Origin of the sequence: Rothia terrae (genome assembly GCF_012396615.1) — a bacterium.
GTDB classification, from domain to species: Bacteria; Actinomycetota; Actinomycetes; order Actinomycetales; family Micrococcaceae; genus Rothia; species Rothia terrae.
This window is the reverse complement of the sequence record NZ_JAAXPV010000012.1, coordinates 1-57,243: the sequence shown is the minus strand read 5'-3', so window position 1 is coordinate 57,243 and position 57,243 is coordinate 1. Positions and strand designations below refer to the sequence as shown.

At 53.3% G+C, this 57,243-nt stretch carries 59 protein-coding genes, 3 tRNA genes and 2 rRNA genes (1 of these 64 only partly in view); 38 read left to right on the top strand and 26 right to left on the bottom strand.

The genetic code is table 11. The annotated features are described in order from the left end of the window. From trxB to HF984_RS07770, 4 genes are all read left to right on the top strand, one after another. On the top strand, window positions 1-383 hold the 3' end of the coding sequence (trxB, locus tag HF984_RS07785) for a thioredoxin-disulfide reductase (RefSeq protein WP_425563895.1). It extends 652 nt beyond the left edge of the window; the window shows 383 of its 1,035 coding nt (coding positions 653-1,035); the start codon falls outside the window, past its left edge; its stop codon occupies window positions 381-383. 35 nt (window positions 384-418) lie between these two features. After that, the gene (trxA, locus tag HF984_RS07780) at window positions 419-742 is read left to right on the top strand and encodes a thioredoxin (RefSeq protein ID WP_168615106.1); all 324 of its coding nucleotides are present in this window, start codon (window positions 419-421) and stop codon (window positions 740-742) included. Window positions 743-932: 190 nt separating this feature from the next. Continuing rightward, complete coding sequence (locus tag HF984_RS07775; protein ID WP_168615105.1) at window positions 933-1,454, top strand: GNAT family N-acetyltransferase; 522 nt, start codon at window positions 933-935, stop codon at window positions 1,452-1,454. Between the two features lie 356 nt (window positions 1,455-1,810). Next, a complete protein-coding gene (locus HF984_RS07770) occupies window positions 1,811-2,653 on the top strand; it encodes a formate/nitrite family transporter (protein WP_168615104.1) in 843 nt (280 codons plus the stop codon). Between the two features lie 421 nt (window positions 2,654-3,074). Here HF984_RS07770 and HF984_RS07765 read toward each other — a convergent pair whose 3' ends face one another. After that, the gene (locus HF984_RS07765; protein WP_168615103.1) at window positions 3,075-3,731 is read right to left on the bottom strand and encodes a transposase family protein; all 657 of its coding nucleotides are present in this window, start codon (window positions 3,729-3,731) and stop codon (window positions 3,075-3,077) included. 1,007 nt (window positions 3,732-4,738) lie between these two features. Between HF984_RS07765 and HF984_RS07760 the strand changes: the two genes are divergently transcribed. Continuing rightward, window positions 4,739-5,047, top strand: coding sequence for a LexA family protein (locus HF984_RS07760; RefSeq protein ID WP_210729652.1), 309 nt, complete (start codon window positions 4,739-4,741; stop codon window positions 5,045-5,047). Between the two features lie 981 nt (window positions 5,048-6,028). Here the strand turns inward: HF984_RS07760 and HF984_RS07755 are convergent. Beyond that, window positions 6,029-7,333, bottom strand: coding sequence for a ParB/RepB/Spo0J family partition protein (locus tag HF984_RS07755; RefSeq protein ID WP_168615102.1), 1,305 nt, complete (start codon window positions 7,331-7,333; stop codon window positions 6,029-6,031). Between the two features lie 237 nt (window positions 7,334-7,570). Then, the gene (locus tag HF984_RS07750) at window positions 7,571-8,419 is read right to left on the bottom strand and encodes a ParA family protein (protein ID WP_281727805.1); all 849 of its coding nucleotides are present in this window, start codon (window positions 8,417-8,419) and stop codon (window positions 7,571-7,573) included. Window positions 8,420-8,916: 497 nt separating this feature from the next. Between HF984_RS07750 and HF984_RS11755 the strand changes: the two genes are divergently transcribed. Continuing rightward, complete coding sequence (locus HF984_RS11755; RefSeq protein WP_343947405.1) at window positions 8,917-9,261, top strand: NAD(P)-binding protein; 345 nt, start codon at window positions 8,917-8,919, stop codon at window positions 9,259-9,261. Next, window positions 9,258-9,563: an NAD(P)-binding domain-containing protein gene (locus HF984_RS11750; RefSeq protein ID WP_281727801.1), complete on the top strand. Its 306-nt coding sequence runs from the start codon at window positions 9,258-9,260 to the stop codon at window positions 9,561-9,563. The genes HF984_RS11755 and HF984_RS11750 overlap by 4 nt, the downstream gene beginning before the upstream one ends. Window positions 9,564-10,085: 522 nt before the next feature. On the opposite strand, the gene rsmG is transcribed toward HF984_RS11750, so the two are convergent. The 6 genes from rsmG to rpmH all read right to left on the bottom strand — a co-directional run bounded on the left by rsmG (window position 10,086) and on the right by rpmH (window position 13,345). After that, complete coding sequence (gene rsmG / locus HF984_RS07740) at window positions 10,086-10,724, bottom strand: 16S rRNA (guanine(527)-N(7))-methyltransferase RsmG (RefSeq protein WP_168615100.1); 639 nt, start codon at window positions 10,722-10,724, stop codon at window positions 10,086-10,088. Between the two features lie 3 nt (window positions 10,725-10,727). Continuing rightward, a complete protein-coding gene (locus tag HF984_RS07735; RefSeq protein ID WP_168615099.1) occupies window positions 10,728-11,243 on the bottom strand; it encodes a R3H domain-containing nucleic acid-binding protein in 516 nt (171 codons plus the stop codon). Window positions 11,244-11,275: 32 nt separating this feature from the next. Then, complete coding sequence (gene yidC, locus HF984_RS07730) at window positions 11,276-12,247, bottom strand: membrane protein insertase YidC (protein WP_168615098.1); 972 nt, start codon at window positions 12,245-12,247, stop codon at window positions 11,276-11,278. Between the two features lie 59 nt (window positions 12,248-12,306). After that, window positions 12,307-12,699 carry a membrane protein insertion efficiency factor YidD gene (gene yidD / locus HF984_RS07725; protein WP_168615097.1) on the bottom strand — a complete coding sequence of 131 codons (393 nt, stop codon included), beginning with the start codon at window positions 12,697-12,699 and terminating at the stop codon, window positions 12,307-12,309. A gap of 3 nt (window positions 12,700-12,702) precedes the next feature. Next, a complete protein-coding gene (gene rnpA, locus HF984_RS07720; protein ID WP_168615096.1) occupies window positions 12,703-13,116 on the bottom strand; it encodes a ribonuclease P protein component in 414 nt (137 codons plus the stop codon). Window positions 13,117-13,207: 91 nt separating this feature from the next. After that, the gene (gene rpmH / locus HF984_RS07715) at window positions 13,208-13,345 is read right to left on the bottom strand and encodes a 50S ribosomal protein L34 (protein ID WP_168615095.1); all 138 of its coding nucleotides are present in this window, start codon (window positions 13,343-13,345) and stop codon (window positions 13,208-13,210) included. Between the two features lie 473 nt (window positions 13,346-13,818). On the opposite strand from rpmH, the gene dnaA reads away from it, so the two are divergent. The 19 genes from dnaA to HF984_RS07625 all read left to right on the top strand — a co-directional run bounded on the left by dnaA (window position 13,819) and on the right by HF984_RS07625 (window position 30,920). Then, window positions 13,819-15,474, top strand: coding sequence for a chromosomal replication initiator protein DnaA (gene dnaA / locus HF984_RS07710; RefSeq protein WP_343947403.1), 1,656 nt, complete (start codon window positions 13,819-13,821; stop codon window positions 15,472-15,474). Between the two features lie 500 nt (window positions 15,475-15,974). Further along, window positions 15,975-17,102 carry a DNA polymerase III subunit beta gene (gene dnaN / locus HF984_RS07705; protein ID WP_168615094.1) on the top strand — a complete coding sequence of 376 codons (1,128 nt, stop codon included), beginning with the start codon at window positions 15,975-15,977 and terminating at the stop codon, window positions 17,100-17,102. Window positions 17,103-17,299: 197 nt separating this feature from the next. Beyond that, on the top strand, window positions 17,300-18,523 hold the full coding sequence (recF, locus tag HF984_RS07700) for a DNA replication/repair protein RecF (protein WP_168615093.1): 1,224 nt from the start codon (window positions 17,300-17,302) through the stop codon (window positions 18,521-18,523). 2 nt (window positions 18,524-18,525) lie between these two features. Continuing rightward, window positions 18,526-19,149, top strand: coding sequence for a DciA family protein (locus HF984_RS07695; protein WP_343947402.1), 624 nt, complete (start codon window positions 18,526-18,528; stop codon window positions 19,147-19,149). A 414-nt stretch (window positions 19,150-19,563) separates the two neighbouring features. Continuing rightward, window positions 19,564-21,594, top strand: a complete 2,031-nt coding sequence (gene gyrB / locus HF984_RS07690; RefSeq protein WP_168615092.1) for a DNA topoisomerase (ATP-hydrolyzing) subunit B — start codon at window positions 19,564-19,566, stop codon at window positions 21,592-21,594. Window positions 21,595-21,677: 83 nt separating this feature from the next. Continuing rightward, a complete protein-coding gene (gyrA, locus tag HF984_RS07685; RefSeq protein ID WP_168615091.1) occupies window positions 21,678-24,326 on the top strand; it encodes a DNA gyrase subunit A in 2,649 nt (882 codons plus the stop codon). After that, window positions 24,326-24,805, top strand: a complete 480-nt coding sequence (locus HF984_RS07680; RefSeq protein WP_228008111.1) for a DUF3566 domain-containing protein — start codon at window positions 24,326-24,328, stop codon at window positions 24,803-24,805. The genes gyrA and HF984_RS07680 overlap by 1 nt, the downstream gene beginning before the upstream one ends. A 233-nt stretch (window positions 24,806-25,038) precedes the next feature. Next, window positions 25,039-25,112: transfer RNA gene (locus HF984_RS07675), tRNA-Ile, on the top strand. A 25-nt stretch (window positions 25,113-25,137) separates the two neighbouring features. Continuing rightward, entirely contained in the window at window positions 25,138-25,257 is a 120-nt protein-coding gene (locus HF984_RS11370; RefSeq protein ID WP_210729650.1) for a DLW-39 family protein, read from the top strand. A gap of 22 nt (window positions 25,258-25,279) precedes the next feature. Beyond that, window positions 25,280-25,352: transfer RNA gene (locus HF984_RS07670), tRNA-Ala, on the top strand. Between the two features lie 3 nt (window positions 25,353-25,355). Then, window positions 25,356-25,472: ribosomal RNA gene (gene rrf / locus HF984_RS07665) — 5S ribosomal RNA — on the top strand. Between the two features lie 263 nt (window positions 25,473-25,735). Further along, the gene (locus HF984_RS07660; RefSeq protein WP_168615090.1) at window positions 25,736-26,452 is read left to right on the top strand and encodes an AAA family ATPase; all 717 of its coding nucleotides are present in this window, start codon (window positions 25,736-25,738) and stop codon (window positions 26,450-26,452) included. 344 nt (window positions 26,453-26,796) lie between these two features. Continuing rightward, on the top strand, window positions 26,797-28,029 hold the full coding sequence (locus HF984_RS07655) for an inorganic phosphate transporter (RefSeq protein WP_168615089.1): 1,233 nt from the start codon (window positions 26,797-26,799) through the stop codon (window positions 28,027-28,029). A gap of 3 nt (window positions 28,030-28,032) precedes the next feature. Continuing rightward, complete coding sequence (locus tag HF984_RS07650; protein WP_168615088.1) at window positions 28,033-28,329, top strand: hypothetical protein; 297 nt, start codon at window positions 28,033-28,035, stop codon at window positions 28,327-28,329. Between the two features lie 35 nt (window positions 28,330-28,364). Next, window positions 28,365-28,778, top strand: coding sequence for a DUF3349 domain-containing protein (locus HF984_RS07645; protein ID WP_168615087.1), 414 nt, complete (start codon window positions 28,365-28,367; stop codon window positions 28,776-28,778). Between the two features lie 126 nt (window positions 28,779-28,904). Next, a complete protein-coding gene (locus HF984_RS07640; RefSeq protein ID WP_168615086.1) occupies window positions 28,905-30,020 on the top strand; it encodes a hypothetical protein in 1,116 nt (371 codons plus the stop codon). Window positions 30,021-30,089: 69 nt separating this feature from the next. Then, window positions 30,090-30,162: transfer RNA gene (locus HF984_RS07635), tRNA-Ala, on the top strand. A gap of 3 nt (window positions 30,163-30,165) precedes the next feature. Continuing rightward, window positions 30,166-30,282: ribosomal RNA gene (gene rrf, locus HF984_RS07630) — 5S ribosomal RNA — on the top strand. A 218-nt stretch (window positions 30,283-30,500) separates the two neighbouring features. Continuing rightward, a complete protein-coding gene (locus HF984_RS07625; protein WP_168615085.1) occupies window positions 30,501-30,920 on the top strand; it encodes a lipase family protein in 420 nt (139 codons plus the stop codon). A 356-nt stretch (window positions 30,921-31,276) separates the two neighbouring features. On the opposite strand, the gene HF984_RS07620 is transcribed toward HF984_RS07625, so the two are convergent. Next, entirely contained in the window at window positions 31,277-32,032 is a 756-nt protein-coding gene (locus tag HF984_RS07620; RefSeq protein ID WP_168615084.1) for a hypothetical protein, read from the bottom strand. 287 nt (window positions 32,033-32,319) lie between these two features. Here HF984_RS07620 and HF984_RS07615 point away from each other — a divergent pair, with 287 nt between their 5' ends. After that, complete coding sequence (locus HF984_RS07615) at window positions 32,320-32,844, top strand: peptidylprolyl isomerase (RefSeq protein ID WP_168615083.1); 525 nt, start codon at window positions 32,320-32,322, stop codon at window positions 32,842-32,844. An 89-nt stretch (window positions 32,845-32,933) separates the two neighbouring features. Beyond that, window positions 32,934-33,779, top strand: a complete 846-nt coding sequence (locus HF984_RS11865) for a rhomboid family intramembrane serine protease (RefSeq protein ID WP_168615082.1) — start codon at window positions 32,934-32,936, stop codon at window positions 33,777-33,779. Window positions 33,780-34,332: 553 nt separating this feature from the next. Here the strand turns inward: HF984_RS11865 and HF984_RS07605 are convergent. Further along, complete coding sequence (locus HF984_RS07605) at window positions 34,333-34,947, bottom strand: PepSY domain-containing protein (protein ID WP_168615081.1); 615 nt, start codon at window positions 34,945-34,947, stop codon at window positions 34,333-34,335. 136 nt (window positions 34,948-35,083) lie between these two features. Between HF984_RS07605 and HF984_RS07600 the strand changes: the two genes are divergently transcribed. After that, a complete protein-coding gene (locus HF984_RS07600; RefSeq protein ID WP_168615080.1) occupies window positions 35,084-35,233 on the top strand; it encodes a hypothetical protein in 150 nt (49 codons plus the stop codon). A 108-nt stretch (window positions 35,234-35,341) separates the two neighbouring features. Here HF984_RS07600 and HF984_RS07595 read toward each other — a convergent pair whose 3' ends face one another. The 4 genes from HF984_RS07595 to HF984_RS07580 all read right to left on the bottom strand — a co-directional run bounded on the left by HF984_RS07595 (window position 35,342) and on the right by HF984_RS07580 (window position 37,175). Continuing rightward, window positions 35,342-36,175, bottom strand: a complete 834-nt coding sequence (locus tag HF984_RS07595; RefSeq protein ID WP_168615079.1) for a shikimate 5-dehydrogenase — start codon at window positions 36,173-36,175, stop codon at window positions 35,342-35,344. After that, complete coding sequence (locus HF984_RS07590; RefSeq protein ID WP_168615078.1) at window positions 36,176-36,481, bottom strand: glutaredoxin domain-containing protein; 306 nt, start codon at window positions 36,479-36,481, stop codon at window positions 36,176-36,178. A 190-nt stretch (window positions 36,482-36,671) separates the two neighbouring features. Continuing rightward, window positions 36,672-36,854, bottom strand: coding sequence for a CsbD family protein (locus HF984_RS07585; protein ID WP_168615077.1), 183 nt, complete (start codon window positions 36,852-36,854; stop codon window positions 36,672-36,674). A gap of 168 nt (window positions 36,855-37,022) precedes the next feature. Then, complete coding sequence (locus HF984_RS07580) at window positions 37,023-37,175, bottom strand: ribosome recycling factor (RefSeq protein ID WP_168615076.1); 153 nt, start codon at window positions 37,173-37,175, stop codon at window positions 37,023-37,025. A gap of 330 nt (window positions 37,176-37,505) precedes the next feature. Between HF984_RS07580 and HF984_RS07575 the strand changes: the two genes are divergently transcribed. After that, entirely contained in the window at window positions 37,506-39,509 is a 2,004-nt protein-coding gene (locus HF984_RS07575) for an APC family permease (protein ID WP_210729648.1), read from the top strand. Between the two features lie 70 nt (window positions 39,510-39,579). Here the strand turns inward: HF984_RS07575 and HF984_RS07570 are convergent, their stop codons facing one another. After that, window positions 39,580-40,947 carry a galactokinase gene (locus tag HF984_RS07570; RefSeq protein WP_168615075.1) on the bottom strand — a complete coding sequence of 456 codons (1,368 nt, stop codon included), beginning with the start codon at window positions 40,945-40,947 and terminating at the stop codon, window positions 39,580-39,582. Window positions 40,948-41,067: 120 nt separating this feature from the next. Then, window positions 41,068-41,589: a TetR family transcriptional regulator gene (locus HF984_RS07565; protein WP_168615074.1), complete on the bottom strand. Its 522-nt coding sequence runs from the start codon at window positions 41,587-41,589 to the stop codon at window positions 41,068-41,070. 85 nt (window positions 41,590-41,674) lie between these two features. Between HF984_RS07565 and bioB the strand changes: the two genes are divergently transcribed. From bioB to HF984_RS11550, 7 genes are all read left to right on the top strand, one after another. After that, the gene (gene bioB, locus HF984_RS07560) at window positions 41,675-42,907 is read left to right on the top strand and encodes a biotin synthase BioB (RefSeq protein WP_168615073.1); all 1,233 of its coding nucleotides are present in this window, start codon (window positions 41,675-41,677) and stop codon (window positions 42,905-42,907) included. Between the two features lie 152 nt (window positions 42,908-43,059). Continuing rightward, window positions 43,060-43,734, top strand: a complete 675-nt coding sequence (locus tag HF984_RS07555) for a biotin synthase BioB (protein WP_168615072.1) — start codon at window positions 43,060-43,062, stop codon at window positions 43,732-43,734. Beyond that, complete coding sequence (locus HF984_RS07550; protein WP_168615071.1) at window positions 43,734-44,267, top strand: hypothetical protein; 534 nt, start codon at window positions 43,734-43,736, stop codon at window positions 44,265-44,267. Before HF984_RS07555 ends, HF984_RS07550 begins: the two co-directional genes overlap by 1 nt. A gap of 107 nt (window positions 44,268-44,374) precedes the next feature. Beyond that, the gene (locus tag HF984_RS07545; protein WP_168615070.1) at window positions 44,375-45,262 is read left to right on the top strand and encodes a serine hydrolase; all 888 of its coding nucleotides are present in this window, start codon (window positions 44,375-44,377) and stop codon (window positions 45,260-45,262) included. 52 nt (window positions 45,263-45,314) lie between these two features. Further along, complete coding sequence (locus HF984_RS07540; RefSeq protein WP_168615069.1) at window positions 45,315-47,033, top strand: cation:proton antiporter domain-containing protein; 1,719 nt, start codon at window positions 45,315-45,317, stop codon at window positions 47,031-47,033. 244 nt (window positions 47,034-47,277) lie between these two features. Then, window positions 47,278-47,646 (top strand): hypothetical protein, encoded by a 369-nt coding sequence (locus HF984_RS07535; RefSeq protein WP_168615068.1) that lies wholly within the window; start codon window positions 47,278-47,280, stop codon window positions 47,644-47,646. Window positions 47,647-47,658: 12 nt separating this feature from the next. Then, on the top strand, window positions 47,659-47,979 hold the full coding sequence (locus tag HF984_RS11550; RefSeq protein ID WP_247596535.1) for an ATPase: 321 nt from the start codon (window positions 47,659-47,661) through the stop codon (window positions 47,977-47,979). Window positions 47,980-48,039: 60 nt separating this feature from the next. On the opposite strand, the gene HF984_RS07525 is transcribed toward HF984_RS11550, so the two are convergent. The 3 genes from HF984_RS07525 to HF984_RS07515 all read right to left on the bottom strand — a co-directional run bounded on the left by HF984_RS07525 (window position 48,040) and on the right by HF984_RS07515 (window position 50,728). Next, on the bottom strand, window positions 48,040-48,537 hold the full coding sequence (locus HF984_RS07525; protein ID WP_168615067.1) for a MarR family winged helix-turn-helix transcriptional regulator: 498 nt from the start codon (window positions 48,535-48,537) through the stop codon (window positions 48,040-48,042). A gap of 133 nt (window positions 48,538-48,670) precedes the next feature. Beyond that, window positions 48,671-49,465, bottom strand: coding sequence for an FMN reductase (locus tag HF984_RS07520; protein ID WP_168615066.1), 795 nt, complete (start codon window positions 49,463-49,465; stop codon window positions 48,671-48,673). Window positions 49,466-49,576: 111 nt separating this feature from the next. Further along, a complete protein-coding gene (locus tag HF984_RS07515; RefSeq protein ID WP_168615139.1) occupies window positions 49,577-50,728 on the bottom strand; it encodes an LLM class flavin-dependent oxidoreductase in 1,152 nt (383 codons plus the stop codon). A 183-nt stretch (window positions 50,729-50,911) separates the two neighbouring features. Here HF984_RS07515 and HF984_RS07510 point away from each other — a divergent pair, with 183 nt between their 5' ends. Next, the gene (locus tag HF984_RS07510) at window positions 50,912-51,337 is read left to right on the top strand and encodes an organic hydroperoxide resistance protein (RefSeq protein WP_168615065.1); all 426 of its coding nucleotides are present in this window, start codon (window positions 50,912-50,914) and stop codon (window positions 51,335-51,337) included. An 84-nt stretch (window positions 51,338-51,421) separates the two neighbouring features. On the opposite strand, the gene HF984_RS07505 is transcribed toward HF984_RS07510, so the two are convergent. The 6 genes from HF984_RS07505 to HF984_RS11860 form a co-directional block, all read right to left on the bottom strand. After that, a complete protein-coding gene (locus HF984_RS07505) occupies window positions 51,422-51,838 on the bottom strand; it encodes a hypothetical protein (RefSeq protein ID WP_210729647.1) in 417 nt (138 codons plus the stop codon). A 3-nt stretch (window positions 51,839-51,841) separates the two neighbouring features. After that, on the bottom strand, window positions 51,842-52,693 hold the full coding sequence (locus HF984_RS07500) for an HAD family hydrolase (protein ID WP_168615064.1): 852 nt from the start codon (window positions 52,691-52,693) through the stop codon (window positions 51,842-51,844). 228 nt (window positions 52,694-52,921) lie between these two features. Next, entirely contained in the window at window positions 52,922-53,833 is a 912-nt protein-coding gene (gene manZ, locus HF984_RS07495; RefSeq protein WP_168615063.1) for a PTS mannose transporter subunit IID, read from the bottom strand. Between the two features lie 9 nt (window positions 53,834-53,842). Beyond that, window positions 53,843-54,646 (bottom strand): mannose/fructose/sorbose family PTS transporter subunit IIC, encoded by an 804-nt coding sequence (locus HF984_RS07490; protein WP_168615062.1) that lies wholly within the window; start codon window positions 54,644-54,646, stop codon window positions 53,843-53,845. Then, entirely contained in the window at window positions 54,647-55,666 is a 1,020-nt protein-coding gene (locus HF984_RS07485; RefSeq protein ID WP_168615061.1) for a mannose/fructose/sorbose PTS transporter subunit IIA, read from the bottom strand. A 197-nt stretch (window positions 55,667-55,863) separates the two neighbouring features. Beyond that, the gene (locus tag HF984_RS11860; RefSeq protein WP_168615060.1) at window positions 55,864-56,754 is read right to left on the bottom strand and encodes a PRD domain-containing protein; all 891 of its coding nucleotides are present in this window, start codon (window positions 56,752-56,754) and stop codon (window positions 55,864-55,866) included. Between the last annotated feature and the right edge of the window lie 489 nt (window positions 56,755-57,243).

Genomic DNA, 57,243 nt, shown 5'->3' with positions numbered 1-57,243 from the left:
CATCCGATATCATGGCTCAGCGCGCCTACGACAACCCCAAGATCGAAATCCTGTGGGACTCAGAAATCGCGTCCATCAACGGTGAAGACAAGGTCAAGGACGTAACCGTACGCAACACCAAGAACGGCGAAGAATCACAGCTCACCGTTGAGGGTGTTTTCGTGGCTATTGGCTCAGACCCCCGCACCGACTTGGTCAAGGAGTCTTTGGAACTCACCGCTAACGGCACCATCAAGGTTGACGGCCGCTCCTCGCGTACCTCAATCCCCGGTGTTTTCGCAGCGGGCGACGTCATCGACCCCATCTACCGCCAGGCAATTACCGCCGCAGGTTCAGGTTGCGCCGCAGCTATTGACGCGCAACACTACCTCGAATCTCTCTAAAGATTTTATAACCCCTTACACGAAGGATAGATACTATGAGCAACGCTCTTGAAGTTACCGACTCAACATTCGGCGACGAAGTTCTGAAGTCGGATGTTCCCGTAATCGTAGATTTCTGGGCTGAATGGTGCGGCCCCTGCCGCATGGTAGGCCCCGTTCTCGATGAGATCGCTGCAGAGCAGAACGGCAAGGTCAAGGTCGTCAAGGTCGATGTTGAAGCTAACCAGGCAACCGCCATGAAGTACGGCATCACCTCAATCCCCGCGATCTATATGTTCAAGGACGGCGAGGTCGACAAGCAGACCGTAGGCGCAAAGCCCAAGGCTGCCCTCATCAAAGAATTCGGCTTGGACGCATAAGCGCATCTAGGCTTATTTCAGCGCCCCGGAGCTTCAGGTGAAGTTTTTCCGGGGCGTTTTTGTGTCAAAAGTGGCTAGGATGCGCGTTTGCAGGTATTCGGCGGCTAAGCTTGCCGACAGTACGGTACCTCAAGGTTCTGCACTGATTTCTCAGGTATACAGTTCTCTAACGTCTCTGAGAGGACGCCCCATGCCCACATTGATTCGTCCCGCTCGCCTTCAGGATGCGCACACGCTGGCAAACATTTTCGTTGACGGCTGGCGCTTTGCCTACGAGGGGCTACTCCCCCGCGCTTTTCTCGCATCCTTAGACGTATGTGAGCGCGAAAAACAGCAGAAAGAGCTCATTATTCGGTCTGCACGCGCCGCAGATTACAGGATGCGGGTGGCTGATAGAGATGGCGTAGTGGTTGGTGTGTGCACTTTTGGAAAGTGCCGGGAAAAAGATTCAGAAAATACCGGCGAAATTTATGCGCTTTATCTTAATCCTAATAATGTAGGGCAGAGCATTGGTTTTTCCTTAATGCAGGATGCTTTAGCGCAGCTATCCCATGAAGGTTTTATTCAAGCATCACTCTGGGTATTAGACGGAAATTCACGCGCGCTATCTTTTTACCAAAAATTTGGATTTATTCTCACCGGAAAAACCAAGCGCGATGAAATGTTTGGAATTAAACTGCTCGAACGAGAAATGGAAATATCACTCATCTAATCTCTCAACAATTTAATAATTGCTATTAGACTGATGAAAACCCCGGGACCACACAATAAAAATAATGACTCCGAAGTGGGAAAATCAGAAACATAGTTTTCATCAATCCAGCTACCCCAGATAAATCCCTCCCACATAGCCAGTCCTATCACAGCAATTCCCAACACCAAAAGCGTCCAGTCCAGAATACGTTGCATCACCCTCACCCCTCCCCATTAAAAATCTTCAACAATTCATACGTTTTACCGAGAAGATTATTCACACAGAACACCGCACCCAAGACCCGGCACGGATGACACGGACTTAATAAAACGGGTTCTCATAGTCACCAATTATTCTCTTGCTAGAGTGACCGTATGACCACTCCTATCAACACACCTACGCCTCCCGAAATGGTCGAGAGCACCGTTGCCGCCATGCAGGCTAAGGCGACCACATCACCCCTTAAAACTTTTCTTCTGGCACTCCCCGGCGGAGGACTCATCGCCCTGGGTTTTGCTTTCTTTGTCAACACCCAACTCGGAGCGGCTGATCTTCCAGCTGGTCTTATCAAACTTATTGGCGGTATGACCTTCTCCGTCGGCCTCATGATGGTGGTTCTCACCGGCGCAGAACTCTTCACCTCAACCACCATGAGTCTGAGCGCTAAGCTCGCCGGACGCATCACCTGGGGCCAGTGGATTCGCCACTGGGTCCTGTCCTACATTGGAAATTTTATGGGTGCAATGCTTGTTGTAGGTCTCTGCTATTTTGGGCGTCTACAGGATCGCAACGGCGGAGCCTGGGGTGAGATTGTCACCAAGACCGCAGCAGCAAAAGTAAGCTACCCCTGGATGGAAGCTTTTGTCCTGGGCATTGGGGCGAACTTCTTTGTCTGCATCGCTGTATTCATGGCATTCTCCGGTCGCACCACCACCGATAAGATTCTCGCGGTTCTTGGCCCTATTACTGCCTTCGTTGCGCTTGGATTTGAGCACTCTGTTGCCAATATGTTCATGATTCCCTTCGGCGTCATTCTTGGCGGAAACCCCGTACTTACCTGGTCAAACTTCATCTTCGCCAACCTGATTCCGGTCACTCTGGGCAACATCGTTGGTGGCGGTGTCGCCGTTGGTCTTTTCCAATGGTTCATTCACCAAAAGCTCGGTGCTAAGCCTCCACAGACTGACGCGGTAGTGAGCTCCAAAGTAGCCCGCTAAACCTTTATATTCATTAATTACTCGGGGATGTTTCACGTGAAACGCCCCCGATTTTTTATACCGAAAAGCAGGCAAAAAGGACGCGGTGACGACAGGTCAGTTCCAGTATGGCTCCCAAGTCTCCTACAGGCTATGCCCAAAGACGCCTAGAGATAGAAACAGCGTCCAGCGAGCTGGCATCGGGACCGACGTGAATCGCCCTATGAGCGAATCGGGTGAGAGGGACTGCTCGCTGGAGCTGTTTCTGCCAAGACATCTATCTTTTATTACGAAACATATTTCTGCAACATAGAGACTTATTCAAAAGTCCTCCCAGCAGCATAAAACACCAACCACCGCTCCACCGCTCCACCGCAAACACCCGCCCATACAAAGCAAGCGGCCTACGAAACCCAGAATGCAAAATACGCCAGGTCTTCACTTAGGCAATCCCCCGCTCCACCACCCGGCGTGAATTAATGAACCTGTTCACCGCCTTCACATCCGCAGCTATCCTACGGGCCTTACTACGCCGTGTCGGGGTGACCAGCCCCAACCCGAGATAACCCTTATCAGCTAAAGTGCTCTCATTAAGATACTTTTGCAGGTCATGATGTTTGAAGGCATAAGCATCATGCCTAGCCCCGGGCACCGGGTCAGTGATGGCCAGCAGTTTCCCGTCAACGGTGCAAATCACCTGATGGTTGAAACCAGCACGTTTATGCTGACCAGAAAAGTTTATTTTCCCTAGTGAACGCCAGTTCCAGGTGGGAATTAGGGTGCCGTCGATAACCAGTGAACCAGGGATTTTCAGGCTGTTTTCTATAGACTGTTCTAGCGGTCTGAAGACCTTTGCAAGCGCCTTTTCGATAGTGTTGATGGTCCGTGAGATAGTAGGTTGCGAGACGGTGAAGATTTCAGCAAGTAGCTCTTCGGTGAGATTGTGCCGGTGGTAGAGCAGGGTTAGTTTCAGTGCTGGGGCTAGGGTAAGTTTGCGTGGTTTTTGATCGGGTTTGAACCAGGTGAGGTGGTTGTTGAGGGCTGTCAGTAGCGTGGTGAATTGCGTGGCGGTAAGACCGGTTGTACGCTGGTGGTGCAACGGTTCTTCCTGGTGCGGTTTGAGAATATTTGTGGTTATTTATCCTCAAGGTTGCCGCTATGGTGGGGCCGTTGTCTAGTTGGTGGGTGTGAGGTGTGTGCATACTTTTGAATAAGTCTCTCTTTTTTTATAATGAAAAGAAAGGAAACTAAGCATACCAACGAAACGAATAGGTCATGACTAATAACCCCCATATCAGTCGACGCAATCTCACCAAAGGAGCCGCGTGGGCTGCTCCTGCCGTCTTAGCCACAGCAGGTGTCCCTGTTTACGCTGCCTCAGCTACAGTTGCAATCACATCTTCTACTTATTTCGCTTCAGCGGTTGCATCAGGGCAAACCGTAACCCCTTACTCTTGTGCGGGTAAAGTACAGCTCCAGATTAGTCAGCAAAGCACTAAGAACTCTTACCTGACTATTAGCAATATTAAGAGCACATCTAAGGTAACTAACCTTAAAGCCTCCTACTGGTTGCCGGTGCAGTCAGGAACAACATTCACCCGAGTTGCTAACACTTCCACGTGTTGGAGCGTTCCGGTAGCTAGTGGTAAAACTACGACCTATAACGGGGTGGTGTTCCGTGAGTTTGTTTCAACCTATACGTGTCCTATTACCGTTTCGGGTACGTCGTGGACTCAGCCTACGAGTTCGAATTTTAGTTTTGTCTCCTCCTGTCAGGCAGGGACAACGTTGCCCTCGCGAATTTATCATTATGAGCAATCGGCGACTGTGACTTCTGCCTCTGGTGCTGTTGCTACTGCCACCAAGACTAATGGATGGAGTAATAGTCTTTAGACGTGAGATGTGGAGGTGAGGGAAGCCTTCACGTGGCTTAGAGTGCGAGGGTAATAGGTGAGTTGAGTAGTTCTGTTCCTCTCCCGTTTTTCTTGCTAATGAGCTAAGAGGCACCACCATATCTGATGCGACTTCTTGAGCTCATCGTCGCTGTTGGCCGTATCTGATGGGCAACAGCGACAATGATTTCAGCTAGCTTGAGCAGAGCTTATTTTGTCAGACCCGCGCTCTATAAAGAGGGGTACAGTTTCTCAATTTCCTTCTCCTGCCCAGGACTATCAGCAAACCCAGATAGATCTCAACAAAATACTCATCAAGGACCGCGCCAATACGTTTGTGCTACGAGTCTATGGAGACTCTATGGAGGGTGCAGGTATCTATGACCAGGACGAGATTATTGTGGAGCGCACGATAAAACCGCGCACCGGCAAAGTTGTCGATGTTTCACTAGATAGAGAGTTCACGATCAAACGGCTAGGCGTTGATAGAGAGGGCAAAGGCTGGTTGTTGAGGGTTTTTTGAGTAGCGTGGTGAATTGTTGGTGGTTAAGGCCTGTTATAGGCTTGTGGGGCAATGGTTTAATCGGTTTGGCTTGAGAATATGTGTGATGATTTATTCTCATTTTTTTGCCGCTGGTGGGGCTGTTGTCTAGGTGGTGGTTGTTATCCCCTTATGAATAAGCCTCATTCAACCCCACTTCAAGGATTCAAAAGTTAAAAACACACTTGGGAAATTTTAAATAACACCAAAAATTAATAGATATTTTTAATTAATATGTGATTTATTTAATATATAATATTTTCTACACGTGACTCTGTTGTGATTAGCTTAGAAGAATATACTGGGAGCAAGTATTAATTTATTAAAATCAATTACTAAAATTCACCCCGAAAGAATTCAGCAATAAATATCTACCGCTAATTTTCAGTGCATTAAAATCAAAAAAGAATTCTAAAAAGGGAAAAATTTGTGAACCGTTTGAGTCTTATTAGTAAATAATTCTTCTAGGATAAATGCGCAGGTACCAAGATAGTCGTGACTGATATTAGGCTTATTTATAAGAGGTGCGATTTTGAGCAAGTGTAGCGGATGGCAGACTGGCTGGGTTGAGTTCAAAGATCCCGAGCGTGCAAGGAGAGAAATCTTTGGGCTCAGAACCAATGTATGAATCACCTTATGAGCGAAGGGAATCAGGCCGGATTATTTGCCACCACTACCCAGCCCAGGACTCAGGGATTTTACGGATAAGCTTCTGGGCTTTTAATCCTCAAAAATGGCTTCCTCAAAGCTCTGCATAGAGAGCTTCGCATAGCGTTTCTAAAGATGTTTCACGTGAAACATCGCAAAACCGAGGTTAGAGGACTACCAAGACGGCAAGAACATTCCTCAGAAGCTCTACTCTTGAAAACAGATGCTTTTTTCATCCACGGGTTTTACCCTCAAAAGAGCACGCAAAAGGCCGGTAGCGGAACCTCGCTGCCGGCCTTTAAGAAAAATTTCTAGCTACTTCTCCATGCCAGGATCAAGCACAGAGATAATACGATTCAGATCCTCTACAGAGGCGAATTCAATCGTCATTTTGCCCTTGCGGGAGCCCAGCTGGATTTTCACGTTGGTATCCAGCTTGTCTGCAAAAGCATCCGCGATGTAATCAAGACGTTCGTGATGCTTTTGAGGCTGAGCAGCCTTACGCGCAGGCTTGGGATCAGTGGAGTTAGTCTGTACTACCAGCTCTTCGATAGCTCGCACTGAAAGTCCTTCATTGACAACCTTCTGAGCTACTTTTTCTATATCTTCAGCGGATTTGAGACTCAAAAGCGCGCGAGCGTGACCTGCTGAGAGAATGCCAGCGGCTACACGGCGTTGCACGAGAGCGGGTAGCTTCAGCAAGCGGATGGTGTTAGAGATTTGTGGACGTGAGCGTCCGATGCGCTGCGCCAGCTGATCCTGAGTAGTCTCAAACTCGTCGAGAAGCTGCTGGTAGGCTGCCGCTTCTTCAATAGGGTTGAGCTGGCTACGATGCAGGTTCTCCAGCAGTGCGTCACGCAGAAGATCCACATTCTTGGTTTCTCGTACAATCGCCGGAATAGTATCAATGCCCGCACGCTGGGTCGCGCGCCAGCGTCTCTCGCCCATCACAAGCTCGTACTTTTCATCGTTATCTTCCTGGCTAGGACGCACAACGATTGGCTGTAGAACACCAATTTCTTTGATGGAGTGCACGAGTTCTTCCATATCGTGCTCATCAAAGTCAATTCGAGGCTGTTTGCGGTTGGGGTGAATGTCCTTCACATTGAGGACAGCGAACTCTGCACCCGGCACAGGAACGAGCTTTTCTGCGTCGTCATCGGCACCGAAGAAGAAGTCTGCGGGACGTTTAGTGCTACTGGTTGCGCGTAACGCCGCCCCCATATCAGCACGCTTCTTCTTTGTTTCACGTGAAACATTGCTGTTTTTCTTAATAGAAGTCTCTGTTGCTGAGGTCTTGCCGCCAGTCTTCTGAGCGGAGTTAGCGTCGCTCTTCGCGTTATTCTGCTGTGCTGAGGACTTAGTTTCCTGCGGGGCCGCAACGTCCTCTGCCGCTTTCTCCGCCGTCTGAGAAGGACGCTTGCGTGACACTGAGGTGCGTGGCTTACGAGCCGCTGGAGAAGCTTTAGGCTTCTGACTTTCCTCTTTTGCATCTTGTGTGGCAGCAGGCTCTTGAGGAGCATCAGCTGACTGGTTGCTCTTTAGGATTTCTGAGCTGTCTTCAGTTGAAGGTATGAGAGCTCCTAGCCCTCGCCCTAAGCCTCGTCGCTTCTCCGCCACGTATTCCTCCTGTGCAGTGATTTTGTTCTGTATCAAGTGTAGGTCAGCTCCGAACTAGGAGGGTTACACTGCGGTGTTTGTCTCAGATATTTCCTGCAGCTGATCCTCTTCCATTCACAGAGGGTTAAACACAAATGGTGATGTTTCACGTGAAACATCACCATCGCGCCGTCAACCACCATCAACTTAAAAGGAAGATTTCACCCTCAAAATAATGATAAATAAACCTTTTAAAATTTATTTTCCTTTGATGGCAATCTCAATAGCTGCCTTCAGATAAGCCACTGACCCCGTTGACTGAGGATCATACGTCAATACAGTTTGCTGGTAACTGGGCGCCTCAGAGATGCGCACTGAGCGAGGAATAACAGCGTCCAGCACCTGGTCGGGAAAGTGCCCGCGAACTTCTTCAGCCACCTGGGCGGCCAGGTTAGTGCGACCGTCAAACATGGTCAGCATGATAGTGCTGATAAAGAGCTCAGAGTTCAGATGCTTCTGAATCATGCTGATGTTCTTCAGCAGCTGGCTCAAACCCTCCAATGCGTAATACTCAGCCTGAATGGGAATCAAGACTTCACGCGCAGCTACAAAGGCATTAATGGTAAGCAGCCCCAGACTGGGCGGGCAGTCAATGAAGATATAGTCCAGACGCGGCAGACCTTCACGTTCACGGTAGGTAGCATAATCTGCCAGTGCGGTCTTCAAACGGGTTTCACGTGCAACCATCGAAACCAGTTCAATCTCAGCACCCGCCAAATCAATGTTTGCGGGAGCAACCCAAAGGTTTTCCAGGTCAGGTGCTTTCGTCACAACATCGGCTAGCGGCATATCATCAATCAGCACATCGTAGGTGCTGTTGATATCGGTACTGTGTTCGATATTGAGCGCGGTAGAAGCGTTACCCTGAGGGTCGTTGTCGACCACAAGAACGTTCATCCCTTTAAGCGCCAGCGCGGCCGCAAGATTAACCGCGGTACTGGTTTTACCCACACCGCCCTTCTGGTTAGAAATGGTAAAGATGCGGGTTTCTGCCGGTGCTTTCACTGGCTTTTCCATCAGCCGATTGAAGATTTTCTTTTCACTCATGACGTCCTTCGCAACGGGAGTATTGGGGGCTGCTGCCGATGACCGTTCGATTTTTTCTAATGTTTCACGTGAAACACGACGGCCACGATCCGGTGATTGGGACTGCGGCGAAGCAGCTGGCTCGGGAGGCAATCCGAAATCTGGGGGCGTCAATGAGCTACTCATGCGCTTCTTTCTGTTGACGGTTCTAGTAGTGAAAGCACATCCCGGTGACTCTGCAACGACACATCTCCGGGAGTTTCTTTTGATTACCAGCCTACTCCCTCATGCCTAACACAGCTACAAGTAGATATTCGAAACGACCTATATAGGTTGTTTATATGTGAATTATTTATTGTTTCACGTGAAACACGCTTTTTTACGCACATTCTCATCACCCCTCCCAACGCGAGAACCTTGACGCTCGGGCATATTCCAGAGATCCCTGAAGTTATATAGACATAAGGTTTTTCACGAGGAAGAACGGTAATAACATGAGTCAGCATGCCTATTAATCAATAGTCATCGGCGCCGGGCAAAGCGGCCTAACAGCATCCTACGAACTCAAAAGACGCGGCATCGACCATATTGTTCTAGACGCCAACTCAACACCCGGTGGAGCATGGCAACACCACTGGAACTCACTCACCATGAACGATGTACACCGGGTAGCAGACCTCCCGGGAGCACCCGCACCTGACGCGTCACCCGCTCAAAGCAACAAGGCGATTCCCGACTACTTCGCCAGATACGAAAAAGAGTTCGAGTTGCCGGTAGTAAGACCGGTCAAAGTTACGTCCGTGCGCAACGCTGAAGAAAACCCGCAGTTACTTGAGGTGCAATCTGAGAATGATCATGGATGACAGAAACTGTGGTCAGCGCGTCGGGCACATGGACGCATCCTTTTCTTCCCTATCACCCAGGTGCTGAAAAGTTCAAGGGGCTTCAGATCCACACCGCAGGCTACACCTCTGCCAAAGTTTTCAAAGACAAGAAGGTGCTGGTTGTCGGTGGCGGAGCATCGGCTGTTCAGCTCATCGGCGAGGTCGCACATACTGCGAGGGAGGTTTTATGGGCGACGCGTAGCGAACCGAGCTGGCGTAAAGGACCGGTTGGTGGGCTGGCTGCTGAAGCTGAGGTCGGAGCACGGTGGTATAGCCCTTGAGAGCGTCAAAAATAATGTGCAGGGTGCGACAACGGCGGTCAAAGACGCGCGGGTAAAGTTCGTCGGCTACGGCCCGTCAGCGAGCACAGTGGGAGCGTCGAAGGCGGGGCGTCAGGCTGCAATTGCAGTGCGAAAATTCCTCATAGAAAACAAATAAACAACCTATTTAAGATGTTTTAGCGTTGTTTCACGTGAAACGGGGTGTATTCAGCAGACTGCTCCCACTCGCCTATTTCTGTAACCCACCTGCCGAACATGAAATACGCAAACACCCTTAAATATCTCCCCCGAAGCCTCTAACCGATCATCTCAAACGGGATGAACCGCACTGTCAGCGAAGCGACACAGAGCGGGACAGGTCGCCAACCGGGGTCGTAACCGTGCAGGGTTTTCATCTCCCACTCACCCACCCTCGCAGAAATCACAGTAGGCACCCCCGTACCGTCAAAAGACACAAAAAAGCCCGCCGCTTTCCTACCGATGATGAGAGGAAAGCGGCGGGCTGTAGAACTCTAAGAGACTTTAGAGCGTTACTCGAACCACCGTGGTGGGTTCTTCTAGTAGGTCGTCGCCCGCGAGAATAATCTCGGTGTCGCGAGCGCCGTATTTGTTGAGCTTCTTCTGAGCTTTGGTGATTTCCTCAGCTGCGCTGCGTCCCTTGAGGGCCAGGAGCTGGCCTGTGCCGCGAAGAATGGGCATGGTGATGTCCAGCAGACCTACGAGAGCCGACACTGCGCGGGCGGTGACGTAGTCAGCGTCTACTTCACCAACTGCCTGTTCAGCACGCGAGCGCAGGATAGTGACGTTGTCCAGGCCAAGGTCTTCGACTACCTCGGTGAGCCAGATAACGCGTCGTTCAAGAGGCTCAATGAGGGTGAGCTGAAGGTCTGGACGCGCAATCGCCAAGCAGAGGCCGGGAAGGCCTGCGCCGGAGCCTACGTCGGCCACTGAGGCGTCTTGTGCGATGTGTTCCTGCACGACAGCGCAGTTGAGTACGTGGCGTGTCCACAGGCGGGGCACCTCGCGCGGGCCGATGAGACCGCGCTCAATGCCCGAGGTTGCCAGGTGCTCAACGTAGCGCTGGGCAAGAGGTAGACGGTCGCCAAAGACTTTCTGAGCCGCATCCAGCTCAGCACCGGTGAGTTCGGGAGCTTCTGCCATGTTTTACTCGCTCTCAGCCACGGAGATCACGATGTGGCGGTCTTTGCCTTCACCTTCGGACTCTGAGTAGAGGCCGTTTTCAGCAACGAGGTCGTGTACGAGCTTGCGTTCGTAGGCACCCAGCGGGGGCAGGTGCTCGTCTTCGCCGGTTTCCTGGACGCGGGCAATCGCGTCCTTGGCCATGGTGGCAAGACGGTTGGCGCGGTTGGCGCGGTGGCCTGCGATGTCCAAGATCAGACGTGAACGGTTGCCGGTTGCAGAAAGTACGGAGAGTCGAACGAGTTCTTGAAGGGAGTCCAGAACTTCACCGTTTTTGCCAACGAGGGCGCGCAAATCTTCGCTTTCATCGCCTTCGGTGACGACGGAGAGGTAGGTGCGGTTATTGCGTACTTCGATGTCAATGTCGCCATCAATATCAGCGATATCGAGGAGCTCTTCGAGGTAGTCAGCCGCGATGTCGCCCTCTTCTTCAAGTGCGGTGGTTTCGGGTTCTACGTAGTTTTCTTGTGTTTCTGACACAGTATTTCTTTCTGGTGTAAGAGCAGGTGTGGTTACTTGCGGCGGTTCTGCTGCTTTTGGCGCTTTTTGCCAACGGGCTGTACTCGCTGGCCGCGGTTAGCGCGTTCACGCAGTTCTTCCTGCTCTCGTGCGTGCTGTTCTTTGGTCTTACCTACGGGAGGAAGGCCTTTAGCTGCACGACGCGCGTTGAGTTCGCGTTCTGCTTGTGAGCCGGGGGTGGGGTTGTTGCGGATAACCCACCACTGCTGGCCCATTGACCAGAGGTTTGAGACGGTCCAGTAGATCAACACACCGATGGGGAAGTTGATACCTGATACGGCGAAGATGATGGGAAAGATGTAGAGCATCATCTGCTGCTGGCGGTACATGGGTGATTCCTTAGCGGAATCTGACATGTTCTTAGCCGAGAGCTGCTTCATGGTGATGAACTGGGTAACGCACATGAAGACCACGAGAACCGCTGCGATGAGGATGGTTGCAAAGTGGTTGCCGTTGCCGGGCTGCATCATGGTTGAGAACAGCGGCGCCTGGAAGATGTAGGAGTCGTTGAACTGCTTGACAAGGTCGGCGGGCAGCATGAGGATGCTTTCGCCCGTTGCAGCTGCTGCGGGGACACCGCGGAGCACCTGGAACAGACCGAAGAAGATCGGCATCTGCACGATGATGGGCAGGCAGGATGAGAGCGGGTTAGCGCCGGTGCGCTTGTAGAGCTCCATCTGCTCCTGAGCCATTGCCTGGCGTGAGAGCTGATCGGTCTTGCCCTTGTACTTTGCCTGCAGTTTCGCCATTTCAGGCTGGAGCTCCTGCATACCGCGCATGGACTTGATCTGCTTGAGGAACAGTGGAATGGTGATGGTTCGCATCACCAGGGTCAAGCCGATGATTGCCAGCGTCCAGGTAACACCGGATGCGGGGTCCATGCCGAGGGCGGTGAAAAGGGAGTGGAAGCCCGTGAGGATCAGGGAGACGATCCATTTGAAGGGCCAAAGAATGATGTCGAACATTGATGTTCTCCTTGGCTCGTGCGGTTGAGCCGGTTGAGGGTGGTATCCGATGCGCGGTTTTAGTGGGCGCGTTTCGGATGGTTCAAGAGCATAATTTTGGGTTCACGGCCGGGTGCGAAGGTTCGCTTTCCGGCAGGAACTGGGTCTAATCCTCCGGTTGCCCAGGGGTGGCATTTCAACAGTCTTTTGACAGTGAGTGAGAGGCCTTTGAGGGCACCGTGTACGGTGATTGCTTCTAGCCCGTAGGCTGAGCAACTGGGGTAATACCTGCAGACGTTGCCATAGAGCGGCGAAATGATGAGCCGGTAAATCTTGATGAACGCGATCAGGGCGTTTTGGGGCAGGGTCCACAGCGCGTGGGTGACGGACGCCGGGTGCACGAATTCGTGCGGCGCGTTGTCGAGTAGCACGTCGCCTTCTTCGTGAGGATGCGTGTGCGCGGTGGTGCCCATAGGTTAGAGCTCCTCTCGCGGCTGCGGTGCGGATGTTCCGGCGTCGGGGCGTTGTGCTGCCGGTTCACGGGTGGTGGCGCGTTCTAGTTTTGCCAGGACGCTGGTGAGCGCCGAGGTGTAGTCGCTCTCAAGTTGCGCAAAGCTGGCTGTAGCTGCTGCGGGTAGAGCGCGTACTACAAAATAATAGCCGTGTTGGTGGGTGCTCAGCGAGTTCGCGGCAATGTGGCGCAGTTTGCGCTGGACTTTGTTGCGCATTACCGAGTTACCGACGGCTTTTGAAACGATAAAACCTACCAGGGTGGTGGCGTCGTAAGGGAGGGCGTAAAACACGAGGGTTTTGCGTCCGGCGCGAGCTCCCCCGCGCGTTGTTGCGGAGAACTGGGCACCATTTCGCATACGGTGAGCCGCTGAAAGCATGGTTTCTCCTGGAGTGTAGATAACAGTAAAGCCCTCGACACTTATTGTGAGGAGGGCTTCACTACTGACGAATGCCGAATCAGGCTATCGCTTATGCTGAGACCTTTGCACGGCCCTTTGAGCGACGGTTAGCCAAGATTGCGCGACCCGCACGGGTGCGCATACGAAGGCGGAAACCGTGCTTCTTAGCGCGGCGACGGTTGTTCGGCTGGAAAGTACGCTTTGACATTATTGTGTCTTTCGTTTGTTCACGCGCAGGTTGAAAGCTTTTTCGGTGAAGAAGCTTCTAATCTCGCGCAATTCTCTTGCTATGTACGGTTTCGTCCGGATCTACGGCCGCTTGCACCCGTTCGAAAATGGGTGCAGTCCAGTACACATACGACTGGACAACTCTAGAAGATTTTTGGTAGTGGGGTCAAGTAATGACGCCTTGAATTTTAATCACAGATTGTGCGTATTCACCTGTGCACAGGTGTGGATATTTGTAATTTCACGTATGCTGAGAAGAAGTTATCCACAGAGTTGTTTTCAACATGTGTAAATTACAATTTCTGTGATACTTTCGGGGTCTACGCCCTATTTTCCACCGGCAACCAGCAGTTAAATCACAAGTTTTCCACCCTGTGTATAACTCCTGTGGATATTCGGTGGATGAGGAATTTTCTTCTCTCATAAATTTCTTGATTTTCTAAGGAGCACCACGTGGTTGATCAGCTGAGCGATGACTTAAAGCAGCGGTGGGCGCACGCGATTAGCCTGTTGCGCTCAAATCCCGCGCTCGGTCAGCGTTGGAAGGCCTTTGTCGGTCTTGCTCAGCCTCAGGCGCACATGGGCAACGTTCTACTTGTTGCTGTGCCCAACGAACTCACCCGCGAAGTTTTTCAGACCCACATCAAGGACGCCTTTAAAGCAGCTTTAGAAGAGGCTTTTGGTGCGGGCATCTCTGAAGCTTTTGTCATCGACACCGGTTTATCGGCAGAAACCGCAGCTCCTGTAGCTCCTGTCGAACCTGCTCCTGCGGAGGGGGAAGCCGCATCCGCGCCCACCGTTGAAACCCCGGCAGAGCCCGAACGCATCGAGCGTTCCATGCCTTCGGTGAAAGACCTTGAGGCTGAACTCAGCCAGTCCACGCCTAACTTCGCAGCGCAAACTCCATTGGCTGATTCCTCTGCACTGGATGTGCCCACTCCCCCGGAGGCCGAAAAGCCACTTGCAGATAGGGCTGTTGCTGATCACGCCTCAGCAGATGAACTTATAGCCGAATCGGAAATTATTGCTAACAGCCCCGTTGCAGGGGAAGCTACTAGCTGGGAATCATCGGCTCGACTGAACCCCAAGTATACCTTCGATACTTTTGTGATTGGCCAGTCCAATCGTTTCGCACACGCAGCGGCTTTCGCTGTCTCAGAAACACCCGCCATGGCATATAACCCGCTGTTCATATATGGCGATTCCGGCCTGGGTAAAACCCACCTGTTGCACGCTATTGGGCACTACGCCAAGCATCTCTACCCCAACCTGCGCGTGCGCTACGTGAACTCCGAAGAGTTCACCAACGACTTCATCAACTCAATTCGCGATGATGAAGGCTCATCGTTCAAGCAGATTTACCGCAACGTCGATATGTTGCTCATTGACGATATTCAGTTCTTGGCAGGTAAAGAACACACCCAAGAAGAGTTCTTCCATACCTTCAATGCCCTGCACAACCACCAGAAGCAGGTGGTTATCACTTCAGATATGCCTCCTAAGCAATTGACGGGGTTTGCTGAGCGCATGCGCTCGCGCTTTGAGTGGGGTCTGATTACCGATGTGCAGCCGCCCGAACTTGAAACTCGCATCGCTATTTTGCGCAAGAAGGCACAGAACGAGAACCTGGATGTACCTGATGACGTCATGGAGTACATCGCATCTCATATCTCCACCAACATTCGTGAGCTTGAGGGCGCGTTGATTCGCGTGACGGCATTTGCGTCCTTGAACAAGCAGGGCGTTGATCGTGCGCTGGCGGAGCTGGTGCTTAAAGATTTGATTACGGACGATGGCGCCTCTGAAATCACGGCATCACAGGTGCTCACTGCTACGGCTACCTACTTTGACGTGACATTGGATGAGCTGCAGTCGAAGTCGCGTACTCGCACGCTGGTGACAGCACGCCAGATCGCCATGTATTTGCTGCGTGAACTCACTGATATGTCGCTGCCTCGCATCGGGCAAGAATTGGGCGGACGCGACCACACCACGGTGATGCACGCTGACCGCAAGATTCGCACGCTAATGGCGGAACGCAGGGCTATTTTCAACCAGGTCACTGATTTGACCAACAAGATTAAGCAGGAACAGCGCACCGCTAAGTAGCAAAATACCCCTGTGGATAACTTGTGCGGTGGGACTGTATTAATGTGGACGTTAAGTGAATAGTTATACAAATGGTGTGGACTTCCCTATTTGTATAAATATTCATTCACAGTGCACGCACAGCATCAAGCGAATTACTCCACATTCTATCAACACCCTAAATCCTTGTAATTACAGGGCATAAGCGGTTTTTCCACAGATTCCACAGGGGTTATTAACACTACGATTCTTTAAAGAAGAAAAGCCAAATAACAAATTCCTGAGCGTTTTTTGCTCGCGTGCGCCCCTCAAACAGCTACCAAACTTGTAATTACAGATTCTTCCAATTTCTCCAAGCTTCCTTCCTGAACTTTCGTAATTACAAAAAATCTCAGCTCTTCCTCACAGGCAAATCCCCTCCCCGCGTCCTACTGCATCGGGTAAGCTAGAGTGCTGAGCCAGATTCTTAACGCTCAGTTTTCTCAAATGCCTAGATTTTTCAGTTTTAAGGGGTAATCGGCGTGAAATTTATTGTTGAACGTGATGTGTTAGCAGAAGCTGTTAGCTGGACTGCTCGTTCACTGTCACCTCGTCCCCCCGTACCTGTTCTGTCAGGTCTGCTTATCAAAGCTGAAAACGGCTCTGTCTCTATCGCAAGCTTCGACTACGAGACCAGCGCAAAACTCAACATCGAAGCCGATGTAGAAACCGAAGGAACCACCCTTGTCTCGGGTCGTCTCCTAGCTGATATCTCAAAGTCTCTTCCTGCTGGTAAGTCAGTAGAGTTCGAGGTCGTAGATTCAAAGGTTCACCTCACCTGCGGATCATCAAAGTTTAACCTCGCTGCAATGCCTGTCACCGACTACCCCGAACTCCCTGCTCTGCCGGCAGTCTCAGGTAGCGTTGACGGTCACGAGTTCGCTAAAGCCGTCTCACAGGTCACCGTGGCAGCATCCAAAGATGACACCCTGCCTATTCTGACCGGCGTCCGTATGGAAATCGAAGGCGACAAAATCACTTTGCTCGCTACCGACCGCTACCGTCTCGCAATGCGCGAAATGACCTGGGCACCGGCATCCTCAGATATCTCAACCGCAGTTTTGGTTAAAGCAAAGACCATGAGCGAAGTCGCTAAGACCCTGGGCAGCGCAGGCGACATGAACATCGCCCTATCAGATGCTCACGAACTCATCGGCTTTGAATCAGGTTCACGACGCACCACCAGCCTGCTCGTTGACGGCGAGTACCCCAAGATTCGTGCGCTGTTCCCCGAGAACACCCCGATTCACGCAGTTGTACGCACCTCAGAGCTCATCGAAGCAGTTCGTCGCGTCTCTCTCGTAGCAGAGCGCAACACCCCCGTCCGCTTGGCATTTACTCAGAGCCAGCTCACCTTGGACGCGGGCACCGGCGAGGACGCGCAGGCAACCGAGCAGATTCATGCTCAGCTTTCAGGTGAAGACATCACCGTAGCCTTCAACCCCGCCTACCTGTTGGAAGGTCTCAACGCCTTCGGTTCAGAATACGTGCGTTTCTCCTTCACCACTCCCCCGAAGCCCGCTGTGCTCTCAGCGCAGAGCGAGCCACTGGGCGAGGACTCCAAGGACTACCGCTACCTGCTGATGCCGGTGCGTCTGCCTAACCAGTAAGTAAAGGCTCTTGTCCCACGCTGCACTGGTTTTCGACGGTAGCAGGCACGTCCTGTCGCCAGCTGGCATCGGGGCTGGCGTGAATCGCTGGCGAGCGCCCAGTGCGAGACCGCGAGAGGGACTGCTGGCGACGACGTGTCTGCTAGCGGTATGAGCCTTCAATCTTTTACATTTCTCTAGCCAAGGGGTACGAGCGTATGTACATCGACCATATTTCGTTGATGAACTTTCGCACGTACCCTTTGCTTAATTTGCCGCTGACGCCGGGTGTGACGGTGTTCTTGGGCTCTAACGGTGTGGGTAAAACCAACATCTTGGAGGCTCTCGACTATTCGGCAAATCTGAGTTCGCATCGTGTCAGTAATGATGCTCCCCTGGTGCATGTGGGTACGGATCGGGCTTACGTGCGTACTCGCGTCGTGCGTGGCGGGCAACAGACCATTATGGAGCTTGAAATTGCGCCGGGAAAGTCTAACCGCGTGCGCATTAACAGGGCTGCGCCGGTGCGAGCGCGAGAGGCACTGGGCATCAATCACACGGTGCTGTTTTCGCCCGAGGATTTGCAACTGATTAAGGGCGATCCGTCGAATCGTCGTAAGTTTATTGATGATTTAGCGGTGGCATTGCGCCCATCAGTCAGTGCGTATGTGAGCGATTACGAGCGTATTATGCGGCAGCGTAATTCTTTGCTCAAGTCGATGCGCGGGCGTCGTACTGATGATACCGACCTGAATACATTACGTATTTGGAATGAACAGCTTTCGCTGGCGGGAGCGCACGTGTTGCAGGCTCGTTTTCGGGTGTTAGCGTTGATGCTTCCCCAACTGCAACGGGCATATGATCAGCTGACCGATGGTGCTAAACAGCTGACGTTTACCTACGATTCAACGGTGTTCCCCTCAATTTCTGCGCAGGTGCTGGGTAAGGCCGCGCTGATGAGCGTGGACGATATTCGTTCTGCGATGATGCGCGCTTTTGACGAGAAACAGGGCGATGAATTGGATCGCGCGGTCACGCTGGTAGGGCCGCACCGAGATGATTTGGTGCTTGAACTGGGCGGTATTCCGGCTAAGGGGTTTGCCTCGCACGGTGAGACTTGGTCTTATGCGCTCGCGTTGCGTTTGGCGTCCTGGTATGTGCACCTTGAGGATGATAGCTCTGAGGGGGCCTCGCCCATTTTGCTTCTCGACGATGTGTTTGCTGAGCTCGATACCGCGCGGCGAGCGCGCCTCGGTGAGATCGTTGCGAGCGCCGAGCAGGTGCTGGTGACGTGCGCTGTACACACTGATATTCCGGATGCTTTGCGGCAGGGAATGCACCTGGTGAAGGTTAGCCCTGCAACCGCTGAGGCAGTGGACGCATCCAAACTCACCCTGCCTGCTACTGAAGCCCGTCCCACCTACCGTCAGCCGGGTGCCTAACCGTGTACGAGGACGTCTTCGACCAGCCGGCGGCAGACCCGCATCGTTTTGAAGATGAGGTGAACGCACCTGCTGCTTTGCTGAACAGGATGCGTGCGGGGGCTGCATCTCGCGGTGAAGGACGCTTGCAGGGCAACGCCGCGAAGAAGCTAACGCGTGATTTCGGTGAAGTCATGAGCGCGGAGCCGGGGTCTAAGCGTAAAAAACGCCGGTACCATTCGGTTGATCCGCGGACCTTGGGCGGTTATACAGGGCCGGGAAAGAGCGCTCGCGATCCTAAACCGCTGAGCGATCTCATGGAGAAAATGATTCAGAGTCGTGGGTGGAAGGAACCTGTGGCGGTTTCTAGCGTGCTGGCGCGCTGGGATGAGCTGGTGGGTGCGCACGTGGCGTCTTATGCGCGTCCGGTGAGCTACACCGACAGCACAGTCATTATTCAATGTGAGACTACCCCGCAGGCGGTGAACCTGCGCATGATGACCAATGAAATCCTCAAAATGTTTGAGCGTGAGCTGGGCGCCGGCGTCGTGCAGAAAATTCAAGTGAACGGGCCGAATACGCCGTCGTGGAAGCGCGGACGACGCGTCGCCCCGGGGATGCGCGGGCCTCGCGATACATACGGGTAGGGTATCCCCTCACTTTCCGTGGATTTGCGCTGTAAAAATCTATTTTTTAGAACGCAAATCCACGGAAAGTGCCTCGCGCTGGGAGAAAACTGAAAATTTCACGAAAAATCGCTTCTGGTGCGTTGGAGTAAGAAGAGATAGAGTCCTACAGCTTGAGGGGTCGAGACGCTAAAAACAGCTTTTAAACGCTTTTGAGCATCAATAAGAACTCTCAAACCCCCCATATTTAGGCGTTTTTCCGGTAGAATTAGAGGTAATAACGCGCACTATGTGCGTGCCCAGCTAGCCCCCGACAGCGCCTTTTCTCTCAGCTCCTTGAAACGCGATGCGTGAGAGCCCGTGCGCTCGGTAGCTTGCTCAGTGCACCCGCATCTTTCCCGCGCGTCACCTGTAAAACCAAGGAGCCTAAAAGTAGTGGCAACTGAAGAAACTCCCCGCGAATATGGCGCGAGCGACATTACCGTCCTCGAAGGCCTCGAAGCTGTTCGTAAGCGTCCGGGTATGTACATCGGCTCAACTACTGAGCGCGGTCTGCACCACCTAGTTTACGAGGTCGTTGATAACTCTGTTGACGAGGCGCTCGCCGGTTACGCGGATCGCATTGATGTTGTAATCCAGAAGGACGGCGCAGTACGCGTCAAAGATAACGGCCGCGGTATTCCCGTTGACGAACACCCCACGGAACATAAGCCCACTGTTGAGGTCGTTATGACGATTCTGCACGCCGGTGGTAAGTTCGGCGGTGGCGGTTATGCTGTCTCCGGTGGTCTGCACGGTGTCGGTATTTCTGTGGTGAACGCGCTGTCTACTCGCGTTCTGACCGAGGTTCGCCGTCAGGGTTACGCTTGGAACATTTCCTTCAAGGACGGCGGTCATACTGACCAGGAGCTGACCCGCGGTGAGGTTACCGATGAAACCGGTACTACTCAGATTTTCTACCCGGATCCTTCAATTTTTGAGACTGTAGAGTTCGATTTTGAGACGCTACGTGCGCGCTTCCAGCAGATGGCATTCTTGAATAAGGGTTTGACCATTGCGTTGACCGACGAGCGTGAGCAGTTCGAGGCTGATGAGGTCGCCGGTGATGATGAGACCAAGAAGGAACTGCCGCTGAACCAGGTGGGTGCAAGCTCCGAGGGGCTCAAGACCGTTACTTATCTCTACGAAAACGGTCTGTTGGACTACGTAAAGTTCTTGAACGAATCTAAGAACCTCACCGTGGTCAACGAAGACGTTATTGACTTTGAAGGTGAAGACACCGAGCGTGTGATGAACCTTGAGGTTGCTATGCAGTGGACCTCATCGTACAAAGAGTCTGTTCACACCTATGCGAATACCATCAACACTCACGAGGGCGGGACTCACGAAGAAGGCTTCCGCACTGCACTGACTACCCTGGTCAACCGCTATGCGCGCGAGCACAAGTTGTTGCGTGATAAGGACGATAACCTCACCGGTGAGGACGTTCGTGAGGGCCTGACCGCAGTAGTCTCAGTAAAGATTTCTGAGCCGCAGTTCGAGGGTCAGACCAAGACCAAGCTGGGTAACTCAGAAGCCAAGGCGTTCGTCCAGCGTGCCCTGATGGATCACCTGGGCGACTGGTTTGAGCGTAATCCCGGCACCGCGAAAGAAATTATTCGCCGCGCGATCACCGCAGCGCAGGCTCGTGTAGCTGCTCGTAAGGCTCGCGAGACCACGCGTCGTAAGGGTCTCATGGAAACCGGCTTCATGCCCGGTAAGCTCAAAGACTGCTCATCCAAAGAACCCGCGATTTCAGAAATCTTTATGGTAGAGGGTGACTCTGCAGGTGGTTCAGCTGTGCAGGGGCGCGACCCCGTAACCCAGGCGATTTTGCCCCTGCGCGGTAAGATCCTCAACGTTGAACGCGCTCGCCTGGATCGTGCGCTGTCCAACTCCGAGATTCAGTCCATGATTACCGCTTTCGGTACCGGCATTGGTGATGACTTCGATATCGAGAAGGCACGCTACCACAAGGTGATTTTGATGGCGGACGCGGATGTCGACGGTCAGCACATCACTACCTTGCTGCTAACCCTGCTCTTCCGTTTCATGCGTCCGCTCATTGAAGCCGGCTATGTTTACTTGGCTCAGCCGCCGCTCTACCGCCTCAAGTGGTCAAACGCTCCTCACGACTACGTCTTCACTGACGCTCAGCGCGATGAGGCGCTCGCCGCGGGTCAGGCTAAGGGCTGGCGCTTGCCGAAGGATAACGGTATTCAGCGCTACAAGGGTCTGGGCGAGATGGACTACTCGGAACTGTGGGAAACCACCATGGATCCTGAGAAACGCACTCTTCTGCAGGTGACAATGACCGACGCTGCGGCGGCCGACCAGATTTTCTCCGTTCTGATGGGCGAAGACGTTGAGGCTCGTCGTGAGTTTATTCAGCAGAACGCAAAGGACATTCGATTCCTTGATATCTAAGGGTTTTTCGTGTGAAAAACCGGCTATATAGCCGATAAGGAATATTAGAGATCGAAGAATTAGAAACGTAAGGAATTGAAATCATGAGCGATGAAACTCAGAACAGCTCACCGGAACCGGTAGAGGGCGTCGTCGTTAACGAAGAAGGCGCAGTGGTCGCTGGACGCGTCGAGCAGGTTGACCTGCAGGGCGAGATGCAGCGCTCCTACCTTGACTACGCGATGGCGGTTATCGTTGGACGCGCGTTGCCGGACGTCCGCGACGGCCTAAAGCCTGTGCACCGCCGCGTCATTTACGCGATGTATGACGGTGGCTACCGTCCCGAGCGCTCTTTCAACAAGTGTGCTCGCGTAGTTGGCGATGTTATGGGTCAGTACCACCCGCACGGTGACTCCGCTATTTATGACACCCTGGTGCGCCTGATTCAGAACTGGATTATGCGTTATCCGCTGGCTCTTGGTCAGGGTAACTTCGGTTCACCGGGTAACGATGGCGCTGCGGCTCCTCGTTACACCGAGACCAAGATGGCTCCTATTGCGCTTGAGATGGTGCGCGATATCAACGAAGACACCGTTGATTTTCAGGATAACTACGATGGCAAGTCGCAGGAACCCACCGTCCTGCCTGCCCGTATCCCTAACCTGCTGGTTAACGGCTCGTCGGGTATTGCTGTGGGTATGGCGACCAACATTCCGCCGCATAACCTACGTGAAGTGGCTGATGGTGTTGAGTGGTTCTTGCAGAACCCCGATGCTACCGATGAAGAGTTGCTTGAGGCTCTGATTCAGCGCATTAAAGGCCCCGACTTCCCCACCGGTGCAACCATCTTGGGTCATAAGGGTATTGAGGATGCTTACCGCACCGGTCGTGGTTCTATCACCATGCGCGCGGTGGTCAATGTTGAAGAAATCAAGGGCCGCACCTGCCTCGTAGTGACTGAGCTCCCCTACCAGGCGAACCCGGATAACTTGGCAATTAAGATCGCTGAGCTGGTCAAGGACGGCAAGATTACCGGTATTGCGGATCTTCGCGATGAGACCTCTGGCCGTACCGGTCAGCGCCTGGTGATTGTGCTCAAGCGCGATGCTGTGGCGAAGGTTGTTCTGAATAACCTTTACAAGCACACCTCTTTGCAGGAGAACTTCTCAGCGAATATGCTCGCGATCGTGGACGGTGTGCCTCGTACTCTGTCGCTGGATGCTTTCATTCGCCACTGGGTCAACCACCAGATGGAAGTTATCGTTCGCCGCACCAAGTACCGCCTCAAGCAGGCTGAAGAAGAAGCGCATATTTTGCGCGGCCTGCTGAAGGCGCTGGATGCGCTCGATGAGGTTATTGCCCTGATCCGCCGCTCGTCCACTCCCGATGAAGCTCGCACCGGTCTGATGCAGCTTCTGGATATTGATGAGGCTCAGGCTCAGGCAATTCTGAATATGCAGCTGCGTCGTTTGGCAGCTCTGGAGCGTCAGAAGATTCAGGATCGTCATGCTGAGCTGATGCGCATGATCGATGAGTACAACGCGATTATCGCGTCTGAGGAGCGCCAGCGTCAGATTATTTCTGAGGAACTGGGCGATATTGTCAACCGCTACGGTGATGATCGTCGCACCAAGATTCTCATGGGTTACGACGGTGATATGTCGATGGAGGACCTCATCCCTGAGGAAGAGGTTGTCGTGACGATTACGCGCGGCGGCTACGTCAAGCGCACTCGCTCCGATCAGTACCGTTCGCAGCATCGCGGTGGTAAGGGCATTAAGGGTGCGTCGTTGCGTGGCGACGATGTGGTTCAGCAGTTCTTTGTGACGACCACTCACAGCTGGATTCTGTTCTTCACTAACCTTGGTCGTGTGTACCGCGCCAAGGGGTATGAGCTCATGGAAGCTGGTCGCGATGCGAAGGGCCAGCATATCGCTAACCTGATGGCCTTCCAGCCCGGTGAAGTTATTGCTCAGGTAATGGAGTTGAAGTCCTATGAGGACGCGCCTTACCTGGTGCTGGCTACCAAGAACGGTCTGATTAAGAAGACTCGCCTGTCTGACTACGACACCAACCGTACTGCCGGTGTTATCGCTATTAACCTGCGTGAAAATGATGAGTTGGTGGCGGCTATGCTGGCCTCCGCTGAAGATGATCTGATGCTGATTTCTCGCAAGGGCCAGTCGTTGCGCTTCACCGCAACTGACGAGGCATTGCGTCCGATGGGTCGCGCTACCTCCGGTGTGACTGGCATGAAGTTCCGCGATGACGATGAACTGCTGAATGCAAGCGTCGTCACCGATGAATCATTTGTGTTTGTTGTGACTGAAGGCGGTTACGCTAAGCGAACCCAGGTTAGCCAGTACCGAGTCCAAGGACGCGGCGGCTTGGGTATCAAGGTCGCGAAACTTGCTGAGGATCGCGGTGACCTTGTGGGCGGTCTCATTGTGGGTGAAGACGACGAAATCCTGGTTGTCATGCAAAGCGGCAAGGTGGTTCGAACCTCTGTTGCTGAAGTTCCGGCTAAGGGACGCGACACCATGGGCGTTATCTTCGCAAAGCCCGGTAAGGGCGACCAAATTGTGGGTGTAGCTCGCAACCACGACCGTCAGCTTGAGAAAGAAATTGAAGACGGTGCTGAAGAAAACACTTCAGAAGAAAGTTCTGAAGAAAAAAATGAAGTACCGTTAGAGAATCAATCCGATGAAAATACCGCAGTTGCGGCTGATTCTTCACAGCACGGAGGTAACTAGTGAGCACTAATGCTTCAGCGCCTAAGAGCGCTCCTGCAACCCGTAAGGGTGCGGTCCGTCCGCAGGCGAAGGGCAATGCAAGCCGTAAGCCCCTCGTGCGTCCGGCGCCGCGTTCTAAGGTGCGTCGCGCTCGCCTGGTTGTTGCCAAGGTTGATACGTGGTCAGTCGCTAAGCTGATTTTCTTGCTCTCAGTTGCTTTGGGCATTGTTACCGTTGTTTCATCGGTCATTCTGTGGCTGGTTATGCAGGCAACCGGTGCGTTCGATGGCATTAACGAGCTGATTACCATGCTGGGTACTACCGGTAATTCGGTTGAGGTTCAACAGGTTCTGACCCTGGGTCAGGTTGCGTTGTTCTCCACCATTCTTTCGGTGATTAACGTCGTGCTCTTTACCTTGCTCGGTGTGATTGCTGCGATGCTGTACAACGTGGCTGCAAAGCTTGTTGGTGGCATTGGTGTAACCCTCACCGACGACTAACCTGCGGTTTTTCTCGCGTCAAAACCCGCGTCCTTACCAGTGTGTAAGGACGCGGGTTTTTGCTCTCTAGAACGGGGGTGGTGGCGGTGGAATGCCGGTAAAAAGCGGCCGTGGAGCTGCTTGTGGGCGGTGTAAAAAGCCTTTTCGGAAAGGTGTGAGGTATAACACCGCTTTTCGATTTGGCAGGCGCCGCAAACCTGTGTAAAGTTGTATTTCGTTCTGAGGAACAAGGAGGGCGTATAGCTCAGGCGGTTAGAGCGCTTCGCTGATAACGAAGAGGTCCCAGGTTCAAGTCCTGGTACGCCCACTCCTTTGACTAAGAAAGGAACGCGATGAAAAAATTTGCGGTGTTACTGATCGCAGGAACAGCAAGTTTTATTGCGGCTCGTCAAGTCAAGGAAAACCAGGAAGCTAAGGCTAATTGGTCTGAATCAACTGATTCTGTAAAATAAAATAGCGGAAATACTCCGATACGGGGGCGTGGCGCAATTGGTAGCGCACCTGCTTTGCAAGCAGGGGGTTAGGGGTTCGAGTCCCCTCGCCTCCACGTTTCGGTGATTATATCAAGAGGGAAACGCCCGGTCCCATCCCGAACCCGGAAGCTAAGCCTCTTTGAGCCGATGGTACTGCACTCGGAAGGGTGTGGGAGAGTAGGTCATCGCCGAGCTAATTTTAGTGAAGAAGCCCAGTTCATTGAGAACTGGGCTTCTTTTGTTTTAACCTTGCTCAGGGGTGGTCGGGGTATTGGTGGACACGTGTATTTCCATCCTATAGGGCAAAAGTTGCAGTTTTGGTGCTTATGCCTGAGGTTTAAGCCCCAAAACTGCAAGTTTCCGTGGTAAGGATGTTCTGGTGTTTGGTTTAGAAGGTTGGGGTGACTTACTCACACGGACGCCGCCGCTCCGTTAGCGGGATAGATAGACTGAGTGTATGGCTATATCGACACTGGTTCTTCGCTCTGTACACGCTGCTCCTGACGCCAAAGTGAACCCTGCCCAGTGGCCGTTCACCGTGCCCAGCATCCAGGCGCTCTTGCAAGGAGTGGATTTCTCTCCGCTGACGATTATGGTGGGTGAGAACGGTGCCGGTAAGTCTGTTCTGGCGGAAGCTTTAGCTGTTGCCTATGGGCTACCTGCTGAGGGTGGCACGTCCTGGGATCAGCGTGAGGGTATTGAGGGTGAAAATCTCTTAGCGCAACAACTGGAGCTTGTGCGGGGCGCATCTAGTGCTCGCGGTGGCCTGTTCTTTCGCGCAGAGGCTGTTCATTCGTTAGTAGATTTTCGGGTGCGTATTGGATCTGAAATTGCAAGGCGATACGTAAAGCAGTCACATGGAGAATCAGTGCTTGATATGTTGATAGCTGCTTCAGCTCGTGGCGGTCTGTGGATTTTAGATGAGCCGGAGTCCGGGCTGAGTTTCGAGGGGCAGCTGAAGCTTATTTCTTTAATCAATTCACACTGTGCTGATGGTGGGCAAGTAGTGATGTGTACGCACTCTCCGCTTTTGATGCAGATGGAGCGCGCTCATATTCTAGAAATTGGTCAGTGGGGGCTAAGAAACGCTGAGATAGATGAACTTGAAGTTTTAGATCATTGGAGACGTTTTCTTGATTTGCCGGAGCGGTATCTGAGGCATCTTCGCATTTGATGTCAGCCGTGTTGTGATATTCGTAGGCTACCCGGTGGACAGGGTAACGGGTATCTATAGGTTTTAAAATGAACAGTAGGTTAACGGTTATTAACGTTGAGGTGCACCCCTGTGAGGTTTTGTTCGCTCTTTTAAAAACCCAAAATAAAACAACTTTTAAGAGTGGTTTCTTTGTAAGGTTTTTCTCGCTCGAGACTAGGTTTTTTGCGGGAGATTTCGCGAAATTCATTCAAATATAAAATATTTCGGTGTGGTTTTCACTGTGTGTTTTTGGGTTTTTCATCTAAAAACCATGTAATTTTTACCTGCTTTTATATTGCGTGTGGTCATTACATAATCGATGTGTGACTACTGAACTCATCATTCTCGTAATCGTGGTGCTCACTGCACTGGCGTTCGACTTTACGAACGGCTTTCACGACACCGCGAACGCAATGGCGACTTCCATTGCGACTAAAGCTTTAAAACCTAAGACCGCGGTTGCTTTATCTGCAATTCTTAACCTCGTGGGCGCATTCTTGTCTATTGAGGTTGCAAAGACCGTCGGCAAGGGCATCGTGAATCTCGATAATGCCGGTGATGATACCGGCTTGATGCTCATCGTGTTCACCGGCCTTGTAGGTGCGATTCTCTGGAACGTTCTGACCTGGCTTCTGGGTCTGCCCTCTTCTTCATCTCACGCGCTGTTTGGTGGCTTGATTGGTGCAACAATGGCGTCGCTGGGCACCGACGGTGTGCTATGGGCGGGCGTCCTTTCTAAAGTTGTCGTTCCTGCGGTTGCGGCTCCCTTTATTGCTGCGGTGGTGGCAACTGTTGGTACTTGGTTTGTATACCGCTTGGCTCAGCCTGTATCCGATGATAAGAAACGTTCAAACTTCCGTTACGGCCAGGTAGCTACCGCGTCCCTCGTTTCTTTGGCGCACGGCACCAACGATGCGCAGAAAACCATGGGCGTTATCTTCTTGGCGCTCGTTGCTGCTAATGAAATTGACCCCAATGCTGATATTCCGTTCTGGGTACGTCTGGCTTGTGCATTAGCTATTGCGCTCGGCACCTACATTGGCGGTTGGCGTATCATTCGCACCCTCGGTAAGGGGCTCGTAGAGATTGACTCACCGCAGGGTATGGCCGCTGAAGGGGCATCCGCCGCAATTATCCTGACCTCATCACACTTCGGCATGGCACTGTCAACCACTCACGTGGCAACCGGCTCAATCATTGGCTCAGGCCTCGGTCGTAAGGGCGCTGAGGTGCGCTGGGGCGTTATGGGACGCATGGTTATCGCATGGCTCATCACCCTGCCCGCGTCGGGCGCGGTAGGTGCTGCAACTTGGTTTGTTGGTCACTACCTCAACGTATGGACCGGCAGTGAATGGTTGGGTGAACTCGTCGTATTCCTCGTCCTCGTTGGTTTCTGCACCTGGATGTTCTTGCACTCACGTAAGGAACCGATTGATCCCTCAAACGTCAACGATGAATGGGGAGCGCCTGCTGCATCATCAACAGGCGGTGCTTACTCAGGTATTGCATCTGCAACTGCGTCAGCTACTGCAGGGTCTAAGAAAGCTGAGGTCTAACCCATGAATATCGTCGACATCATCGGAAAGATTATTCCCGTTCTTCTGGCAGGTCTCTTTTTTGGTGCTGGTTTACCTGCACTCTACGCACTGGGTATGCGTATGCTGGCTGGCACCACCGAGTACACCGCAGACGGTCGACTTGTTGAAATCGAAGGCCCCTCGGCTCTTGCCAAAGCGGTCGGTTACATCATCTTCGCGATCATCTTTGTCGTCATCATTATCGGCATTTTGTGGATTGCAAAAGACTTCATTCTTCACATCACCGGATTTAACCTTTTTGGTCTGGCTGGTAAGTAGGGTTAAATAAAACCTACGAGAAGAAGGGGGCAAAGATGCCAGACAAAAATGTTGTGGTCCGCGTAATCGACTGGTTGAACATGGGCTATCCGCAGGATGTCCCGCTTAAAGACCGAGCGGCAGTGATGGCAGTTTTGCGTCATAACCTTAACGACGCGCAGCTTGAAGAAGTTGTTCGTCGGCTGATGAAATCGCGTGAGGCACGCGGCGAAGAATATGTAAGTGATAACCGCATCAACGAATACATCCGTAAGGTTGTTGATCAGGTTCCGACTCCCGAAGACATTTCGCGAGTTGCCCAGATTCTGGGTGCAAACGGACTGAAGATTTCTTCGCACCACCTCACCGGTGAAGATCCGTCCGAAGGCAGCGAGTACATCGTTGTTGAGGACGCACAGACTACCGGCGCTGACGCTGCAGAGCGCACCGCCGGTGTTGAGGAAAAGTAGTCACGTACTTTCCTATCAAGGAGAAGATGCCCGCCACCTCGTGTGGCGGGCATCTTTTTGTGTGCTGGTGAATGTGTGTTCGATACACTGAGGGTGCAATGCAAGTGCGGTATGTGCGAGGCGAGAATGTCTGAGATTTTTGAAGGCCCAACGTCTGAGAAGCCCGTCCGTAAGACGTGGCGTTCATGGTTTACCACCGGCAGAATCTTTCTGCTTTCTTTGCTTTTAGTATTGGCTATAGTTTTGGGTAGTTGCGCGGCAAAAGAGGTAAAGCAGAAGCGAATGCACGCTGAATATGATGCTGAGATTCAGCGTCAGGTTGAGGTGAGAGAGTCGGCTGCTGCGGCTGATCCCATTAACTTTCATGACGCTCCTGAGGGATTCGAAAAGCTGGTTGATCGTACGCTTTTTGATGAGCTGACCGTTACGGAAACTTCTCAAAATCGCGTGGCAACAGATGACGCCTGGCGAGTTACTGCTCAGCCTAGTGCAGTGGCATCTGAACATCCTGAAGGATTTGCTGAGCAGATGAAAAAGCTTGCTACAGCGCCTGGAGTTCAGACTCTGGTGTTGTATTCGAGTGCAGGTTCTGAAATTACACTTGACCAAGATAAAGTCGCTGACTTGAGTCCGGTGGCGTGGAAAGCTTTAGTCGATGCTATACGTTCTGATTACTCCTATGTTGGACAGCTAAGTGCTGAAGGCGTAGTGAGTGTAAAAGTTCACCGCGGTGGATCGAATAGTAAAGACGATACCGTTGGAAAAACTGAGGCACAGGACGCTGCTCGCCAGGTAGCTAGTCTGCCTGTAGGAGAAGGAATTGCGGGTGTTTCTGCCGAGGCGTCCTATCTTGTCGAACAACCCGGTGGAGATATTGCGACGGTGAAGCTCTCTGGCGTGGGGCAAGAACAGGTGGAGAGCTTTATTCAGACCGCTGATTTATTGACGGCGTATGACTGGCAAGAAAACTTGGATTACGTAGAAGTTAGCTACTACGAGGACGCATCACCGCAATCCTATAACCCTGAAAAAATTCGCGTCGATGTGTACCTGGATCCGAATAAAGATCAAGGCAAAGTGGCGTCTCAAGAGAAAATGCTAGCTCTTCAGGAGCAGCTACAGGCAACGTTTGGGCAAGACTTTTCGTTTGATGTCTATGTGGGCGCTGCCTCTGATGTTGGTAGCTCTGTTGACAGGTATCTTTACTCTAATCAAGAGGGGGCAAGTGCATACTCTGGCTAATGTGGTGCGCATCATGCTTTTTCAAGTTGCGGTTTTCAAAATGAGTGGTGTAAGCTGATAATACACCACGGGGGCGTGGCGCAATTGGTAGCGCACCTGCTTTGCAAGCAGGGGGTTAGGGGTTCGAGTCCCCTCGCCTCCACGTTTCGGTGATTATATCAAGAGGGAAACGCCCGGTCCCATCCCGAACCCGGAAGCTAAGCCTCTTTGAGCCGATGGTACTGCACTCGGAAGGGTGTGGGAGAGTAGGTCATCGCCGAGCTAATTTTAGTGAAGAAGCCCAGTTCATTGCGAACTGGGCTTCTTTTTGTTTAACCCGTGTGGGGTGGGGCTTGTGGCTGTGGGGTGTGACCTGATATCTCTCAGTGGTGACCTGAGGTGTTTCGTTGTGACCACGTAAACGTCATCTTGCCCGGTTTTTGGGTGGTATTTTGACGGTTTCGTGGTCACCTTGCAGAAGGGCTTGCAGTTATCGATCAAGTGCGCAATGAAACCTGCACTTTCGACGCGATTTCCCGCTTTGGCGGCGTGCGAGACACCTCGGTGTGGACGCTCTCAGGGCTGACCCTCAAACAGCTCAGCGGTCTGGATGTTTACCTTCACTCGGCGCTTCGTGAAAGTAGCCTGGGCGAAGAAGGGCGCCACCCCGACGTCCCAGTGCTCATTACCAGCTCGATCACGGACGATGTTATCCCGCACCGAAGCAACCGTCAGCTCTCCGCGTCCTACTGTCGTGCAGGCTCCCAGGTTTCCTTCTATGCCGCTACTACGCCTACCCATGCCGGTGGTGCGCTGGGGACCATGCCTGCGGGCATGACCTTCTTGGATCAGGTCTTCAGTGGAACGCCGACCTCATACGACTGTGCGGGGGGGGGCATAGCCAGCGTCCTCGCTTTCTGACAGATGTGACCAGATTCGTTTCGTTGCGACCACAAAACTCTCAAAAACAGGCTATTTTGGGGCGATTTTTGAGAATTTTGTGGTCACTGTGAGAAAAACGTGGTCACCTGCGGGGAACGGGCGAACGGGCGGATACGAAACCTCTGGGCAGCTATTTTGCGAACCGCTAGACGCCAGACTTGCCGGAGGCTAGGGAAGGGGGCCGGATGTCCGCACCGCCGGAGGCTAATGCAGGAGGCTGAAATCCCCGTACCACCGGACGCCCGCATGGTCGCACATCCCGAAAACAAAAGCGTCCCGCTGAGCACCCTTTTACGGTGTGCCCAGCGGGACGCCTTCTAAAAGCTAAACCCTACTTATGCGGTGGGGTTCTGGCCGTCAACCTTGGGGTCAACAGTCTTGACGGTATCAACGGTTGCGGGAACGTCCTTACCGTGAACGTCCTTCTCAACAACGGTTACGGTCTCAACCTTGGGCTCCACAACAGCGGGAGTCTTCCAAGGATCCTCAACGGGGCGTGAAGCCTTGTACGCTGAGTAGCCCGCAGCAGCTGCTGAACCAACCAGGCCGAGAGCGAGCAGACCCTTGCGGCCCTTCTTTGAAGCCTTCTTCTGCTGCTTTGAGTACTGCTTAGCCGCCTTAACAGCGTGCTTCTGAGCCTTCTTCAGAGCCTTCTTGTCGCCGGTTACCTTGGTAGCAACAGCCTCAACCTGGGGTGAAACCTCAGCGTCAGCCAGCTTGTCAGCAACAACAGCAGCTACACCAGCAGCCTTAACGCGTGCATCTGAAACTGCGCTTTCAACGACGGGAGTTGCGTTCTCGATCTGCTCCTGAATCTTCTCTACGAGAGTTTCCTGAACATCGTGAAGCTTCTTTGAGCCGTCCTTAGCAGCAGCCTGGAATGACTTCTGAGCCTGCTTACCCTGCTTGTTAGCAGCCTTCTGGAAAGCGTTAACCTTCTTACCTGAAAGCTTGTGAGCCTTCTTGGTGTTCTTTTCAGCCAACTTTGCGTACTTATCAGCCTTCTTGCCGGTAGCCTTCTGCGCCTTCGCGAAAGCCTTATCGGCAGCCTTGGTAGCCTTCTTAACCTTGCGGTCTTTACCGAATGCCATGTTTACCTCCAATAGCGTTGAGAGCTTTGACCGTGCCTTGTGTGCGCGGTAAACCGTACTCAACAGTTATGTTTATATATCAGCTTACGTTCTAAACCCTTAAAAAGGCTAAGAACTCACCGTAAAAATCTACGGTTTCACTCATCGCGGAAGTTTTTATTGTGCCGTGATAAACCTTGAATTTGCACCGTCAGAGGCCAAAAACAAGTAGGGTGACTATTTCGCTACCTGCATAAGGTACGCTCTGCGAGGTGGCGCGCACCATGCGCCCGTGAGAAAATAAAAGTATGACTGCAACAGCTAAAGCAACTATTCATACCAATCAGGGCGACATTGTCGTAAACCTCTTTGGCAACCACGCACCTGAAACCGTAGAGAACTTCATTGGTCTCTCAGACGGTTCAAAGGAATGGCGTCACCCCCGTACCGGCGAGCCCCAGAACGGCCCCCTGTACAAGGACGTCATCTTCCACCGCATCATCAAGGACTTCATGATTCAGGGTGGCGACCCCTTGGGTCAGGGCATTGGTGGCCCCGGCTACCAGTTCAAGGATGAGATTCACCCCGAACTCTCCTTCAACAAGCCCTACCTGCTGGCAATGGCTAACGCTGGCCCCGGCACCAATGGCTCACAGTTCTTCATCACCACCGTTGAAACCCCTTGGCTCAACGGCCGCCACACCATCTTCGGTGAGGTAGCAGATGAGAACTCCAAGAAGGTTGTAGACGCTATTGAAGGTGTAACAACCGGCGCAATGGATCGCCCCGTTGAAGACGTTGTTATCTCATCAATCGACATTGAGAAGCTCTAATCTAAGTCTGAGCTAAGACTCTAAATACCCGCGTGCCCGCGATAAGGTGCGCGGGCATTTTTATAACTTTTTATTTTTAAGGTTGAACAGTGAGTACCCCTTACCCCTCACCGCGTGATGACAAGAACTCTTTTGGTCAGGATGCCTCTGCGCGTCCTCAGCCTGCGCGCTACGGATCGTATGAGCAGCCGCAACAGTTTCCGGTGTGCGCACGTCACCCTGAAAACGTCAGCTATGCGCGGTGCGGACGTTGCAACCGACCTGCGTGCGGTCAGTGCCAGATTCCGCTTGAGGTGGGAATGATTTGCGCTGACTGTTACCGCACAGCTACCGGCAAAGATTATCGACGCGAGCAGAAGAAAGCCCGCGGTGGGGCGTGGGCTAACTATCCCGTGACTATTGTGTTGATTGCTCTGACGGTGGCCATATATGCCCTACAGGTAATTTTGCCTGGTCAAGCCGTTATTAATGCTTTAGCGTATAACTCCATGTACGTTTCTTACACCGGTGAATGGTGGCGTATGCTCACCGCTGGATTTGTACATTCCCAAAGCAATATTGCCCACGTGGGCATGAATATGTTTACCCTGTGGATGTTCGGGCAAGCACTCGAACCCATCATGGGCAAATGGAAGTACCTCATCACCTATCTGCTCTCCATTATTGGTGGCTCGGTGGCTGTTATGTTGCTCGCTCCTGGCACCTGGGTGGTGGGCGCATCCGGCGGTATCTTCGGCCTGTTTGCCGCGTATTTTGTGGTGAATAAGCTGCACGGTGGCGAGACCCGGTCAATTGTGAGCCTTATTGCGGTGAATTTCGCCTTTGGTCTCTTTGTCTCCGGTATTTCGTGGCAAGGACACCTGGGAGGGCTGATCGCGGGTGCTATCGTTGCCTACCTTTTGCAGATGACTTCTAAGGATGCGCGCCGTCGATAAAACTGCACACCTCACTTTCCGTGGATTTGCGCTGTGAAAGCCTATTTTTACAACGCAAATCCACGGAAAGTTGTTTAAAAATTCGTGTAATTACACTATCCACAGGGGTTGTCCACAGCTGTTGATAACTACAAAGATGTAATTCCACAGGTGTTAACAACCCTGTGGATAGCGCGAAATCGGGCTTTTCGCGCTTTAAAGTTCCCTTAAATTACAGGGATGTAAGCAATATCCCCAGATTTATCCCCACCTGTGGAAAACCTTTAAGAGCAGGGTGTGGATTTTCTGTAATTTCAAAAATTTTTACTCGCTCACGCGAGTTATCCACCTACTCCCGCACACACAAAAGGACGCAGGCACTCGAGTGCCCGCGTCCTTGGTTATTCTTGCTGAGTTCTGGAAAGAATGCCCCAGGTCAGCACAGTGAACGGCAAACTAGTTGGATCTAGCGTGAGCCACTCCTGTGAGCGAACCGAAACGAGAAGGATTATTTGCCGCCGCTGTGCTTGCGTTGGGTGCTTATGTCCTGATCAATAAATCTCTTTGCCGAACTTTAGAAGGTGATAATCTCGCCGTTAGCTGCATCGACAAAAACAGTGTTTCCATCGCCGCTACCGCGGAAAGAAACCTCCCACACCAGCTGGTTGTTGTTACCTTCCAGGCGGTCAAGGTTCACGCTTACTACATCGCCCGATTTCTCGTTCTGGGCGGTGGAAATAGCGTCCTTGATATCAACTGTTGCTGCTGAGGCGTCCTGAATATCATCATTGCCGTCATTTTTGGACTCTGACTCCTGGGTGTGAACATCGTTGCCCGAGACGTGAAAATCAAGTTTTTGGTTGCCTTCTAGCGCTCTAACTTCCCAGTGGCCAGAACCTTCATCGCCGCCGATAGACGTAATCTGTGCATCGGGGTGAGCCTGGCGCACCGCGTCGATTGCCGAGAGAACATCTTGCTCAGATGAAGATGCTGCAGTGGACGACGCCGACTCTGAGGGTGACTGCGAAGACGCTGAGCTGTCGGAGGCCTCGGCCGTTACGGTAACCGTAGAAGTCTCAGGTGTAGGGGACTGCGCGTTGTTGGCGCCGCAACCTGCAAGTGCTAAGAGAGCAAAAATTCCTGTTGCTGCATACGTTGATTTCTTTACCAGGCTTGCTATTTTTCCCAAGAAATATGAAAAAATGGCAGGAGTATTCTCAAAAATTTAAAAACAAGCGTTTCTGTGCACGAAATCCTGAAATGAAGACACTTCATCATGGGATTCTGCGATGCACCAGATATTCTCCCCACCAAAGGTTGCCCATATGTCTAGCGCTAAACCCTCCGGCATCAAAAGTATTTTCACGCTTGCGGCGTTCATTCTGATTCCGCTTGCTATTGGTTTTGTCGGCAGTATGCTCACCGCTGACAATAATCGCATCCGCGTGCATGATGTTCCTTTGTGCGAGAAGTGAAGTGCTCTTCATACTCTACGACGTAGGGGCATCTTGCCCTAAAATGCAAAAATCTCCCCCGCCCTCATCACGAGAGCGGGGGAGACGTTCGTTTAAGGGACGCGAGAGCTAGTTAGCCTGCGCCTCTGCCTCTTCAACGTCGGCGGCTGAAACCTCAACGCCGGTGTAGAGGCGGAATTGCTCTGCTGCCTGCAGGGCAATGACCTCGCCACCGGTGATGACCTCTTTACCCGCCGCGCGCGCCGCGCGAATCAGAGGAGTCTCAACGGGCATCGCTACCACGTCAAAGACCACGGTCGCTGTGTCGATGGACGCCTGCGGGAAGGACAGCGCGTCAGCTTCGGGTGCGCCCTCCATACCAATCGGGGTTACGTTCACAATAATCGGCGCGGATGCCTCATTCACCGATGAAACCCACGCGTAACCGTACTTGTCAGCCAGCTCGCGTCCTGCCTTCTCATTGCGGGCAATAATGGTGCCCTGCTTGAAACCGGCGTCGTAGAAAGCGCCGGCAACAGCGCGCGCCATGCCGCCTGAACCCTGCAACACGAAGGGTAGGGAATTATCAACGGCGTGCGACTGCAAAAGTGATGCCACCGCGATGACGTCGGTGTTGTAAGCGTGCAGGTAGCCGTCAGTGTTCACAATGGTGTTGACCGCGCCAATAACGGATGCTGAATGATCCATCTCGTCCATGAGCGGAATAACGTCCTGCTTGAAGGGCATAGACACCGAGCAGCCGCGAATACCGAGGGCGCGCACGCCGCCGATAGCCGCCTTAATATCGGTGGTGGTCATCGCCTTGTAGAGAAAGTCCAAACCGAACTTCTCGTACAGGTAGTTGTGGAACTTGATGCCGTGGTTAGACGGACGGCCTGAGAGTGAGATGCAGACGGTGGTGTCGCGGTTGAGAGCCGGACGGCCCTTGAATTCAGCAGTCATTTACTTACCGCTCTTTTCAATAGCCAGCGCAACGATCTTCGGTGCCTTCGACGATGACGCTACGAATGACTTCTCTGAAGTGGTCACAGTGGGCACAACCTCGTTGCCGTCATTCACGCTTTTCACGAACTCGGACGCGTCCGCGTCCTCCCAGACGTTCACCCAGGTCGCGCGGTCGCCAACCTCGCCCAGACCCTCATCGAGAGCCTGGCAGAACGGGCAACCGGGACGCCAATAAATCACGACGCCACCATCTTCAATAGCTTTGAGAGCATCAGCCTGAGTGCCCTGAGGACGGTTTTCCATCAGTAAATCCTTTCAACGAAAACAAACTACTTTTAGCCTATAACGCTGAGTGCATATTCAAAAGTGAGACAGTAACCAGCGAAATGAGAAACACCGCCACCTGCCAGTTACCGACAGCTATAGAGCAACAAAAAGGGGCGGGCACCCACCTACCGGTGAATACCCGCCCCCTTACATCAAAAGTAAAAGATTACTTGTTGAAGGAATCCTTGATGCCCTCAACTGCGCCCTTAGCGTCCTCAACCTTTTCCTTCACGCCAGCCTGAGCCTGGTCGGTCTGACCCTCAGCCTGCAAACGCTCGTTATCGGTTGCCTTGCCAGCAGCTTCCTTAGCCTTACCAGCCAACTTATCGAAAGTGTTCTCTGCGCTCATGGCAGCTCCTCTCATAGGAAATAGGTCTCCACCGTTGGACACCTACCTTTAAGACGGGTTGTTCCGCCCTAAAATCATGAAAATTTTTTTAACCACCGCAGGTGGTTAGCAAAAAGGCGGAAGCAGTGTGGCTACTCCCGCCTTCAAGCCGACTATAGAAGAAGTGACTTACTTCTTGAAGCCATCAATCTTGTTGTTGATAGCGTCGTTAGCCTTGTCAACGTGCTCGTCGGTGACAACGTCCTTGCCAGCCTTCTCGTTAGCAGCGTCCTTACCTGCGTTCAGGCCTTCTTCTACCTTGCCATTAATGTCGAAACCCATTCTTATCTTCCTTTCCTCGCGTAGCCAACGGTGTGTTCGCTACTGGTATTCATCGATGACGGTTACTTGTGGTGCACGTCATCTAATAATCAGCATACGCAACTTTTGAAAAGATGTGAACCGCCAACCCTCTAATTTATTTCAGGAGCGAACAGAGTAGGCTTTTAGCCTCTCAAACAGGGGCGGTGTGCGGGTGTGATGCACATGATGCTGGTGTGTTCTCACCCAGAATGTGCAAAAAATCGTGAACGGGGCGTACTATTCATCAAGTTACACACGCTGTGCGCAACAATTTCATATCGTCGTATTTGCAGTCTGAAAGGCTCGCATATGAATTCGCTGAAGCGAAAAGGCTCTATCCGCAGTCACAACAGTGACCCCGAGCCTTCTAAGCATTTTGTGGGCGCCCAAACAGCGCTGAAGTCCTGGCTGATGGGCACTCAACAAGATCAGCTCAAGGGTGAGTTGCAGGGTCCGCACGGTAAGCGTGGCGCAGGTGAGGCTGGGCATCCGTGGTGGAAAGTCATGTGCCTTTCAGGTGTGGACTACTTTTCAACCCTGGGCTATCAGCCCGCTATTGCGGCGCTCGCCGCAGGTCTTCTCTCACCCCTGGTAACGCTGGTTTTGGTGGCTGTTACCCTGCTTGGCGCGTTGCCGATTTACCGACGCATCGCCGCAGAATCTCCCGCCGGCGCAGGTTCTATCAATCTTCTTGAAAAGCTGCTTTCTCGCTGGTCAGCGAAGATCTTTGTGCTTGTTCTGTTGGGCTTCACCATTACCGACTTCATGATCACCATGACGCTGTCGGCGGCGGACGCGGCGGCCCACCTTGAGGCGAACCCCTTCATGCCGCGCGTCCTGGAACATAACCATATTTGGGTGACTCTCGCCTTCTTGCTGCTACTCACCGCGGTCTTCCTCAAAGGGTTTGACGAGACCATCAACGTCGCTGTGATTCTCGTGGTCGTATTCCTTGCGCTAAATACTGTGGTGATCGCTGCCGGAATCTGGGAGGTCGTCACGCATCCTGCCCTGAGCATTGATTGGTGGAAGGGTCTGACAGCGCAACACTCCAACCCGTGGCTGGCCATTGGTCTTATCGTTCTCGTCTTTCCCAAAATCGCCCTAGGCATGTCGGGTTTTGAAACCGGCGTTGTTGTGATGCCTCAGATTCGCGGACGCGGCGAAACCATGAGCGACCGCATCCAGCACCGCGTGGCGGGAACCAAGAAGCTTCTAACTGTCGCTGCTTTTACCATGAGCTTGATGCTGGTGAGCTCATCGTTCGTGACCACCGCACTTATTCCGCAGCAGGAATTTCAGCACGGCGGGCAGGCAAACGGACGCGCGCTTGCTTACCTGGCGCACTCGTTGCTGGGTGAAGGCGTGGGCACGGCGTACGACATCTCAACCATTTTGATTCTGTGGTTTGCCGGTGCCTCTGCCATGTCAGGTCTGTTGAACCTGGTGCCCCGCTACCTGCCGCGCTTTGGTATGGCTCCGGAATGGACCAAGTCGGCGCGTCCTCTCGTGCTTATTTTCAGTGCCGTAGCAATTGTGATTACCCTGCTGTTTAAAGCGGACGTTGAAGCCCAGGGTGGCGCCTACGCCACGGGTGTTCTGGTACTCATGAGTAGCGCGGCAGTTGCCGTTACCCTTTCAGCCAAGCGCAAGCGTCAGCCCTACGCTGTTATCTTTTACGCTGTAGTGACACTGGTATTCTTCTACACCACCGTTGCCAACGTGATTGAACGACCGGACGGTCTGCGCATCGCCAGTGCCTTTATTCTGGCGGTTCTGGTGCTTTCCTTTATCTCCCGTGCGCTGCGTTCCTACGAATTGCGCATTGAAAGCGTGGACTTCGATCAGAAGTCGCTGGACATCATCGGTTCATGCTCCAATAAGCCGATCCACCTGATTGCCCACCGCCCCGACAACTTCAGCATCGCCGACTACTACGAAAAACGAGCACGCGAAAACTGGGCGCACAACATCGCCAATGAAGATAACGTGGTCTTTCTCGAAATCGCCGTGATGGATCCGAGTAAGTTCAACGCTGAACTCGTCATTCACGGTCTAGAAATGGACGGTATTAAGATTCTCAGCGTCTCGGGCGCATCGGTAGCAAATAATATTGCCGCACTGGCAATAGAAATTCGCGACATCACCGGGCAGGTCCCGCATATCTACCTCGACTGGGCCGCAGGCAAGCCGATCAAGAACTACCTTGCCTTCCTGCTCTTTGGTCAGGGGCAGATTGCCTCAACCACTCACGAGGTGTTGCGCCGCGCCGAACCTGACCTCTACAGGCGTCCGGTAGTGCACGTCTCATAAACTGTGCTACTTACCTCAAAGAGCGGCTACATTTTGCAAAGAATGTAGCCGCTCTTTTATGCCTGAAAAACTATGCGTCTTTTTGCGCGGGGATTCCGGGCGACATCGGCAAGAACTCAGGCGCCGCGTACCCGTGCTGAGCATAGGCGCGCGCAACGGCGGTTGCAGCGTCCTCAAGTTTATCGGTCTCAATGAGCGCCATGACTGCACCACCAAAACCGCCGCCAACGATGCGAGCACCCAGCGCGCCGGCATCCAAACAGGTATCGACGGCAACATTGATTTCTTCGCGGGAAACCTGTAGTTCATCGCGCATGGATACGAACGACTCGGTGAAGAGCCTGCCTAGCTCTTCCCATGCCTGTATGCCGTCTGCTCCGGTGCGAGAAATAACGTAGGCGGCGCGCTCTACCAGGCACATATCGTGAAAAGCGTGGCGGATCCAACCGCGCGGAACCTCGGTACACCGCGTGAATTTTTCCATGGCACTCAGCGCAGTATTTGCGCGTTCGTCAACGGTCGAAAGACGCCAGTGCTTGGCTTCTGCCTCGCTAAGACCCGCACATCGTAAATCGTCGGGCAGGGCGTTGCGCAGATAATCCAGGTTGAGGGCGTCCGTTGCGCACTCGGTAGCGCGACGACGCGCGGCGAACTCGCCACCGGCAAGCTCGTGCGGGGTATTGGTGTTGATGACCAGCCAGCTGAGGTTCGCATCCTGAATATTTACATCGACCGGTTGCAGAGAAAAATCGCGGAAGTCCACTACTAATGCCTGACCGGGAATGGAACGTAAGGACGCGGTTTGGTCGAGTCCGCCGGTTTGTGCGCCGGCGACCTTGTTTTCGGCGCGGATGCAGACCTGAGCTAGTCGGGCGCGTAAATCGTGGGTGTCTTCGGTGAGAGTGGAAGGCAGTGCTGCACCCGCGTTCTCGCGCAAGGAATGCGAGAGATCTAGCAGGGTGAGCGCTGTTGAACATTCGATGGCGGCAGAGGACGAGAGTCCGCCACCTACCGGAACGGTGGAATCAATCATGAGGTCGGCACCAAAAGATGCCGGAAGGGTAATATCTTCGCTCTCTTCTTGGTTCATGGACCATGCCACACCGGCAACGTAGGTGAACCAGCCCTTGAGCGTACCCGGGCGGATATCGCGAACAACGACGGTGCGTTCATCGTGCGGCATCTGAAGGGACTGCGCGCGTAACACGCCGTCGGTGCGCAACTTACCCGCCACATAGGTGCGGTAGGGCAGGGGCATAGGCATGCAGGAACCGCCAAGAAAATCGATGTACTCACCGAGTAGGTTCAAGCGTCCTGGGGCTGACCATACACCATCGGGTTCCACACCGTATTTTTCGATAAAAGCTGTGCGGACGCGCTCTACGTGCGCGGCGTGGTCGGGCTGGTGCGCCCACTGTGCCTCAACGGTGATGGTCATGCAAGAACCTTTACTGCCTGTGAATAGTCCGTTCTCTAGTGTATGTCCGATATAGGGCGTCGTGGTTTTGAGAGGTCTAGATGTTTATCACGGGTTACTGCGCGAGTGAAAGGGGGAGGGCTAGGCTGCGAGGAAACCTCGCGCAACCGCTGATATTGCGTCGCAGTAGGACGCGGGTGGTTGGGCTGCTGCCTCGGTGCCGGTGGATGTTGCGCGGGTTTGTTCTTCTTCGATGAAGCTGAGCATGGAGTGAAGAAGTGTTTTGGCAGCCAGCTGTGGGACCTGAGCCTTATGGCAGGTGATGGTGAGTGCTGAGAGCAGTTCTAAGCGCTCGGGATGCAGTGCCACGGCAAGACGCACAACCTCTGCACTTTCGCGGATTCCAGCTAGCTGGCGATACACCTGATCCGCCGCGCTGGTGAGCGCTGCCGCGGTGGACGCGTCCTGCGGAAACTCAATGGGCGCAAGCATACGTGATGCGAGGTGGGTGAGGAGCTCCTGCTTATTCTTCACGTGATAGTAGAGCGCACCGGGTGCTACCTCGAGCTCGGATGCGAGGCGGCGCATCGAAAGATCCGCCAGGCCGTACTGTGTGAGCAGGGCGAAGGCGGTGTCTAAGATTTTCTCGCGAGATAAAGCCACGAACAATAATTCTAGTCGGTGAATGTAAATACGGTTGAAGCGTCATAATTTGAACAGTGTTCAAAAATGGTTTATCAATAGATGCATGATTGATTTCTCAACACTCGGCCAGCGCATTCTTGCAGGTCAACCGGCAACCCGCGACGAAGCGCTCGCCGTACTCACCGCATCCGACGCTCAAACCTTCGCTATTGTGAACGCTGCCTCACAACTACGCCGCCACTTCTTTGGCAATAAAGTCAAAGTCAACTACCTCGTCAACCTGAAATCAGGTCTGTGCCCCGAAGATTGCACCTACTGCTCGCAACGCCTGGGGTCAGAAGCTGACATTCTCAAATACACCTGGATCAAACAGGACGAAGCTATCAAGCAGGCACAGTACGGCATTGCCGGTGGTGCATCGCGCGTGTGCATGGTGGCATCGGGTAAAGGCCCTACCGACCGCGATGTTGAGAGAGTTTCAAAAATGGTGGAGGGACTCAAAGACGAGAACCCTCACATTGAAGTCTGCGCCTGCATGGGCATTCTCAAAGACGGACAGGCACAACGCCTCAAAGATGCCGGCGTTGACGCCTACAATCACAACCTCAACACCAGCGAAGACCATTACAAAGACATCTGCACCACGCACAGTTTTGAAGACCGCGTGAACACCGTGCACAAAGCGCAGGACGCTGGGCTCTCTGCCTGCTCCGGTTTGATTGTTGGTATGGGTGAGAGCGATGAGCAACTGGTGGATGCTATTTTCTCCCTCAAAAACTTGGAAGGCGACTCCATTCCCGTCAACTTCCTCATGCCCTTTGACGGCACACCGTTGGCAGGCACTTGGGAACTCACGCCCATGCGATGCCTGCGTATTCTGGCGGCGGTTCGTCTTGTGGCGCCCGAAAAAGAGCTACGTATGGCGGGTGGACGCGAAATGCACCTGCGCTCACTGCAGCCGCTGGCGCTGCACGTGGTGAACTCGCTCTTTTTGGGTGACTACCTGACCTCAGAAGGACAGTCAGCTCTTGAAGATCTAATGATGATTCGTGACGGCGGCTTTGAAGTACTGGGTGCTGAAGGACGCGACCTCGTAGCCGAGCACCAAGAATTTATGAAAGCCCACGGGGTGAATCTTGCCGAGGAAACTCGGGTAGGTCCTACACCGTGCGGTTCAGCACCGGGTAGCGGATGCGGCGGATGCGGTTCTGCAGGAGTCTGCGGATCTGAACCCGCAGCAACCCCCGTTGAAATCGGTATCGCGGAGACAGGCGCATCTGCCGGTGTGGTGTTGCGCAAACGCGGAGTGGGGACGCAGACCGCACCCAACGCCTAGCTTCTCACCGTGAGAGGGGCTGGCAGTGGAAAATCCGAGCAAAAGAGGAAATAAATTCTCACCGCCAGAAAGCTCACCAGCTAACTAGCCCCACAGCCGCTTGTGGCGGTAAGACTATAAAACCGTGAGAGTGAGAGGCGTAGAATGAAACCATGTCTTTCACCGAACTAGCCGAACGAGTCATCACAGCAGAACCCGCCACCCGCGATGAGCTAGAACAAATGCTCACCGCACCCGAGACGCAAACCTTTACCATGGTGGATGCCGCATCCTCACTGCGTTACCGCTTCTTTCAGAACACGGTGAAGCTGGGCAACCTCTACAGTAACGGTTCAGGCTTTGAAGGCAAGGTGCTAGAAATCGCGCCGGATCTCACCAACGAAGACATTGCTGCTGATATCGCGCAGATAACCGGCACCAAAGACACCATTACCGTTGATTTCCTACAGCTTGAAGGACACAGCTCTTTACCCGCCATGCGTGCCTTGCGCATCCTGGCAGCAACTCGCGTAGCGGCACCCCGAGCCACCCTCGTTGTGGGTGAGGGACGCGCCGACACCCTGCAGTCCTTGCAACCGCTAGCTCTTCACATTGCTAACGCACTGGTTCTTGCCGACCGCGAGGCCGAAAATGGCACTCTCGTGCTGGCTGATTTGACCATGATCACCGACGGACGTTTTAAAGTTCTCGGTGCTGAAGATCGCGATCTTTTAGCAGAGCACAAGGAGTTCATGCACGCCCACGGCTATGCACTGCCCGAGGTGGCACCCACCAGCGGTGGATGCGGTGGCAACTGTGCCTGCGGCTCAGGTGGTTGTGGCGCCTAATGAGCGTGCGCGCGCCTCACACCGACGATCAACCCAATCGGCGGGTACTTGTTTTTCAGCAAGTGCCCGTCTTTGCGCGTGTCCAGATGCGCCAGCCGGATCGCGAGATTGAGCCCGAAAATGATATTCCCGCACCCGGTTTTAAAGCGTTCATGATGGTGCTGCTCACCGGGTTTGTCAGCGGATTTATCTTCGGTGCGCTCATCACCGTCTACACCGGTTTTTCGTGGGCGGTGAGCGGTGTGATTGGCCTAGTAGGTGCGCTCTCACTCGGCGTTGGGTACGCTTTCGCGGGACTACTCGCGAAAACATTCGAGGTATTTGCCCCGAGTGCGACGCGCGTCCTTCCGCTGGTTCCCCTGCAACTTGTACTGTCGGTGGCCGGTGCTTTTCTTATCTCTTTGCTGGTGCTCAGTGGCCTGCCCTACGTCTATGTTTTCTCGGGCGCACTGTACTTTGCTCTGTGCTCACTAGGTATAACGATTCTGTGCCACCGTCGCTACTTCGAAACACAAAAAAGCCCGCTCCTCTAAACGTATTCCTCACAGGGCAACTTTCTCTATAGCGCTTTAAGACGGTGCTCATTCACACAGCGAGATACAAATACGTTCCGCGTACACTAGTGCCTTAGACTAAAATCATGACTTCTCGTGCACCCGGTGTAAATGTTCCCATGTTCACTCGCCGCCACATGGTAGGCGGCTTCGCGCTGGGCGCCGGTCTCATGGCAGCAGGTGCATGGCGAGAGAAAAACGCAACCGCAAACCAGCTCACCCCCGAGCAAGTGCTCTCCTCAAAACTCGATGAACTCGCGCAAACCTACGGCGCCGATGAACTCTCCGTTGCCGCTTTCAACCACGTCACCAACCAGGGCTTTCAATACCACCCTGAATACCGCGGCTATGAGGCAAGCATCGTAAAAGTCAGCATTGCGCTCGCCGTGATGCGTTTTCAGCATGAAAAAAATGATCAGCTCACCGATGAGCAAAACCAGGCGATGAAAGCCAGCATCGAGCAAAGCGACAACGACGCCACCTCACAGCTTTTTGGAATGCTGGGCACCACCAATACTGAGCGCGCGGACTTTCTTAATGGCACCTATCAGAAAATGGGCGTCACTAATACCTCATCCAGTGAAGGTTGGGGTAGTAACGAAACCAACCCCGTTGATCAGGTGCAAATAGCCCGTACGGTATATGACGGTGCGGAATGGGCCAACCCCAACGACGTCGACTACCTGCGCGAACTCATGCACGCAAAGGATGAATCGCAAAGCTGGGGCGTAGGCGCACTCAAAGAAAGCCGGCAGGACGATCAAGATGTTCTGTGCAAAAACGGTTGGCTGCCTGATACCGACAACCTGTGGAACCTCAACACCGTGGGTGTGGCAATTTTGGATGCGGGAGCATTTAGCCTGTGCGCTATGACCAAGGGCTTTGAAGACCAGACGCAGGGTGAAAAGCTGGTGTCAGACTCTATCGCTGCTGTTGTAGAAGCAATGGTAAATCATAACGATAAAATTCAATAAAGCTTTTTAGAATGCCGGCTTTTGTGCCGGAATGCGAGGGGAACACAGAACCGTGGAGTATCTCATCATTCTTGTGGTGATTTTGTTGGCAACAGCTCTGATGGTGGGAGTGGGCGACCGCTTCAATTTGCCGTGGCCGGTTCTGCTTACATTATTGGCGACGCTGATTATCGTGGTTCCCGGTTTGCCTAGCCTTGAGATTGAACCCGAAATTCTTCTTCCCATCTTTCTGCCGCCGCTTCTCTGGGCTATAGGTCACCGCACCTCGTGGAGTTCATTGCGTCGTGAGTGGCGAAGCATCCTGATGTACTCCATAGCCCTCACCGCTGTTTCGGCTTTTGTTGTTGCCGGTTTTACCTGGGCACTGATTCCCAGTATGGGCTTTGCTGTAGCGCTTGCCGTTGGTGCCGCCATCGCACCACCGGACCCCGTGGCTGTTGAAGCCGTGGCTGAACCCGTTGGCATTCCCCGCCGCATCGTCAGTAAATTGCAGACCGAAGGTATCTTCAACGACGCTGTCTCGCTCGTTCTTTTTCAGGCCGCAATTTTAGCGGTCGAAGGTGAGAGGGACCTTGCTGCCGGTGTTGTGATCTCCAGCTTTATTTTCAGTGCGGTAGTAGCTGTGCTTCTCGGTCTCGCTGTCGGCTGGATCGGTAGCAAGGTTCGTCGTATGATGCATGATACCGTTGCACGCAGTACCGTCACCCTCGTTATTCCCTTTGCCGTATATATCCTCGCTGAGGAGCTTCACGCATCCGGCGTTATTGCCGTGGTGATTGCCGCTATTCAGGTAGGTAGCTCCGTTGGTGATCTCACCGCCGAAGACCGCCTGACCGACAATGCCTTCTGGCGCGTCCTTGAACTTATGGTCACCGGACTGGCTTTCGGTCTGATTGGTCTGCAAGCCGGTGAAATTGTGTACCACACCGAAATTGACCTGTGGGCAACCGTTAGCGCCGGCGTTCTGATTTCGGTGGTGACTATTTTGACGCGCCTTATATGGATGAGCTTGATCTGGCTGATCGGGCGTTTTCGCAAAGAGAAGCTGACCACCCCGCACTCCTTTGCCGAGGTGCTGGTGATGACGTGGTCGGGTATGCGCGGACTGGTGACGCTGGTGCTCGCTCTCACCCTGCCGTTGTCGCTGGGCGAATTGCGAGCGGAGGCCATCATTATGGTGGTGACCGTTCTCTTCTTTACGATGGTGTTCCCCGGACTCACTCTGCCCACGCTGGTGAAAGTGCTCGGCGTAGGGGTGCAGGGCAATCACGCTGAGGCTGAAGAAAAAGAACTGCTCGCTATTGCGCAGAAAGCATCTTTGCTGGCGCTGAAGGAATCTGCAGCCTCAAGCGACCCTGAAGAAGTTGAGCGCGTACAGAAGCTCTTGGAACAAATTTCAACTCGCTACAAGAAAATGCAAGAAGCTGACACTCAGGCGATTGAGCTTCGAAACGAGAAGCTAGAGAAAATCAACCGTGTGCGTCGTCGTTCCCTGCTGGCAGCGCAAAGTGCAGTCATTGACCAGCGCAACTACTACGAGTACGAAACCGTGCATAAGGTGCTGAACCAGTTGGATATGATGATCCAGCTTGAAGAAGGACGCGACGCCGGCATGACCATGAACATGTCCCGAGTGGCTTTGGATGCCACCAAGTCGCAACCTACTTTGAAGGAAACCATGACCGAAGAGCAGAATTTGCTGACCAAACAGATGGATATTGTCACTGCGCAAAAGAGTTTGGACGGTGAATACAGCTCTTTGCGCGCATAAAAATTAATTGCCGCGGTGTGCAAGACGGTTGTAGCCCGCATCGTTTATGACACGATGCGTCATTCAAAAACCCGCGAAAACTGTGGGCTTCTGCTCACTGCCTGAGGTATCAGGTAATAGTCAAGAAGTTCTCAGAAATATGCACTACACTAAAAATCTATTGCTCATCAGCACATTTTCAAACATGCTGCACTGGGCATATAAAGATTTTATGTAGACACATCGCGTGTGAAATAAAGGAACAATGGATTTCAAAGAACTCTCACCGGCATTTTTAACTTCCCTCGCTGTGATTTTCGTTGGCGCAATTATGATCGGTGCAAGCTCAACTTTCATCACAGTGCTGGGCTGGATTCTGCTACTCGCCGGACTAGCACTCAACGTCTTCTCTGCCGTGGTTTCCATCCAGCAGGCAAAGGGCGCACCCCTGCCCTTCCTGCGTGAAGACCGCGAACCCAAGGCACTGTCGCAGAGTGAAGAGGTTTCATTTGATGAAGATCCTGAACCTGACACTGAAAGCCAGCCCATCGTGAGCATCGCAGAAGATGCCGATGAGCAGGATAATTCCATCTTCAAATCTCGTCAGAAAAAATCAGCTAGCGTACGCGCATAGGACCTTTCACCGATGAATACTAAATTTTTACTTTCACCGGCATACCTCGCATCCGTTGCGGCGATGCTGGTTGGGGCTTTACTCTCTGGCATCCACTACATGGTGATTGGCTGGATTGTTTTTGTGGTCGGCCTGGGACTCAACGCTATGTCGCTGGTGGTTCTCGCTAACCGCGAGAAGCTTCATCGCGCACAGGGCATCGGTAGCGTGCCTGTTCAGCACTGTGTAGAAAATTCTGACGCCACCGCATCCAGTGAGACCTCAGCGGCAGATACTCCGGCGGCTCGTCGCGGAACCATCACAGAAGACTCACGCATCTTCCCCCAAAAATAAATTTTTTTAAAGGTGGAGGCCGGTGCCCATAAGCACCGGCCTCCACTTGTTTAACTAGCTCTAGTTGTACGAGCGTTCGCGATAATGCGTGTCAATAGAATCAAAGATGCGTGAATAGATAGCTCCGAGGAACTCTACCTCGCTCTTTGATAAGTTGCCGCACACCAAATCGTGCAGGGTGGCCTTGTGAATAGACCGTGCGGTCTCAAAAATTTCGCGTCCGGCATCGGTGATGCTGACGCCAGCACCGCGACGGTCGGAATCAACGCTTACCTTTTCAACCCACCCTGATTTTGCGAGTGAATTAATCTGGTAGGTCAGACGCGAGGGGGAGAGCTTGAGCGTCTGGGAAAGGTGACCCATGCGAACCATTTGGCTTGCCTGAGCTTCGGGGGACTCAACGAGAATCTGGAGGACTTTGAAATCAACTAAGCGAATGCCTGCCTGCTGTTTTAAAGTCTTGTCGGTAACTAGCTGGAGGTAGTCGTTAACCTCTGTGTAGTTTTGCCAGAGAGAGAGGTTTGCGCGGTCGGCAGGGGGCGCTGATGATGCATCCATAGTTCCTCTAAAAACCTCCGGGGTCATGTGTGAGCCTATGTGGTTGTAGCTAAATATAAACCATTTTTTATAGTTCTCGTAAATTAATATAAAAAATTCTCGGTTCCTAAAATAAAAACCGAGAATTTCATTTTTAATTGCCTTTATTATTGTTCAACAATTGCGCAAAAGGAATTACTTTTAGCGGCTCCAACCCCGGGGCTTTACGTTCTTTAGCAATGCCAAAGAACGAGCCGGAATTAGCGCCGCCCGCATCATCAAATTCCGAGCCTGAGGGCGCGCCATCAGAGATTGCCGCCGCACGCTCGCTCTCGTCGATAGCTTCAGTCGCGGACGTGGGATAAACACCTGGTGACGCCTGTTGCGGTCGATCGTGGGTTGGCAAAACGCCTAACCAGCCAATAATTTGCGCGAATTCAGCAGTCGCTTTATCGATGCGCGATTGAAGATTAGCATCCGACCCAAAATCGTCAGTCGCCGCAAAAACACCGGACGGAGCAACCTGCGCCTTAAGGTACGTAAACAGCGGGCGCATGGCGGTATCAATCATCAGCGAATGACGCGACGTGCCGCCGGTTGCCGCCAGTAGAACAGCCTTGCCCTGCAGAGAACCGTCCTCCACCAGATCCCAAAAAGACTTGAAAAGCCCGGTATAAGACGCTTTGAAAGTTGGTGACACAACAATCAGAGCATCCGATGCGTAGACGCTATCAAGTGCCTCAGGAAGCTTTCCGGCGGGAAAACCCGTCAAAAAATGGTTGGTGATATCGGTGGCAATAGACCTCACATTAATAGTTTCAACCTCAGGCTGGACGCCCATTTTTCCTAGCGCCTGCACCGTTGCGTCCGCCAGCTGCTCACCTAAAAGAGCGGTGGATGACGGCTCTGACAACCCTGCCGTCACCACGGTAATACGTGGAGTTTTCATGATTTTCTCCTGTTAAAACAGCGCTTTTTCGGTGCGCAATGCGCTACCCAGAAGCACCATTTTCAAAAAAATTTTCTTAACCGTTCGGCTTAGTAAGTCCGACGCGTCTAGTTAACTCTGATTTTGAGCCTGACGCGCCTGCTCTGCCAGCTCAGCGGCACGAATACCACCGGGTACAGGCTCCTTACCAGCTTTCTTGCGTTCAACCAAGGACGCGTGCGTCGGCGCATCCGGCACATGAGCCGGCTTGAGCTTAGCGAACTCCTCACGCAGCACGGGCACAACCTCTTCGCCCAACAAGTCGAGCTGTTCAAGAACAGTCTTCAACGGCAGACCAGCATGATCCATCAAGAAGAGCTGACGTTGGTAATCACCTGCGTAGTCGCGGAACGACAGGGTTTTCTCGATAACCTCCTGCGGCGAACCCACCGTCAGCGGAGTCTGCGAGGTGAAATCCTCCAATGAAGGGCCACCGCCGTAGACCGGCGCATTGTCAAAGTAGGGGCGGAACTCACGCACCGCGTCCTGCGAATTCTTACGCATAAACACCTGACCGCCCAAGCCAACAATTGCTTGATCAGTTGCGCCGTGACCGTAGTACTCGTACCGCTCGCGGTAGAGATCAATCATCTGACCGGTGTGCTCTTTGTTCCAAAAGATGTTGTTGTGGAAGAAGCCATCACCGTAATACGCTGCCTGCTCTGCGATTTCAGGGGTGCGAATGGAGCCATGCCACACGAAAGGGGCAACCTCATCCAGCGGTTGCGGTGTGACGGTAAAACCATTGAGGGGTGTGCGGAAATTGCCCTGCCAGTTCACGCGCTCCTCGTGCCACAGGCGCCAGAGTAGGTTGTAGTTCTCGATAGCGAGATTGACACCCTGGCGAATATCCTTACCGAACCAGGGGTAGACGGGGCCGGTGTTGCCGCGTCCGAGCATGAGGTCCATGCGCCCGTCGGTAAGATGCTGCAGCGTGCCGTAATCTTCAGCGATGCGCACCGGGTCGGTGGTGGTGATGAGCGTGGTTGAGGTGCTCAGCTGAATTTTCTTGGTCTGCGCTGCGATGTAGGCGAGCGTGGTGGTGGGTGAGGATGCGATAAAGGGCGGGTTGTGATGCTGTCCGACTGCAAAGACGTCCAGACCAACTTCTTCTGCCTTCTTTGCAATTTCGACGATTGCTTTTTGGCGCTCGTACTCCGTGGGGGTCTTACCGGTAGTGGGGTCGCGGGTGATATCGGTGACTGTAAAAATGCCGAATTCCATGATTTTTAGCCTTTCGTGTGAGCTTTTCTTATGGCTCATACTCTACACCCTAAAAACTTTCTTTATAAAGTATTTTGTGGGTGGGGTGTCGCGTCATTCAACGACATAAACCGCGAAGTTCACCATATTTTCAGCTGGCTTCTTTAGGCTGAAAAGAAAGAAGTGTAGATGAAAGGACTGAAGATGAAACCCCTGTACACCACCGAAGCTATCTCAACCGGCGATGCCCGCAGTGGACGTGCTCATCTAGCCGACGGGTCCTTGGATTTTGACCTCGCCATGCCCCGCGAAATGGGCGGTAAGGGCGGTGACGGTGCCAACCCCGAGCAGTTCTTCGCACTCGGCTACGCCGCCTGTTTTCACTCCGCGTTGAAGCTGGTCGCATCCGAGGAGCGCGTGGATGTCTCGGATTCTTCGGTGAGCGCGCGCGTCACCATTGGCAACGATGATCAGGGTGGCTTTGAGTTAAAGGTCGCCCTTGAGGTTTCGGTACCGCACCTGCTGATGGTGGATGCGCGCAAGCTCGCCCAAAAAGCGCACTCTATCTGCCCGTACTCAAAGGCAACCCGCGGCAACATTGAGGTCACCGTGGACGTGGTTGAGGTTTAGGTTGCGCAGTAACCCCTGGCGTTTCGCTCACCGCAAGGTGTTAAAGTGCCAGCGGATGAGCGCAACGCCAGGGGTTGGTGGACGCTACGCGCCGCGCTTGCGCTCCACGTAGTCCAGCAGGCGTCCTATCTCAGCCTTAGCACTGGACGTCAGCGCCTTATTATCGCGCAGCATCTGCTCGCCGCGGAGCTTGATGAACTCAAGGTACTTGTCCTTGCCGGTTGCCTTAAAACCCTGCACTGACATGCGCATATCCGCAAAGTCTTTGGACGCCTGACGCTGCAGAACCCAGCGCCCCCACAGCACTACCAGCGCGCACACCAGGGCAATGAGCGTGCCCCAACCGTGCGTAATGACGTACAGCAGAGCCGCAATCACCATCAGAGCAGTCACAATGGGTGCCACAGAAACGATGTACACGCCTTCGTCCTGACGACCCTTATCAAGGGTGCGCTGGCCAACCGCCACGAAGGTTTCTTTGAAAGAAGGGCGCTCGCTCATGCCCTACGCGTCCTTCGCGCCGGACTCGCCCAGCGCCGAGTTAATGTACTCCCAGGAGTGCTCCACGACGGTCTCGGTGGCGTCCTTGACGTCCTGCGGTGAGTAGTTGAAGGACGCGGAATGTTGTGCCCACGCGTGCATGGGCAGGTCGTTCCACGAATCCCCAATGCTGTAGGTTTCAATCTGCTCACCGGCAAATACGTTTTCATCGAGCCAGCGCAGGCCGGTGGACTTGTCGCAGTTTGCGGGCACAATATCGATGAAGTCTTGGTTGAGATGAGCATCTAACTGGCCGGCGTATTCCTCGGTCAACCAGCGGTGAATGTCGGCGCGCAGGGCGTCATCAGCCACCTGAATCGGGATGCCGATGATGTCGCGCTCAGCCAATTCCTCAACCTTCAGCGGTACAAAGTTCAGCAGCATATGGGAGCTTTGCGCCAGCGGGTTATGCAGCTCATAATCGCTATCAATATCGGTGGCGAACACCGAAATATTGTCATACTGCACCAGGCGCTCAACAACCTCAGCCACCACGTCCTTGGGCAGCGACTTCTCAAAGAGAACCTCTTCATCGCCACGAGTCACCACCGCGCCCGTGAACAGCACATAAAAATCAAAATCAATGCCGCTACCCTCAAAGGTCTTCTTCGCCGCGAACAGGCTCTTGCCCGTGGAGCACACCGCGAGATTGCCGGCATCCTGCCAACGCTTGATAGCCTGCGCGTTCTCACGCGAGATTTCCCCGTTCACAAACAGGGTGCCGTCAACGTCAAATGCCATGAGCTTTTTCATGGTGAAAACCCTCCAAAAATCGGTGGTGATAAAGCGGACGCCGGTGCCCGGTGAAGTGGGCACCGGCGTCCTTGATCTCAACAACACACTAGGTGCCGTAAAGGTGCGGGGCAAGAGAAGCTCCGGCAGGTTACGGGGCGGTGGGCTATTGCCAGCAGACACACAGTCGTCAGCAGTCCCTCTCGCATGGTTCGCTGGCGCTCACGATGCGATTCACGCCAGTCCCGATGCCAGCTGACGACGTAGTGTGCCTGCTGGCGGCGGCATCTCTACCAGGCGGAACAACTCTGCTTACGGCGCGAGGATTCCTGCCCAGTAGCCCAGGATGCCGATGATGAACATGCCGAAGATGATCCAGATGGCGTTGACCTTCTTGCGAAGGAGCCACATGCACAGGAAGGTCAGCAGCAGCGCGAGCATACCCGGCAGCAACGAGTCGAGGACTGACTGGACGGTGGTCACGACTTCTTTGCCGGTTTGGTCGGTGTAGCGTGAGAGCTCCATGGGCACGTTGATGGATGTCCATTTAGACACCAGCGAGCCCATGACGAACAAACCAACGATGGACGCCATCTGAGTGAGACGACGCAGAGTATTGCCGCCAACTTCAGACACGATTTCGACACCCTTTTGGTAGCCGATCTTGAAGCCGTACCAGCGGGTGGCAAAGCGCAGAATGCCCAGACCAAAGAAGAACAGCAACGGGCCGAGGATGCTGCCGCTGAGCGCCAGGGACGCGCCGAGTGCGGCGAGAACCGGGCGTGCGGTACCCCAGAAGATGGGGTCGCCAACGCCTGCCATGGGGCCCATCAGACCAACTTTGACGTTGGTGATGGCGGCATCGTCAATGTCTTCACCGGCTGCCTTTTGGCGTTCCATTGCGGCGGTAACACCGGCAATGGGGGATGCGATCCAGGGCTGGGTGTTGAAGAATTCCAGGTGACGCGAGAGCGCGGCTGCCTGGTCTTCTTTGGTGGTGTAGAAACGCTTGATCGCGGGGATCATGGTGACGGCAAAGCCGATTGCCTGCATGCGTTCGAAGTTGAAGGAGCCGAGCAGGAAGGTGGAGCGGAAGTACGTTGAGAGGTAGTCGCGCTGGGTGAGGTCCTGTGCGGGTGCCTTGTGGTTGGCCTCGGTGCGAGCATCGGTGTCGGATGCTGCGTATGATGCCACCTGGTCTGATGAAACGTTGTGGGTAGTCATGGGAGCCTCCTACTCAAGCTCGTTGTCGAGGTCGTTGCCTGCGCCAGCGGTGACGGGCGCGGGTGCCTGAATGGAATCGTGGAGTGCGGGGTTGAGCTGTACGTAAACCACTGCCAGGCAGGCACCGATGATGCCGAGGCCCACGAGGTTGAGATCGGGGATGAACGCTGCCAGTACGAAGCCCAGGAAGAAGAAGGGCATGAGTGCTTTTGCTTTCATCATGTTGATGACCATTGCGTAACCGACCACCACGATGAAGCCGCCCGCTACCTGCAGGCCTGAGGTGATGACTTCAGGGATAGCGTCCAGCCAGGTCTGAACAATGTGCGTACCTGCAACTGCAGCAACTGCGGCGGTGGGAATAGCAACGCGCAGACCCTGCAGGAGCAGACCCAGGATGTGCATTGCTTCGACGCCTCTAAAGTTGGCGTTGCGCGCGAACCTGTCAGCCTGGTGCTGGAAGAAGACCGTAATGGTGCGAACAAAAATGGTGAGAACCTGACCAGCCGCAGCCAGCGGAACAGCCAACGCGATGCCTTCACCAATGGACTGGTGACCTTCGATCACAACGATGGTTGCGATGGTGGATGCGAGTGCTGCATCCGGTGCCATTGCTGCGCCGACGTTCATCCAGCCCAGCGCAATGAGTTCGAGGCTACCGCCCAAAATAATGCCGGTCTGCAGATCGCCCAAAACCAGACCCATGAGGGTGCAGGCAATAATGGGGCGGTGGAACTGGCGCTCATCGAGCACCGATGCCATGCCGCATACCAAGGCAACGAGAATTACCAGGGTAAATTCGAGGGGATTCACTTAGATCAGACCCTTCTCTTTAAGCTTTTTCATCATGTCTTCGCGGCCGGTGTTGGGCAGCTGCTGGATGGTCATTTTTACGCCGCGCGCGTCGAGCTCTTTGTAGGCTTCGATGTCTTCGGGTGAGGCGTAGACAGCCTCAGAAAGTTGCGCGTAACCGTCGCGGTAGGTGACACCGCCAACGTTGACCTCTTTGACCTCCACGCCTTCGTCCATGAGACGAAGGACGTCCTGCGGGCCTTCGACAACGAACATGGTTTTCATGCCGGTGTACTTGGGGTTCTTGAAGACCCTGCCGGTTTTCGCGATATCAAGCACGTTGGTCTTGATGTGTGAGGGCGCAACCTGCAGCAGAAGGGTCTTGCGAATCTTGTCTTTAGCTGCTGAATCGGACGCTGCAATGAGGGTCTGCGGGCCAATGTAGTTGGCCCAGTTGCCCGCTACCTGGCCGTGAATCAGGCGGGAGTCGATGCGGGTGAACACGTTGGTCATGGTGCTGTTGCCGGTAGCCGCCGCGTTCTGTGCAGTTGAGCTCTGCGCCGTTGAACCCTGCGCGGTGGTTGCCGCGCTTGCCGCTGCCGGCTGTGCTGCGGAGGTGCTCGCATCCTGCGCGGGCGGGTTCATGATTTCCTGGAAAGAACGAACGCCCTTAGTGCCTGCGGTCGTAGCTTTTTTGACCAAGGACGCCAGAGTCGCGTTCTTTCGGGATGCGGCGCTGATGGTTTCAATCAGCATGGGAACGTTGACGCCAGAAACAACATCAACCGATGAATCTTCAGCGGCTACGCGAGCTGCTGCGTTGTAGGGGCTACCGCCAAAGAGATCAACCAAGATGAGGGTCTCGGTGGAATCGCCGGCAGAAGACATGATGGCCCGGTACTTCTCGATGAGATCTTCGGGGCCCTCACCGGGTGCAAAAGTCACCGGGTGAACATTCTCAGTGTTGCCAAGAATCATGCGTGCTGTGGCGAGAAGCGCGGGTGCGGATTCTCCATGGGCAGCCACGATAATCGTGACCATAATGGTCCTCTCAAATTCAATGAATGTGCGAGACTGCCCGCGAAAAGCGCGGGCTACTAGCTTTCATTGTAGGAAGGTGCAGCACATAAAATCGCACGTGAAAAGCGGAAAACGTGCCAAGTTTGGAACTTTCACCTACCGATACGGTGGGTTGAAAAGTGAGGATTTCTCTGCCCTCATCCGCAATGTTTTACGCGTCAAATAGATTGCGGGGAAATTACTGTGGAATCGTCGTCCCACAGCTCTCGCGCCAAGCGCGCAATGTGAATAGCGAGGTAGGTGAGCTCATCATCGGTGAGCTCCTGATCAAGATGCATCTCAAGTAATAAAAGTACTTTTTGCGCGCACGAAAAAGCCTTGGGATAACCGGTTTGAATTGCCTCTGTCACCATGGGCATGGACGGGCCATCACCGTGACGCTTTTCGTGACTCTTCTGGTCGGCACGCACAAACAGGTAGCGCAGGTGCGTTACAAACCGCACCACGCTCATCGCGCTTTGATCAACGTCGTGACCGTACACTGTCGAGATAATCTCAAAAATCTGCGAGAACACCTCCGTCATGCGGTAAGTGCGGCTCATGTCTTCATAGGCAAACTGCGAGTTGACCAGGTGCAACGCCATTGGGATAGCCTCTTTATCAGCTAACTGCACACCCAAGCGCGCGCGCACGAGCTCTACCGCGTGGCGTCCAAACTCAACCTCTTTAGGGTAGAGCTGCGAAACCTCAAGCGTCAGCGGATAATCCACCTCAATACCCTCACGCTGGCGCACAATCGCATAGTTAATGTGATCAGCCAGCGGAATAATGAACGAGTGAGAAATCTTGATGCCGTGATTGTTAATGAGTTCTTGCTCAAGCTCAGTGGCGAGCGAAAGAATCTCAGAAGGAATCTGCTCCAGCGACCAGGTCAGACGCTCATTCGTGGTGCTACTGTCAGGCACAAAAGTCTGCTCCACCTTGGTGGGATCAACCATATCGCCCTTGCGTTTGCCGAAGGCGAGACCGCGTCCGATGACAACCACTTCTTGACCTTTAAAATCGGTACTCAGAGCGACATTGTTGTTATAGATGCGTGAAATGCGCACTACCGCTCCTTTCTCGTTGTGGTGTGAGTGGAAAATATCTTCAAGTCTAGTTTACGAGAAACCTCAATATAACGGTTCAAGGGAGCAAGTGCGGAGGGGGATTTAGACGGTGCAGTCAGCTTTTCCTAGTCGGACGTTTCGGAGACATTGTAGTTGCAGAATCAGATACTAGATCTTTAAACGAGAAGAGGCCCGCGCCGGGGGGAACCACAACCACCGACGCGAGCCCGTCTTGAGTGAACCGCGAGTGATTTTTCTAGGAAATCATCTCTAGCGATTCATGTCTCGCACACACCCTTGCGGGTGCAAATTTAGTTGACAATGAAATAACTATAACCCCAAAAGTTTTAAGCACGCAAGTTAAAGAGGCTTATTCAAAAGTAGGAACACACCCACACCCCACCAACTAGACAACGGCCCCACCAGCGGCAAAAATAAGAGGATTAAATCACTACAAATAACCTCAAGCCATACCGGAAGAACCGTTGC

Coding starts and splice junctions, on each gene's coding strand:
- rpmH (WP_168615095.1), bottom strand. CDS start 13,345: ATGTCAAAGCGTACTTTCCAGCCGAACAACCGTCGCCGCGCTAAGAAG.
- HF984_RS07525 (WP_168615067.1), bottom strand. CDS start 48,537: ATGGATGCATCATCAGCGCCCCCTGCCGACCGCGCAAACCTCTCTCTC.
- HF984_RS07575 (WP_210729648.1), top strand. CDS start 37,506: ATGAATTCGCTGAAGCGAAAAGGCTCTATCCGCAGTCACAACAGTGAC.
- HF984_RS07555 (WP_168615072.1), top strand. CDS start 43,060: ATGTCTTTCACCGAACTAGCCGAACGAGTCATCACAGCAGAACCCGCC.
- HF984_RS07595 (WP_168615079.1), bottom strand. CDS start 36,175: ATGACTGCTGAATTCAAGGGCCGTCCGGCTCTCAACCGCGACACCACC.
- gyrA (WP_168615091.1), top strand. CDS start 21,678: ATGAGCGATGAAACTCAGAACAGCTCACCGGAACCGGTAGAGGGCGTC.
- HF984_RS07550 (WP_168615071.1), top strand. CDS start 43,734: ATGAGCGTGCGCGCGCCTCACACCGACGATCAACCCAATCGGCGGGTA.
- HF984_RS11750 (WP_281727801.1), top strand. CDS start 9,258: ATGACAGAAACTGTGGTCAGCGCGTCGGGCACATGGACGCATCCTTTT.
- yidC (WP_168615098.1), bottom strand. CDS start 12,247: ATGTTCGACATCATTCTTTGGCCCTTCAAATGGATCGTCTCCCTGATC.
- HF984_RS07515 (WP_168615139.1), bottom strand. CDS start 50,728: ATGGAATTCGGCATTTTTACAGTCACCGATATCACCCGCGACCCCACT.
- rsmG (WP_168615100.1), bottom strand. CDS start 10,724: ATGGCAGAAGCTCCCGAACTCACCGGTGCTGAGCTGGATGCGGCTCAG.
- trxA (WP_168615106.1), top strand. CDS start 419: ATGAGCAACGCTCTTGAAGTTACCGACTCAACATTCGGCGACGAAGTT.
- HF984_RS07585 (WP_168615077.1), bottom strand. CDS start 36,854: ATGAGCGCAGAGAACACTTTCGATAAGTTGGCTGGTAAGGCTAAGGAA.
- bioB (WP_168615073.1), top strand. CDS start 41,675: ATGATTGATTTCTCAACACTCGGCCAGCGCATTCTTGCAGGTCAACCG.
- HF984_RS11550 (WP_247596535.1), top strand. CDS start 47,659: ATGAATACTAAATTTTTACTTTCACCGGCATACCTCGCATCCGTTGCG.
- HF984_RS07775 (WP_168615105.1), top strand. CDS start 933: ATGCCCACATTGATTCGTCCCGCTCGCCTTCAGGATGCGCACACGCTG.
- HF984_RS07590 (WP_168615078.1), bottom strand. CDS start 36,481: ATGGAAAACCGTCCTCAGGGCACTCAGGCTGATGCTCTCAAAGCTATT.
- yidD (WP_168615097.1), bottom strand. CDS start 12,699: ATGGGCACCACCGCGCACACGCATCCTCACGAAGAAGGCGACGTGCTA.
- HF984_RS07620 (WP_168615084.1), bottom strand. CDS start 32,032: ATGGCATTCGGTAAAGACCGCAAGGTTAAGAAGGCTACCAAGGCTGCC.
- HF984_RS07770 (WP_168615104.1), top strand. CDS start 1,811: ATGACCACTCCTATCAACACACCTACGCCTCCCGAAATGGTCGAGAGC.
- manZ (WP_168615063.1), bottom strand. CDS start 53,833: ATGACTACCCACAACGTTTCATCAGACCAGGTGGCATCATACGCAGCA.
- HF984_RS07510 (WP_168615065.1), top strand. CDS start 50,912: ATGAAACCCCTGTACACCACCGAAGCTATCTCAACCGGCGATGCCCGC.
- HF984_RS07600 (WP_168615080.1), top strand. CDS start 35,084: ATGTCTAGCGCTAAACCCTCCGGCATCAAAAGTATTTTCACGCTTGCG.
- HF984_RS07640 (WP_168615086.1), top strand. CDS start 28,905: ATGTCTGAGATTTTTGAAGGCCCAACGTCTGAGAAGCCCGTCCGTAAG.
- HF984_RS07485 (WP_168615061.1), bottom strand. CDS start 55,666: ATGGTCACGATTATCGTGGCTGCCCATGGAGAATCCGCACCCGCGCTT.
- HF984_RS07660 (WP_168615090.1), top strand. CDS start 25,736: ATGGCTATATCGACACTGGTTCTTCGCTCTGTACACGCTGCTCCTGAC.
- HF984_RS07520 (WP_168615066.1), bottom strand. CDS start 49,465: ATGAAAACTCCACGTATTACCGTGGTGACGGCAGGGTTGTCAGAGCCG.
- HF984_RS07570 (WP_168615075.1), bottom strand. CDS start 40,947: ATGACCATCACCGTTGAGGCACAGTGGGCGCACCAGCCCGACCACGCC.
- rnpA (WP_168615096.1), bottom strand. CDS start 13,116: ATGCTTTCAGCGGCTCACCGTATGCGAAATGGTGCCCAGTTCTCCGCA.
- HF984_RS07505 (WP_210729647.1), bottom strand. CDS start 51,838: ATGAGCGAGCGCCCTTCTTTCAAAGAAACCTTCGTGGCGGTTGGCCAG.
- HF984_RS07535 (WP_168615068.1), top strand. CDS start 47,278: ATGGATTTCAAAGAACTCTCACCGGCATTTTTAACTTCCCTCGCTGTG.
- HF984_RS07615 (WP_168615083.1), top strand. CDS start 32,320: ATGACTGCAACAGCTAAAGCAACTATTCATACCAATCAGGGCGACATT.
- HF984_RS07580 (WP_168615076.1), bottom strand. CDS start 37,175: ATGGGTTTCGACATTAATGGCAAGGTAGAAGAAGGCCTGAACGCAGGT.
- HF984_RS11370 (WP_210729650.1), top strand. CDS start 25,138: ATGAAAAAATTTGCGGTGTTACTGATCGCAGGAACAGCAAGTTTTATT.
- HF984_RS07650 (WP_168615088.1), top strand. CDS start 28,033: ATGAATATCGTCGACATCATCGGAAAGATTATTCCCGTTCTTCTGGCA.
- HF984_RS07545 (WP_168615070.1), top strand. CDS start 44,375: ATGACTTCTCGTGCACCCGGTGTAAATGTTCCCATGTTCACTCGCCGC.
- recF (WP_168615093.1), top strand. CDS start 17,300: ATGTACATCGACCATATTTCGTTGATGAACTTTCGCACGTACCCTTTG.
- HF984_RS07750 (WP_281727805.1), bottom strand. CDS start 8,419: ATGAGTGAAAAGAAAATCTTCAATCGGCTGATGGAAAAGCCAGTGAAA.
- HF984_RS07645 (WP_168615087.1), top strand. CDS start 28,365: ATGCCAGACAAAAATGTTGTGGTCCGCGTAATCGACTGGTTGAACATG.